This window comes from Vibrio injensis (assembly GCF_001895205.1).
Classification (GTDB): Bacteria; Pseudomonadota; Gammaproteobacteria; order Enterobacterales; family Vibrionaceae; genus Vibrio; species Vibrio injensis.
Window position 1 is genome coordinate 689,102 of record NZ_BDJF01000016.1, and the last position, 57,671, is coordinate 746,772.

Consider the following 57,671-nt stretch of genomic DNA (forward strand, 5'->3'; position numbering starts at 1 on the left):
ATACAGGATCGTTTATCGATCAAAACGGTTTACCTCGTAATAAAGTATCACAAAGCGATATCACCTTAACTGTCTCGCGCGTCTATGAGAAAAACGCCGAGTTAACCGTTGATCAGCCAGAACTAGCATCAAGCATTCAAATTGGTGATGTTATGCATAAACAAGTGTCATTTTTAGAATAGTCTCGTGACTAACTGGTTATTGAATCAGCAAATACCATCAAAAAAATGCACAATTTGGCGTATTGATGAGATACAATTAACACGCCAAATTAATCAAAGCTCCCGTAGCTCAGTAGGATAGAGCGGTCCCCTCCTAAGGGACAGGCCACTGGTTCGACTCCAGTCGGGAGCGCCATGATGATTAAGTCTCCCCCCTCCTTTTTCGCACAATGTTGACCTGACGTTGATGAAGCATTTTTTTATTCCTCTAGACTAAACTTACTATCTCCATTATTTTTGGCCTAATCTTGTTATTAACAAAAAACTCTATAGCGTGATCGGCATGATAAAAAGTAATCTACAAACGAATACTGGCCATCGTTTTATCTCAAAAGCGAAAACGGCTTATAAAGTTCACATTCATACCCCTGATGATACTGTACTGCATCGGTCAGTAGGCTATATCCGTTTAGGAGAAGAAAAAGGCTTAAAAAAAGCCATTAAACTACGTAATGAGCTAGGACGTGAAATGTGGGGCAAACACTGGCGACGAATTCTTAAAGATCCTTATCTCATGACTCGGTTGCCGCATAGTTTGGAACCGAAAATCATCTATAAGCCCAGACCAACTAAAGAGAACCCAGATTATCGTGATGCCTGCTATATCGCTGCTTGGCGTGATTACAATGAGCACGGTGAATGTACCTTTAGAAGTGTCGTTTGTTCAATCAGTAAGCATGGTAAATTGGCCGCTTATACAAAGACCAAAAAAGCCTTACTCGATGCTTATAAAGATTGTCTTGATATTCTCATCTTTATGGGCCGCTTAAATAGTATCGACTTAAAATAATAAAGCTCACCGAAGTGAGCTTTATTGCTGTATGAATCGATTAAACCACTATTGTTTAACTTGATAATCAAACTCTGGAATGGTGATATCAACTCGACGGTTAAGCTCACGTCCTTCCGCTGTACTATTAGAAGCGATAGGATTAGTCTCGCCCTCTCCTCGCCAAGTTATACGAGAGCGCTGGATTCCCTGCTCAACTAGTGCATCAGCAACGGCTTTTGCTCGTTTTTCTGACAACGTTTGGTTATAAGCCGCAGGACCAGTAGAATCCGTATGACCAGTAATCACGACTTTAGCTTGTGGATATTGATTTAAAAAACGAACCAGTTCAGTCAATTGCTGTTTACTTTCTTGATTTAAACTCGCGCTATTGAAAGCAAAACTACTGCTATCAAGCCTCTGAAAATCATAGGTTTTATTAACAAAAACAGGGCGAGTATCTACCACCTCTTCAATAACAACCACCTCTTCAACTACTGTGACGGGACGACTTTCAACCACTTGAGCTGGTTGAGCTGAAGCGCCAAAGCGGTAACTTACGCCAAGTGATACCGTATTGGCTTCCGCTCTGGTTTGATCATTATTAATATCCGTGAGAACTTGATACTCTGTACGCAAAGACACATTTGGACTAACGTTAAATTCTAGACCTGCAGCGGCAAGAAATGAGTAGTCGCTTTCATCACCATAATCGACATAAGCGCCACCGAACTTACCGTAAGCACCCACACTGGGTGATAAGGCAAGAGTGAATTTAGGCGCCAAAGTAATCGCCTTCACTCTATCATCGGTTAATCCGATGCCAGTAAACTTACCGAGCATGTCATAACCTGCTTCCACAGCTAGCCATTCATTTATGTTATAACCAAGAAAGGCTCCCATACTGGTATCTCTATCTTCACAAAGTTCACCAGCTCGACAGGAATCATTCAGCCAGGTTTGCCCTAATTTGCCGCCTAAATACACATCTGCCATTGCAGAAGAAGAAGCCGCCATTAAAGACATTGATATCATCGCCACTAACTTTTTCATTATCATTTCCCTTTTGACTCGTTGTTATCATTAGTAGACCCAACCGGATTGCATAAAAACGATAAGGCCTCCGTTACCAAACGGACCACTACTGTATGATTTATCTAAAGATGCTATGGAGCATCCAAGAGTTTAATGTCTATCAACCTAGATCAATCTAGGCTATTTATCAACCACCCGACTTATATTATCTAAAGAATGTTAAACCAATGTCATGAGAGTTAAAAATAAGTAATGGCTTACATAAAAAAGAGTGATTGACCACATCAAATACAACGTAGCCTGATTAGTTCGTTCTTAATTAACTAGCAAAAAAAACCGCAGCCTTAATTAGCTACGGTTTTATCAATAAGATTAGTTTTTAATTAATCATTCATTTAAATAAATAGTACTATGCGTTTGCTTCACGCTCAGTAATAAAATCTAATGCCATTTGAATACGCTGCACAACTCGATCTTTACCAATCAAATACATGACCGCATCAACTGAAGGCGATTGACCACCACCGGTAACCGCAACTCGTAATGGCATGCCAATTTTACCCATACCAATCGCTAGTTCTTCACACACTTGAGCAATCACTTGATGCAATGCATCAACACTCCATTCTGATAATGCATTAATCTTGGTTAATGCTAATGCCAGTGGATCTTTGGCAACGCCTCGTAAATGTTTTTTCGCTGCATCGGCATCAAACTCAGTAAAATCTTGGTAGAAATAGCGCGATTGTTCTGCTAGCTCAACCAAGGTATGGCAGCGCTCTCCAACTAATTTAACTACTTCAGATAGTGCGGGACCTTGCTGCTTATCAATACCTTGCTGAGTAAAATGCCACTCTAAATGTTTAGCGACGTACTCAGGATCTGACGTTTTGATATAGTGGTTGTTCAGCCATAATAATTTGTCGGTATTAAAAGCTGAAGCCGATTTAGAAATAGCATTAAGACTAAACAAATCGATCATTTCTTGACGAGAAAAAATCTCTTGATCGCCATGTCCCCATCCTAAACGCACTAAGTAGTTGATTAGTGCTTCTGGCAAATAACCTTCATCACGATATTGCATCACCGACACCGCACCGTGGCGTTTGGATAATTTGGCACCATCATCGCCCAAAATCATCGCACAATGAGCAAATGTTGGAATTGTCGCTCCCATCGCCTGATAAATATTAATCTGACGAGGCGTATTATTGATGTGGTCTTCACCACGAATTACATGGGTAATCCCCATATCGACATCATCAACCACGACACAGAAATTATACGTCGGCGAACCATCGGTACGACGAATAATTAAATCGTCCAATTGATCATTACGAATTTCAATTCGACCACGGATTTTATCATCAAAAATTACGCTGCCTTCTTTTGGGTTGCGAAAACGAATCACGCAAGGATCACCCTCTTTTGCCGCATCATTCACCGCTTTGATTTTAGGATGATTGGCATCATAGCGAGGCATCTCTTTATTGGCTTCTTGCTCGGCGCGAATTTCATCAAGCAACTCTTTAGAGGCATAACACTTATAAGCTTTATTCTCAGCCAATAGCTGTTCAACCACTTGGTTGTAACGGTCAAAACGCTTCGTTTGATAGTAAGGGCCCTCATCCCATTCGAGGCCTAACCATGTCATCCCCTCGAGAATAGCATCGACTGCCGCTTGAGTAGAACGCTCTAAATCGGTATCTTCAATACGTAGAACAAATTCACCACCTTGGCTCTTCGCATATAGCCAAGAATACAGAGCGGTACGAGCGCCCCCGACATGTAGATAGCCTGTTGGGCTTGGAGCAAAACGAGTTTTAACCGTCATTATTGATTACCTTTTTCATAAACTTCAGCCAAAGCTTGGCATGAGCGAAATTTTGCGCGCCATTCTATCACTCCCACCGCACAGACCCAAGAAACTTCAAAAAGTCATGATCATTCGCTTGACCTTGCCTTAAGGTCAAGGTTTATCCTACTTCTAATCAGTTAGGAGAGATAACCATGAATCATTACGCTTTATCTTTATCAGGCTTAAATTGTATGGGCTGTGCGCGCAAACTAGAGCGCCAATTAAACAGTGAATTTACCCTGCACATCCATTCGTTGTCACCCACGTTTATTGAACTCGATGTGGAAACCTCGCTTGATAATGTATTGCGTTGTATTGAGTCTTTAGGCTATCAAGCGACATTAAGTCAACCTCGCTCTCAAGAGGAAACGCTCGTCCCGACGCCAACAGCCATTGATGAAACCATAAAAGAGCAGATAACCGTCAAACCAGCGACAGTTAGCACACATCTATTGATTGAAGGGATGACTTGTGCCAGTTGCGTAGCCTCGGTAGAAAAGGCTCTCGCGGCTCTTCCCGGAGTGAATAAAGTACAAGTCAATTTAGCCGAGCAAAGTGCATTAGTGCTCAGTCAACAATCAATCACTGAGCAGCTATTAAGCGCGGTAAGGCAAGCGGGTTATCAAGCCCAACCTGTCGATGATCCCCTTGAACAGCAAGCTAAACAGCAACAACACTTGGCAAAAACGCAGCGATTACATCGACACAATGCGCTGATTGGCCTTGTACTTGGTGGTCCGATGATGCTGTGGGGAATGGCTGGCGGCAGCATGATGATCGATAATCGCTATGATCAAATTGGTTGGGGGTTGATTGGCATAGCATGCTTAGCAATGCTCTCAACTGCTGGGTATCATTTTTTTGTCAACGCTTGGCAAGCACTGCTTCATCGCCGCGCCACCATGGATAGTCTAGTCGCTTTAGGAACAGGAGCCGCTTGGTTTTACTCTATGTTGGTGGTTATTTTTCCTGAATGGTTTCCCACAGCAGCGCGACATGTCTATTTTGAAGCTTCAGCGATGATCATTGGCCTCATCTCTTTAGGTCATTATATTGAGACAAAAGCCAAATCAACAACCACACAATCACTGCAAGCTCTAATCAATCTTCAGCCACAACAAGCCATCCTAGTTACCGAACAGGGTGAGCAAGTCATTACTCTTGCTCATATACAACAAGGTATGATATTGCGCATTAAACCTGGAGCAAAAATCCCAGTCGATGGTGTCGTCATTGAAGGCGATTCCTATGTTGATGAAGCGATGCTGACTGGTGAGCCGATTCCCGCCCATAAAATGCAGGGCAATACCGTTGCCGCAGGCACCCTCAATCAAGATGGCAGTTTATTAATTGAAGCCACAGGGATCGGTTCACAAACTATGTTGGCTCGTATTATTCAAATGGTACGTCAAGCACAAAGCAGCAAACCTGCCATTGCCAAATTAGCCGACCGAATCTCGGCTGTATTTGTCCCTATCGTGGTGCTGATAGCTTGTATTGCAGCGGCAATCTGGTTCTGGTTCGGCCCTGATCCTAAAGCCAGTTATATGCTCGTAGTCGCGACCACCGTGTTGATCATCGCTTGCCCATGCGCTCTCGGTTTGGCAACACCACTTTCCGTTACGGTTGGTATCGGTAAGGCGGCAGAAATGGGCATACTGATTCGTGACGCCAACGTTTTACAGTTAGCCAGTAAAATCGATACTGTGGTTTTTGACAAAACGGGGACCTTAACGCAAGGAAAACCAAGCGTTCAACACGTCGTGAGCTTTCAAAATGATGAATCGGCATTACTCAGTTTAGCTTTTGGATTAGAACAGCATTCTGAACACCCCTTAGCGAAAGCCATTTGTGAATACGCGCAGCAGCACAATCGAGCAGCGGTAAGTATTGAACGCTTTGAGAATCAGCGTGGTAAAGGAGTTCAAGCTTCTTATCAAGGTGATACGGTACATTTAGGCTCATTAAGCTACATGCAAGAGCTCGCTATCGACACTAGAGAGGCACAAAGTACCATTCAATATTTTGCAGATCAGGCATGGACTCCAGTCGCTATCGCTCGACAACAGCAGTTGATTGGGATGATAGCCATCGCTGATCCCATCAAAGCTAGCGCAACCAAAGCCGTTCAAGCACTACAACAAATGGGGATTCATACAGTAATGCTGACTGGCGATCAGTCTAGCGTCGCTGATTCAATCGCTAAGCAGTTAGGTATTGATCAAGTTATTGCGCAGGTGCTACCAGAACAAAAAGCGCAACATATTGAACAATTGCAGCAACAAGGCCGGCACGTAGCGATGGTTGGAGATGGCATCAATGATGCGCCTGCTCTGGCACAGGCAAATATTGGTATCGCAATGGGTAGCGGCAGTGATGTTGCAATAGAAAGTGCACAAATGACGCTGCTGAACTCTTCACCTTTAGCCGTCGTCAATGCTATCGACCTGTCTAAAGCGACCTTAAGAAATATGCAGCAAAATCTATTTGGTGCTTTCATTTATAATACGCTCGGTATCCCAATTGCTGCTGGTGTGCTCTATCCTGCATTTGGCTTTTTGCTCAGCCCTGTGGTGGCTGGCGCGGCAATGGCTTTATCGTCAATTACTGTCGTAACCAATGCTAACCGCCTTCGTTTTAGCAAAGTACGCTACCATGATTGATGGCTAAACACTCAGAAGATAAAAAAGCCTCTCGATAGAGAGGCTTGAGTGTATATCATTCGTTTATAACAGTAACCCGACTGAATCGTATTCCGCTTGCCGACGTCGAACGAAGCGCGACTTCGCCACTGACTTGAGGAGGATTACTGGCATCAAAATCCAGCCACTGTTGTCCATCCAATGAATATTGCAGGCTCACACCTGGAAATTGAACATTCATCGCTAAATAGCCATTATCGATACGCGCTCCTGGGACTGGTAGACGATAATCGATGCCCGCTTTTTCAAGCTTCGCCAATTCACGCTGACCCAGCACATTGGCAAAGCGGTTGTAATCTTGGTTAAGCGCAGATTGGTTGACCAGTTGGCTGCCTTGCGAATACTCAACACCTACTTTGTAGTTATTTTCCCACTCAGCTCGGTGCCACGCACGTTCAGCCGCAGCTAATACGCGAGGAAATACCATGTATTCATATTGCTCATCATTGCGCACCGTCTCAGACCAAAGCTGTGCCGATAGACCATAGAAGGGTTTGCCTTGCACTTCACCTTTGCCCGTAAAACCATTCCCGTCGCGATCGAGTGACGTTTCTGCGTTTTGTGGCATGTTCTCAGGTGCAAAACTGAACATCTTACGCGTATCGGTAGCACGTGTTGCCCAATAGTAGCCGCGCTCTTTTGGATCGGCTTCGTACGGCATATCCATATAAACGTAATCTGGGTTAGAAACAATCACGTCATAGCCTTGCTGAGCCCAATCATAAACCGATGCGCTTCCTCCCCAATACAACGGATCCCAGAAATTAACGCGTTTATTTGTGGTGGCGAAAGCTTCTGGACCTTCACTGTACTTGAGGCCATCTTGCCACGCTTGAAAATTTGGGATTCCTTTATCAGCGACAATCTTAGAGACTTGTTCTGCAAAAAAACTCGGCAGGTGACCGAAGTCACTCACGGTACCGTCAGCAATCAACGTCTGACATTGTGGCGACTGTGCAAATGGCTTATCTTGTTTAGAGAGATCTATCGTGCCTTTCCAGTCAACTTTATCCTGAGCTTTTACGTCTTGAAAGCCTGCGCCAAGCTTGATGTTTTTCGCTTCATCACCGCCAAAATGCCATGTGGTTAACGGTGCACCAGCTTCGATATGCATGGCCGCCACTTCGGAAATCACTTTGTCGACAAAGCGCCTTGAGGATTCCATACAAGGGTTAATGAAGCTTTGTTTATCGTAGAACTGAACCGTGGTCACATTTGAAGTATCTTGCGGATCCATCAAACGGTATTCATTCGCTTGTATTGGCTTACCTTGTGCCATTAGTCGATCGTAACGAGCTTCCATTGACACTACCGCTGCACGAGCGTGCGCAGGCATATCTATTTCAGGAATAACTTCGATATGGCGCGCTTTGGCGTGCTTTACAATATCGATATAATCGGCTTTGCTAAAATACCCCGAACCAAAGTTATCCGATGTCGGACCGGAGCCAAGCTGAGGCAACAAACAGCGTTTCTCTTCCAAGTCAAAACAACGCTTAGCCCCTATTTCAGTCAATTCTGGCAAGCCGGGGATTTCTAGCCGCCATCCTTCGTCATCGGTTAAATGAAGATGAAGTTTATTCATTTTGTACGCAGCCATTTGGTCTAGCGTAGCTAAAATGGCTTGTTTAGAATGAAAATTACGTGCGACATCAACCATTACGCCGCGATATTCAAAGCGAGGGGCATCTTGGATAATCAATCGTGGCAAAGAGTCTATCTGTTGGCTGTCGATAAGGCCAAAGATAGATTGGACAGCATAAAACACACCCGCTTGGTCAAACGCTTTGATCGTAATACCATCGTTTTCAATGCTTAACTGATAGGCTCCTGATGTAGCCAGTTCTTCTCTAAAATCAGCAGGTTGAACTAAAATCATCACTGGAAGATCACCAGCAACATCCACACCAATCACGGCGGCACGGTCTCGAATTGCACTGTATTGAGCGCTATCGAATGCTTCTTTAGGCAATGCGATACCTGCTGTAATATCGACCGTACCTTGACCAGCTTCAACGTGCATTGGCGTTGGGATCAAGGTTGTGGAAACCTCTTGTTTTGCTAAATCAGCATTCTGCTCAAAACGTGATATCGCGTTAGCAAAAACGTTGTTGTCAGCAGGAGTCCGTTTGAGGTTATCGCCCTCAATACCTGTAACAAACGAAGCAATATCTTCAGTATTCAATGATGCAATAAGTCTCGGCTCTGCATTAGGAGCGACCACAAATGCGCCAGGCATAAAATCGGTATCAAATAACGTCCAGTATTCACCGATAAGTGGTAAAACAACTTCTTCACCCGCCGCAAAACCGGCAAATTTCTCTGTTGGTTCTAGTTTATGTAAATCGCCAGTGACACGAGAAATTTTAAACTGGTCATTCTCTACATCCAAAATCAAGCGAATACTGTGAAAGTAGATAGCCCAGTCTTTCGATTTTATCGCCTCACCTTGATTAAAAAGCGTCATGTTCACTTTATTACATGACGCCCATTCTGCACCGAGAGCTTCACAAGCCAAGCCGTGATTAGCGCCGTGGTTTGTGACGACGTGATATTGAATACCCAAATTGCCCGCCAATGAATTGACCAGCGCTTGATTAGACGTGCCCATCATTGAACATCCCGCTAATACTGCGGTGACTGAAATGGCGATTACACTCTTGTTCAACATAGAATTACCTTCTTTCGGTTGGAAATACAGGAAGGAGTAAACTCTTTTTCCTCCCTTAATGACGGCATTATCCGATGATTGCCATGATTCATCTTCCAACCATAACGCGAGTTATTTTGCAGAGTAAAATTAATCATACTAAGCAGTGATCACGTTCAAATTTTAGGTTTTCTAAAAATAAAAAATAATTATTTATCAATGAGTTAAATTTAACGTCAAAATCGACACTTCTATTTTGACGAGATTACTGCGATCTCAATCACGTCAATATCATAATCCCATCTATTTATTGAGATAATGATCACTTTTCGTAAGAGCAATCACTGATCATCAGCTGCAAAATAAAAGTAAATTTGTGATTAAGATCTTAAGTTTATAGTCATTCTGATTATGTTATTTACGCTAAAGTATTTCTTTAACTCAAGTTTAAGGTGAACGCTATTTTGTTGAATTCTCGATTGCTCTCTTATTTGGCCATTTTTTTCGCCCTAGGCCTTCATGCAGAGCCACTCCACTGGCAAGCAACAAAAGGAAATTTGTCTTTTGATATTGTTGGGTCTATCCATGTGGGTAAATCATCCATGTACCCTTTATCAAGTACTCTTTATGAACGTCTCGTAACCAGTAACGGCTTAATTATTGAAGTCGATCTGAGCAACTCGCAAGCAGTCACCTATCCACCGCCTTCGGTAACCAGTCAACAAGTACTGACCACACAACAATATCGTCAACTGGTCAACGCAGCGCAATTACTCAAACAAGACATCAATCGATTGGCCAAGCTTCCGCCATGGAGTACCGCTCTACAACTGCAGTTTTTACATCTCCAGCAGTTGGGTTATTCTGCAGAACAAGGGGTTGACCTACATTTTATTCGCCAAGCCGAGCAAATCGGTATCGCGCTGCTTCCTTTAGAAACCGTACAATATCAAATCGATGTGTTAACGAATTTACCTAATGACGGACAAGAGCTATTGATAGCGCTACTCGATGAATGGGAAAACCAACACGGCATAACTGAATGTCTGATCGAAAGCTGGCAAAGAGGCGATAGCGTAAAGCTAGAACAGCTTTTAAAACAGACGGAGATGTCAGCTGAGATGGAAGATTCATTGATTACCAAGCGCAATCATCAATGGGTAGATAAGTTAATTTCGCCAGACTTTCTGCCTTCATCATCAGGCCACTATCTCGTTGTTGTGGGGACACTTCATTTGGTAGGGAAAGATAGTGTGTTAACGTTATTACAAGACCAAGGTTTTGATGTCATTCAACGTAATCAAAGCCAACAAGCAACTTGTTTTCCAGCTAAGCAATAACGAAAAAGCCCCAGCACAATTGCTGAGGCCTTAAATATGGTCGGTGAAGAGGGATTCGAACCCCCGACCCTCTGGTCCCAAACCAGATGCGCTACCAAGCTGCGCTATTCACCGAATTGATTTTTTACTTTAGATTAGCGAAAAAAGAAACTTCTCTGGTCCGCTATTCCTAAACTCAGAGATGCACTACAAAGCTGTGCTAATCACTGAATTGATTTTTTACTTTGGATTAGCGAAAAAAGAAACTTTTCTGGTCCGCTATTCCTAAACTTAGAGATGCACTACAAAGCTGCGCTATTCACCGTTCTATGGCGAGTATGTTACCGATTCTTTTTTGTGAAGCAAGTCCTTTTCGACGCTTTTCAATTTTCCAGATGACGTTCGAACAAAACTTAAACAAAGCGAACAAAACGTGACTCAATGCACGCAAGCTTAAGCATAAATGCAACTAATTAACTACATTTGATCCAGATCAGCGTCAAAACTTGGGGAGGGTTTTAAGGTGTCAGGGTCTTTAAACACTTTGTGAGAAACAGAGACGTCAGACCTAAGTAACGACTGGGTAATGCTATCCGCTTAATCTACAGACGGTCAGCCTCAGGCTACTTTTAGCCAGTTTAGTGGTTTACAAAGTGATCAAGGACAAATCTCCTCACTAGATCGCTTAGCTTCGATTGTTAAATAGTCTCACGCTATGCACCGAAGTAGATAATTTGTCTACTTCGGTTTTTTTAATAACAAACTGATCAACGCTTTCTCTTCATCGGTATAATCAACTTACAAAGCCAATTGCGAATTTAAGGTGCGATGATGCCTAACGATGATTTAGAACTATTTCAGCAAATGATGGATGATGTGAAACCACTGGCTCACGATGTCGCACAACTTAACAAACCGCATACTATCACCGAAGCACAACTCGCCAAACGCCAAGCAGCCATCACGTTATCGACGCAAGAACCGGATTATCTTTCCATCGATTGCGCCCCCATGCTCAAACCTGATGACATCATTGAATATAAAAAAGCAGGCATTCAGGATGGGGTGTATAAGAAACTCCGCTTAGGCAAATACCCCTTACAAGCACGACTGGACTTGCATCGCAAGACCCTAAAACAAGCTCGCGACGAAGTGATTCACTTTATCGCTCAATGCATAAAAATGGACTTGCGAACCGTGCTTATCGTCCATGGTCGAGGGGAGCGATCTACGCCACAAGCTTTAATGAAAAGCTTTGTCGCTAGCTGGTTAACTCAAATTGATGAAGTACAATGCGCGCATAGTGCACAACGCTTTCACGGTGGAAGTGGTGCGGTTTATCTGCTGTTAAAGAAAAGTAAAAATCAGAAAAGTGAGAATCGAGAACGCCATCAAAAACGGCTTGGTTAAAGTGCAATAACTGGTAAAATGCTCCGTTCATCTACTTCATTTCATTTTTTCACCATTCCGTTGAGAAACGTCAGGAGTTTTCATGTCATCGTTAATCGAAAAACGCTTAAATAAATACATTAGTGAAACGGGCTTTTGTTCGCGCCGTGAGGCCGACAAACTGATTGAGCAAGGTCGTGTAACCATTAATGGGCAACTGCCACCAATGGGCAGCAAAGTCACTGAACACGACCAAGTATGTATTGATGGCAAACCGGTCGGCTATAAAGAAAAACCCATTTATATTGCGTTAAATAAACCTACTGGCATCACCTGTACCACCGAACGAGATGTCCCTGGTAATATTGTCGATTTTATTGGACACAGTAAACGTATATTCCCCATCGGTCGCCTCGATAAACCCTCTGATGGGTTGATTTTTTTGACTAATGACGGCGATATCGTTAATAAAATTTTACGTGCCGGTAATAACCACGAAAAGGAATACGTGGTACGGGTCAATAAACCGATTAATGCAGAATTTATTCGTCAAATGTCTGCAGGGGTAAACATTCTTGATACCGTTACCCTACCATGTAAAGTGGTTCAAGAAACTCAGTACTCGTTTAGAATTATCCTTACTCAAGGATTAAATCGACAAATTCGTCGCATGTGTGAAGCACTGGGTTATGAAGTGTTTAAACTACGTCGTGTACGTATTATGAATATCACACTAGATGGCATACCGAATGGTCAATGGCGTTATTTAACCGATGTGGAAGTCAATGAGATCCTCGCGATGTGCGAAGGCTCAGTCAGTACCGAAGAAGCCTCAAAAACCGATAGTTCAGGTCAACAGATCCGCAAAGCCACCGATGCAAAATTGTTTGATAGTCGACAGGCGCAATCCAAAACCACCTCCGAAGCTCCCCATAAAACTTATCAGGGTCGTCAAGCCAATGAGTTTCGTCATGCGCCAAACTCAAAGAAGGGCCGAGAACAGCGTAAGCAACACGGTAACGAGAAACGAAACAATAATACCGATCGCGCTGCACGCCGTAATCCAACCCGAAAAGCCGGCACGCTGAGCTTGAAAAAATAGCAGACCTTGAAACACGATGAGGAGCCAAGGCTCCTCATCGTGTTTGTATCATTTAGCGAATTAAAAAAACGCCGTTATTTAGTACCAAAAATCTTATCGCCAGCATCGCCTAAACCAGGCACGATGTAGCCTTTGTCATTGAGTTTCTCATCAATGGCGGCGGTGTACAGTTCAACATCTGGATGAACTTTTTGTAACGCTTCAATGCCTTCTGGCGCAGCGACCAAAACGAGCACTTTTATTTGATTACATCCTTTCTCTTTTAGAAGATCAATCGTAGCAATCATCGAGCCACCAGTAGCTAACATGGGATCAACCACCAGCGCAATACGCTCTTCAATATTCGATGCCAGTTTATTAAAGTAAGGCACTGGTTCAAGAGTTTCTTCATCACGGTAAATACCGACAACGCTAATTCTTGCACTAGGAATATGTTCTAATACTCCATCCATCATACCAAGACCCGCGCGTAGAATAGGCACCACGGTGACTTTCTTACCTTTAATTTGATCAACAGCAACAGGACCATCCCAACCTTCAATGATCACTTTTTCTGTTTCAAAATCTGAGGTCGCTTCATAAGTTAATAAACTGGCAACCTCAGTCGCTAGCTCACGAAAACGTTTAGTGCTGATTTCACCTTCTCGCATTAGACCCAATTTATGTTTGACTAGAGGGTGTTTCACTTCAACAACTTTCATTTTCATCTCCGGCATAATTTAAATAAACTTTTCGATTATACACGCATTTCCACCTATTTTAAGCGTTTAAAGCTGGATAAAAAAACTGACGCAAACGTTTTCCTTTTTGATTTAAGCCCTGTAGAATAGCGGCGTTTTCATATCCAATTAGATCGAGGACTTCCCCCGTGAGCGGTAACAACACTTCTCTTAGCTACAAAGATGCTGGCGTAGATATTGATGCAGGCAACGCGCTGGTTGAACGAATTAAAGGCGCAGTAAAGCGTACTCGTCGTCCTGAAGTTATGGGTGGCCTTGGTGGCTTTGGTGCCCTATGCGAACTTCCAAGCAAATACAAGCATCCCGTTTTGGTTTCCGGCACTGACGGCGTAGGCACTAAACTGCGCTTAGCTTTGGATATGAAAAAACATGACACCATCGGTATCGATTTAGTGGCGATGTGCGTCAATGATTTGATTGTACAAGGTGCAGAACCCCTGTTCTTTCTTGATTACTATGCGACCGGAAAACTGGACGTCGATACAGCAGCGGATGTCGTCTCTGGGATTGCCGATGGCTGTGTCCAAGCAGGATGCGCGTTAATCGGCGGAGAAACAGCAGAAATGCCCGGCATGTACGAAGGTGAAGACTATGATGTAGCCGGATTCTGTGTTGGTGTGGTTGAAAAAGAAGCGATTATCGATGGTTCAAAAGTGGCTGTGGGTGATGCACTTATCGCTGTCGGTTCGAGCGGTCCTCATTCTAATGGCTATTCACTGGTCCGTAAAATCCTTGAAGTCTCTGGGGCTGATAAGAATGAACTCTTAGCGGGTAAAACCATTGGCGAACATCTACTAGAGCCAACTCGGATTTATATTAAATCAGGCTTAAAGTTGATTGCAGAGCATGATATTCACGCCATTTCTCATATTACTGGTGGCGGTTTCTGGGAGAATATCCCTCGTGTATTACCACAAGGTACTAAAGCGATTATTGATGGTAGTAGTTGGCAATGGCCAGCGATTTTCACTTGGCTACAAGAGAAAGGTAATGTGGCAACGCGTGAAATGTATCGTACGTTTAACTGTGGTGTCGGCTTAGTGATTGCTCTGCCTCAAGACCAAGCACAAGCAGCGGTTCAACTGCTACAGCAAGAAGGTGAAACGGCATGGGTTATCGGTGAGATAGCTCAAGCACAAACCAATGAAGAGCAAGTAGAGATCAAATAATTCATGAAAAGTATTGTTGTTTTAGTTTCAGGAAATGGTTCCAATTTACAAGCGATCATCGATGCTTGTGAGACAAGTATCCATAATGGCAAAGTAACGGCTGTTTTTTCAAACAAAGCAACAGCATACGCTTTAGAGCGAGCGAAAAAAGCGGGAGCCGCAGCGCACTTTATCGATCCTAAAGCCTATGATACTCGTGATGCATTTGACGCTGATTTAATGAAATGGATGGATGAATATTCGCCAGATTTGGTCGTACTCGCTGGCTATATGCGTATCTTAAGTAGTGATTTTGTTCGTCATTACTTGGGGCGGATGATCAACATTCATCCCTCATTACTGCCTAAGTATCCGGGATTAAATACTTACCAAAGAGCGATTCATGCTGGTGATGAAGAACACGGCACTAGCGTCCACTTTGTTACCGAGCAATTGGATGGCGGCCCGGTGATTTTACAAGCCAAAGTGCCTATTTTTGATAACGATACGGTAGAAAGCCTGACTGCTCGAGTACAATCTCAGGAATATCGGATCTATCCCTTAGTCGTACAGTGGTTTGTCGAAGGACGCTTAGCCATGACAAACGGCAAAGCCCTTTTGGATGGCCATATTTTAGGAATTCATGGCTACGCGGATCAGTAGCTCACGCCACGAAATAGTAAGGGGAGTATCGACTCCCCTTTGTTTTGATGAAACTCTTAGCCTAACGGCTCACTAGGGGCCTGGTTACCCGGCTTGGCTTGGGCAAAGGCGACCGCAGTCAATTGATCAACGTTCGTCGCCACTCGCTCACCTAAATGGAACAAATTAAATTCGCCTGGTTTCATACGTTGCCATATTTCATTGCCCGTCAAAGGTTGAGTAGCAATCACCGAGACCACATCATTAGGCGTCGTCTCTTCTTGAAAGTTCACTTCAACATCTTCATCAATCAATGCTGCATGACCAAATGGTGCACGACGAGTGATCCAGTACAGATGGTTAGTACAATAACTCATCAGATAATCGCCATCAGACAAAAGCATATTAAATACACCTTTATCACGCAGTTGATCGCATAATTGACTAACATACTGGAATACCGACAGCATATTGTCAGGGATCTGCGGGTAACGCTGTTCTAACTTATCCAGTAACCAACAGAATGCCGCTTCACTATCGGTTTGACCAACTGGACGATGACGCCCTTGCGCCAAACTCTGGTAATCAACCAGTTGACCATTATGCGCAAAAGTCCAATAGCGTCCCCATAATTCACGCGTGAATGGGTGAGTATTTTCTAAATTAACCGCCCCGCGATTGGCTTGGCGAATATGACTAATCACTGCACAGCTTTTTATCGGATAATTTTGTACCAATTGAGCGATTTGTGACTGACAACTTGGTGCTGGGTCTTTAAACGTCCGAAAACCACGACCTTCATAAAAGGTAATGCCCCACCCATCACGATGTGGACCCGTTTTACCGCCGCGTTGCATCAAGCCTGTAAAACTAAAACAGATATCGGTCGGAACATTGGCACTCATACCAAGTAATTCACACATGGTTTATATCACTCCTAATAAACCATCGGCGATAAGATTGACATACCGTCAATCCATCACTCGATTTATGCCATCTCTTTTTCAATCAATTGGATAACAATGTGAATAATTTTTATGTGCACTTCTTGAATACGATCAGCATAACCAAAATGTGGCACACGAATTTCCACATCAGCAAGACCTGCCATTTTTCCGCCATCTTTTCCAGTAAGAGCAACCGTCTTCATCCCTTTCGCTTTCGCCGCTTCAATCGCTTTTAAAATGTTGCCTGAATTACCCGAAGTGGAAAGACCAAAAAGCACATCGCCTTTACTTCCTACCGCTTCTACATAACGTGAAAAGACATAATCGTAACCAAAATCATTACTTACACAAGAAAGATGACTGGGATCTGAAATCGCAATTCCAGGATAGCCCGGACGATTGTCACGATAGCGCCCTGTTAACTCTTCAGCAAAATGCATCGCATCACAATGTGAACCGCCATTTCCGCAAGACAGTACTTTCCCGCCTTGCTTGAAAGAATCGGCAATCATTTTGGCGGCAGCTTCGATTTGCGCGATATTGTTTTCATCGCTTAAAAAGGCATTCAATACTTCGGCAGCTTCGTTAAGTTCACGGCGAATTAAATCATGATACATAATCTGGTCTCTTGGTTATTCTGCTGACAGGTAAGCTTCAACTAAGGAAACTTAGGTATGCCGTTGAGTTTACCCAAACGAGGCTATCTGTCGAGAGTCAGCACTCAACAAATTGACCTAATCTGATGTTATTTCCACTCCAAAATTGACGCTTGACGCACAATTTACAGTTTTCTTTTCACTGAGATCACTTTTTGACCGATTTGACGTTTTACATTTCATTAATATATTGATTACAATCCAACTGGTTAGACCACCCAACCAATCAGGTCTCATTGAGTCTGTAAAAGGAAATAATTATGGATATCTTGCTCTCTATACTTGGAGTCTTGTTGGTCTTAAGCGCTTGCTTATACCATCGCACTTCACTCTTTACTGGATTAGTCGCTTTAACCTTAACCATGTTTGGCTTAACTTTGTTTGGTCCAATAGGCTTCTTTGGCTGGGTTATCTATTTAGCAGCAATCGCTATTTTTGCGGTACCATCCGTTCGCCAAAGTTTAATCAGTGGTAAAGCTCTACGTGTCTTTAAAAAAGTTTTACCTGCTATGTCACAAACAGAGAAAGAGGCCCTCGAAGCGGGAACTGTATGGTGGGAAGCCGAACTATTTAAAGGTAAACCAGACTGGCAACAACTGAAAAATATCAAAGCTCCAACACTGAGTGCGGAAGAACAGGCTTTCTTAGATGGCCCGGTTAACGAAGTCTGCGCAATGGTTAATGACTATCAAGTCACTCATGAACTGGCCGATCTTCCCCCTGAAGTCTGGCAATATCTTAAAGATCATAAATTTTTCGCGATGATCATTAAGAAAAAGTACGGCGGTTTAGAATTTTCAGCTTATGCGCAATCTCTGGTACTGCAAAAATTAACTGGTGTATCGGGAGTACTTTCCTCCACCGTTGGTGTTCCAAACTCTTTAGGCCCAGGTGAGCTGTTGCAACATTATGGTACCCAAGAGCAGAAAGACTACTATTTACCTCGCCTCGCGGAAGGTAAAGAGATCCCCTGCTTTGCACTTACCAGCCCAGAAGCAGGCTCAGATGCTGGCTCTATTCCAGATTTTGGCGTGGTCTGCAAAGGCGAATGGGAAGGAAAAGAAGTACTTGGTATGCGTCTCACCTGGAACAAGCGTTATATCACTTTAGCGCCCGTCGCTACGGTACTTGGCTTAGCTTTTAAACTACGAGATCCTGATGGCTTATTAGGTGATACACCTGAGCTAGGTATTACCTGTGCTTTGATCCCAACTCACTTAAAAGGTGTTGAGATTGGTAATCGTCATTTCCCGCTCAATGTCCCTTTCCAAAATGGTCCGACCCGAGCGACCGATCTCTTTGTGCCCCTTGATTTCATCATTGGTGGGCCAAAAATGGCGGGGCAAGGCTGGCGTATGTTGGTGGAGTGTCTATCGGTTGGTCGTGGTATCACTCTTCCCTCAAACTCAACGGGGGGCCTAAAAACTGCGGCGTTAGCAACCGGAGCTTATGCACGTATACGTCGCCAGTTTAAACAGCCTATCGGCCAGATGGAAGGCATTGAAGAACCACTCGCTCGCTTAGGCGGTAACGCTTATGTGATGGATGCAGCGAGTAATTTAACCGTGGCAGGCATCGATTTAGGCGAAAAACCGTCGGTTATTTCAGCGATTGTTAAATATCACTGTACTCATCGTGGTCAACGCTCAATTATCGATGCGATGGATATTGTCGGCGGTAAAGGGATCTGCTTAGGCCCAGCCAACTTTTTGGCACGCGGTTACCAAGGTTCACCGATTGCCATTACCGTTGAGGGCGCGAATATTTTAACCCGCTCCATGATCATCTTTGGTCAGGGCGCAATCCGCTGCCATCCTTATGTGCTAAAAGAGATGGAAGCCGCATACTCAGACCGTTCAGATGCCGTTGAGCAGTTTGACCAAGCTCTTGCTGGCCATGTTTCCTTCACGTTAAGTAACTTGGTGCGCAGTATTTGGTTTGGGATTACCGATGGCTATGGCTCGGCAGCGCCAAACAAAGGCCCCACCAAGCGTTATTACCAAAAACTTAATCGTTACAGTGCCAACTTAGCACTACTGGCCGACATTTCGATGGCGGTATTGGGTGGTTCACTCAAACGTAGAGAGCGCTTATCCGCCCGTCTTGGAGACATATTAAGTCAATTATACTTAAGCTCTGCGACTCTAAAACGCTTTGAAAATGATGGGCGACCAAGTGAAGATTTACCATTCGTTCATTGGGGGCTGCAAGATAGCTTGAAGCAAACTGAACTAGCGATTGATGAGTTCTTAGCTAACTTCCCTAATCCTATTATTGGTAAGTTGCTTCGCGTTCTAATTATGCCTATTGGACGGGTTCGTAAAGCGCCCAATGACCATTTGGATAGTCAGGTTGCTCAGATCTTGCAAACCCCTAGTGCTGCACGTTCACGCTTAGGACGTAATCAATATTTATTGCCAACCGAACACAACCCAGCAGGTAAGATAGAACAAGCGTTGAGTATTATTCTCCAAGCTGAGCCAATCTTTACTAAGATGTGTGACGCGCTCAATCAGCGTCGCCCTTTTACTCAGTTGGATCAGCTAGCGAAAATCGGATTAGAGAAGCAGTTGCTTACTCAGTGGGAAGCGGATCTATTGATTGAAGCTGAGGCCCATCGTCTATACACGATTAACGTTGATGATTTTGACCCGCAGGAACTTGCAGCAAAAAAGTCTCACCCCAAACTCGAAGAAGTCGCGTAACTTCAAACGAGAAAAAGGGGACCACTCAATCAGAAAAAACAAGCGTTTAATACTTATCCGATAAACAAAAAGGAGGCTCGCCTCCTTTTTTGTTGCGGTTATTTTCTCTTCTTAGCAGTTGTAGTTTACGGTTTTTTCGGAATATTTAGATTCATTTCTTGCGTAGCAACCGCTTTCGCTTTCAGCTTACGACGAATAAACCATCCAGCAAGTGCAACAACAATAACAAAAAGATTACCAAAAATAATGTACATCATCGTACGCCGACGCGCTTGCTCTCGCATGTGTTGAATGAGCTTTTCTTGCTCTAAACGACGAAGATTTTCTAACTCAGCTTCTTGCATACGCCGAGTCGTCGCTAAATCAATTTCACTGACCACACCATAAGTTTGTTCTCGAATGGGAAAGATGAGCGGCCTTTGCGTGGATAAATCCGTTGCATAGACTTGCCCATTCCATGCAAAATTACCAAATTGCTTCTCATTAGGGACCGTTAGAACAACACCTAAAGCAGAAGGATCGGCTTGTCCTTGGGCAAGGAATGGTGGCTGCCCTAACTCTCGATGCTCGATATGAGCGACCATGGAGCCAGGCTCTATCATCCCTCGCTCACCATTAAAACTGATTTGGTGGGCGACACCTTGGGTACGAGATTGAATAAAGGTGGCCACGACAGGAGTGGGATAAACCAAAATCACCTGCTCTTGAGCGCGTAAAAAGACGCCATTGCCTGATGTAATACGCACACGATACTTACCCGGTTCAGGAGTTATCGGTAAAGCAACGGTAAAAACACCATCACCCGGCTTTTCATCTAATCCTCGACCATCATCGGTAAATTGACCAATGACTTCCGGAATTGGTCGCATTTCTTGAGGTAACTGTTGTTCATCGTCGACATAACGAGTAAAGGTCACGGTAAGCTTAACCCGATCAAGGAAATCTCTTAATAACAACGGCTCACCGTCCGAGGTTAAACGCGCGGTAAATTTAATTGTTTCATCTTGATATAAGCGATGTGGTAATTGATCAGTTTCCAATTGCAAATGCGAAATCAAACGCACGTGGTTATTGGGCGAAATCTGTCCGATAGCTTGCCATGGTCCCGGCATCGGTTTATCAATCGAAACAATGTCCATTGATGACTCTTGATACCATCGAACGTAATCAGGGTGACGAGAAGCATAATACTTAAAACCATCCGGGCGAACTAATACCACAGGACGGGAGTTTTGCTCTCGATAAATGACAAAGGTAATTTGTGAAATCGTAGGATCCACCCGAAAACGGTTATCAAGCAAGGTAAGCGATGATTCATTGCTGGCAAAACTTCCTATACTGCATAACAAACTCAGTATCACTATTCCTAGCCGTAACATACTCTCTCCTACTGACGCCAGAGGCAAATTCCACTTTTTTCAACCACATCCAAACGTTGTTGGTGAGCTTCTATTTCATCGGCTGATGCACGCAAAACCTTAAGGTTTTTCCTCTCACCTTGTACGCGCTGTACAAAACTACCAGCCGGCTCGCCACTTTGTGAACTGGCAGAAAACTGTAATGATGTCTGCCCCCCGGTCATTAATAAATAAACATCCGCGAGGATTTCCGCATCAAGCAAAGCGCCGTGCAAGGTTCGATGCGAATTATCTATCCCGTAACGATCACAAAGAATATCGAGGTTATTGCGCTTACCGGGGAAGATTTTCTTCGCCATCGCCAAGGTATCGGTAATTTTGCAATACTGCTCAGTTTTGCCGATCGCAGGGTTTACTTTGGCAAACTCATAATCCATAAAGCCGACGTCAAATGACGCGTTATGAGCCACTAACTCAGCCCCTTTGATAAAATCCAAAAACTCCTGATGGACTTCTTTATATTGTGGCTTATCGACTAAGAAGGCATCGGTAATACCATGAACTTCAATTGCTTGAGGTTGAATCTCACGATCCGGTTTTAAATAAACATGGAAATGCCGTCCAGTTAACTTGCGATTGATAATTTCAACCGCGCCGATCTCAATAATTCGGTGCCCTTCATAATGAGGTCCACCTTCAAAGTTCATACCCGTCGTTTCGGTATCAAGCACCACAATACGATTGTGTTGCGAATTGCTGCTAGTATTCATAAGGATATCTATGTCAGACTATGCCAATTGTGTGAATAATCCAATAGTATCAAATCATGAACAAACAAGTGGAAATTTTCACTGATGGGTCGTGCTTAGGTAATCCAGGCCCCGGTGGTTATGGCGTAGTGCTACGCTATAAACAAACCGAAAAAACCTTATCAAAAGGCTATCGTCTCACCACGAATAACCGAATGGAAATGCTCGCAGCAGTCATCGCACTGCAAAGCTTAAAAGAACCTTGCAATGTGATCCTAACCACCGACAGCCAATATGTTCGTCAAGGCATCACTCAATGGATTCATAACTGGAAGCAACGAGGCTGGAAAACGGCAGATAAAAAACCCGTGAAAAATGCCGATTTATGGCAAGCCTTAGAAAAAGAAACCGCAAGACATAAAGTAGACTGGCGCTGGGTAAAAGGCCACGCCGGTCACCGTGAAAATGAAATGTGTGATCAATTGGCACGTAGCGCGGCGGAAAACCCAACGGAAGACGATGTCGGTTATCAACCCTAAATTCATGACTACCAAGTCAACTTAGAATGGCACATAGGCTCGCTATCGTCTGGATCAACAAGCGCTTGGAAATAACATCAACTATTGATCTTCTGACTTGACCCGATAGTTAAAACCGACTGGCGAGAAACGCCGCTTCAAACGCCAGTGCGGTTTGATCGGTTTAAGTGGATAGGTTCGTTTACGAGCAACAATGAAATATAAGCTTCCTAACGGACTCGCCCAGCCACCCATGGCATTTTCTAACCAAGCCCACAGCGGACGATATTTTTGCATCGGAAAAAGCGCGTATTGATCACATTCTAACACTTGATAGTTCAGCACACTGAGCCAATCTTTAATGCGGCTCGAGGTAAACATTCGTCCACTCCAAGGAAGATTATGTTTGCGCCAAGGCATCATACTAGCAAGACCAGTTAAACTGATCGGATTAAAACCCGTAATAATCACATAGCCATCATCAATTAAAACTCGGTCTACTTCGCGCAATATTCGGTGTGGATCGTTACAGTAATCTAATTGATGAGCAATAATCGCGACATCAATACTCTTTTCCAAAAAGGGTAAATCATAAGCATCGGCGATAACCGTATGACGTGGATTATGGATATCCAGATGAACTTGATGTTGAATAGTACAATTACCACTGGACAGCTCACAGCTCAAACCACCCAATTTTAGCATGTGATAACCGAAAAGCTTAGGACACCACTCGTCAAGCCGGGTTTGAATAGATTCGCACACCCACTGGCCATTTTTGAGTTGGGACCAAGAATGCGGACTCTCAATTTTTTTTTGACTGCGTGCTGGTTTCATTGCTAAATCGCTTTACCACGTGACTGGAGATAACTCATGTTACACATCAAAAGCATACCTGCATTTAATGACAATTACATCTGGCTGATTGAAAATAGCGATCGCCGTTGTGCCGTCGTTGATCCTGGAGATGCTCAACCTGTTTTAGCTTACTTACAACAACAAAAATTAACCTTAGAAGCCATTCTGATCACTCATCACCATCACGATCATATCGGTGGTGTCTCCGAATTAGTCCGCCAATATCCTCATGTAGACGTTGTTGGGCCCGCTCAAGAACCGATCCCCACTCTCACTCATCCTGTTGAAGATGGTGACCAAATTGAGTTGTTCAATGAACGTTTTATGATCTTAGGCCTCCCCGGGCACACATTAGGTCATATCGGATACGTAGGCGACAGCAAGCTTTTTTGTGGCGATGTTCTGTTTTCTGCAGGCTGTGGTCGCGTATTTGAGGGCACAATGGAGCAAATGTTTTCCTCACTCAATAAATTACTGAGTCTACCGGAAGAAACCGAAATCTATTGTGCTCATGAATACACAGCCAGTAATGTCGCTTTTGCGATGGCAGTGGAGCCCGATAACGAACAGTTACAAATTTATCGAGATACGGTTATTCGTATGCGCGCACAAGGCCAACCTACACTCCCTACTACCTTACAACGTGAAAAATGGGTCAATCCTTTCTTACGTACCGAGGTTCCGAGCGTGATTAAGTCCGTCGCTAATCGAACGACGCAGCATGATCCACTCGCTATTTTTAGCGCCTTGCGTGAGTGGAAGAATGAATTTTAACGATTTGCTACTTGTCATCCGCTCAATACGACAAGTATTATCAGCAGCCAATTTATGACAAGGCTGTGTGATATGCGAGTACAATTCAGCTGGGTAATTGCACTGCTATTGGCAGGTTGCCAGCTTACCCAGCCAGAGATAGAGACCAGTTCAGAAACCAATGAAGGGAAGGTAAAAACCAACCATCAGCAGGTTCAAGTGCAAAAAGCACCGAAGAAAGCCGTTAAACCTCACGTGACGACGCCTAAAATTCAAGTTCGCTCACCGCAAGAACAAGATGATGTATGGCAACGTATTGCCATGCAACTAAGCTTACCAATCGCTGACGACCCCACGGTCGATTATTATCGTAATTGGTATCTTAATCATCCCAATCATCTCGTCACCGTTGCCAAACGTGCCGAACCATTTTTGTACTTAATCACTGAAAAGATTGAACAACGAGAGCTGCCGTTAGAGCTGGCTTTACTGCCGATCGTAGAAAGCTCATTCGATGCCTTTGCCTACTCTCATGGTCGAGCCGCCGGATTATGGCAATTTGTGCCCGCCACAGGCAATATGTTTGGTTTGGAGCAAAATTTTTGGTATGACGGACGTCGAGATGTGGTTGCCGCGACCGATGCCGCCCTCGAATACTTAGCTCGTTTGAATCGGCGTTTTGATGGTGATTGGTATTTAGCCATTGCAGCCTATAATAGCGGTGGTGGCCGAGTCTCAAGTGCAATAAGAAAAAATACTCGACTCGGTAAAGATACCGACTTTTTCTCTTTAGATTTGCCAAAAGAAACCAGTAGTTATGTGCCTAGACTACTCGCCCTGGCAGATATTGTTGCTAATCAAGAGCAATATGGGATCAGCATTCCTAGTATTCGTAATCAACCAGTATTAGCCTTGGTTGACCCTCAAGAGCAGTTAGATTTAGCCATTGCGGCCAATTATGCAGGGATCAGCGTTAAAGAATTACAAAGCTATAACCCCGCCTATAATCAGTGGGCGACTGCGCCAGAAGGTCCGCATCAACTATTAATACCCATCGATAAAGTGGATGAGTTTAGTGAGCAAGTCGAATCCAACCGTGGTAAAGGGATGAAGTTGGTTCGCTATCAAGTACAAGCCGGTGATAGCCTAAGTGTGATAGCTCAGCGGCACAACACCACCACACAAATTATTCAAACCGCTAACAATCTCACCAGTCATACGATTCGTGTCGGGCAACATTTAATGATCCCAACCTCAGTCACGGATGAAGAAGCTTACGCATTAAGCGCTAATAACCGCCTAGCAAGAACACAATCTTTAGCGCGAGGTCAATACAAACTGAATCACACCGTACGCAGTGGTGAAAGCCTATGGACAATCGCTCGCGCGCATAATGTTTCTTATCAAGCCCTAGCGCGTTGGAATGCGATGAGCCCACAAGATACTCTACGAGTGGGTCAACAATTGGTCATTTGGAAACAAAGCAGTGAAGGGGCGATCATCCGCACTGTATTTTATCAAGTGCGTAGTGGCGATACCTTAAGCGATATTGCTTCGCGCTTTAAGGTCAATACCCAAGATATCATCAAATGGAATGAGCTTGCCAATCAACGATACTTACAACCGGGGCAACGCTTAAAACTGTACGTGGATGTAACGCAAGTGAGCGTGTGAATCGGGTCAAAGAGTGATACGCAACGTATCACTCTTTTTTCGTGTATTAAAAAGACAAACACTTACCTTGTGATGATTGACCCTAAAGTGGCAACCTTGGTGTCAATCAGCCCACTTTGAGTATCAATAACGTTCTCATCAGCTTTGCTAAATTAACTATTCGTCTTTATCTTGAGTATGTCTATCGATGTACGGCCAATAGTGATGTCCAGCACGAATGAGCAGTGTTGCCGCTGCTAAAATAAACGCCGCAAAAGAGAGCCAAACAACAGGGATTGCATCCAAATCTTTCATACCTAAGGTAATATAACGGGCAATAGCCATTATCGCGATGTAGATAGGATAACGGACAGGAATTTTGCCATTAACGACAAATTGCTGCACCATCGCCAACACCTCGAGATAAATGAACATCAACAGGATATCCGTCAGTAATACTTGTTTTTCAACAAAAATATGTATGAACTCGTGTCCAATGGCATATACCGTTGCCAAAGTGATGGCAATAAGTAGTACCGCTTCCAATAGGTGAAACATTTTTAAAAATGGACGGCTAAACGATTTAGGTAAATTTGACGGCATAATGGTTTATCCCAATAAATCTAAATAGATAGACATTGAGTTTATCATGCTTACGCTCAGATTGATTAAGGGATTCAATACCTACTTAAACAAGGTTTATCGCTCAATCATCAGCCTCAGTCATTCTTCAATACTCTCATTTAACCACGTCACATTTTTTGAGCTATCCAAAACTAAGTTGTGAACGAACAACGCAAGTAGTAGACTTGCCATCGGATATGCTACTAGTTTTCAATATGTTATCGTTAATTAACTGAATATTACTAATGCTTTCCTCAATAAAAATAATTAAATAAACCTAGGCTAGGTTCACTCGATGCAATTAATATTATCTTTACGTTCACTGTTGACGGGCGATATGCCTGTTGACCAAAAACAACAAATGCTCATCGCGTTGGTAATCAACACCTATCCATCGCAACAGCGTTCCGAGCTATTCCTCTCGGTGACAGAGCATCGTAAACAGCAATTAGTCACTCTTTTTCCTGAGCATCGTAATAAAAGTTTCTCTGTATTATTTGAGCAGATCGACTATCGCGAACTCATTCAGAATTATCCAAGCACCTTATCTGAAGAGATAGCACTACTTGAGCAAGTAGTGAGCGAGTGTTACCGACATTGGCTGGACTTTTGGTGTGAATGTGAGATAGCAGCCATCAAAGCGAACTCCGTCATTGATACTGCCGCTAGTGATGATGGTGATGGTGATATTGAGCTGCCACTGGAAGATCAGGCTTACTATGGCTTATTGCTTGATAACATAGAAAATTCCGATCTTCTCGTCACGACGCCAAGTCATCCGCAAAAAATGCTCATCAAAGAGGCCATCACCTTAAGCAATCTTGAGCTGTTTATCAAAGGTGAAAAGTGGTACGAGATGTTGCCTCTATTGTCATTATCACAAGCGGGCAAACACTTCGTGTTGCTCAAACACCCTAATGACGGGCAGCTACCTATTTTAGTCGCTTCAATGTTAGTACAAGATTGGTCATCGCGTCAGACGTGGCTCAGTTATGCGCCGCAATTTAGCAATAAACAGTGGCAATTTTGTTTACCCGCTCAAGGGTATGATGCTTTTGCTGCCTTGCCTATTTTCCAGCCAGCATTGTCAAAATGCGACTCTCTACCAGAATTCGATCGGCAATTTCAATTACGATTGTCCGTCAAAAGCGCCGTCTGCGAAATACTGCGTTTTACCGTCAGTGGTAATACTCAACAAAAACTCTATTTTCTCTATCTTGCGCAAAAAGAACTGATGCGAGTAATGCATCAGTTCGGATACAAAATTGGTTTTACTATTATCGAACAACCTTTCATGCTTAAATTTTATCAAGTAATTGATCCAAAAGCATATTTTCACTCAGGATATTGTGATTTAAATAATAACGGTAAAAAAACTTACCGTGGATTTTGGAACTTCGAATCAATCAACAAAGTATTCAGCGATACCAATTATCGCACCTATAAACAAGCGGTTCGTCAAACCAGACAACACGCTGTACTAAAAAAGGAAGAGTATGCTTGATATCAATTTAGGGGCGATTCTCTATGCTAAAGCAATCACTCTTCTTACCACTGTCGCCCTGGTCTTGGCTTGGCTCACCTACTATTGCTATCGTCTCAAACAAAAAAATGAGGCCATTTGGGGGACATATCATGTCCCCTACATCGCGTATTCAATATGTATTATTGCATGGATCGGTAGCAACGCTTATTTCCATACCGATTTATTACCTGAGCTAGGGGCTTCTGTTGCGGTATTAGTCGCTAAATTAGCTAATCTTGCTTCGCTCTTTGCCTTCGCCTTTGCTTATTACTTCTCTTGTCAACTCGCCGCCGAGCAGCGCAATGGAAAAATCCACTTATGGCAACAAGCAATTTTTGTCATATTGACGGTCTATTCTCTGTTCATCAATCTAAGACCAGATCTGACCGTTGAACACGTCGAAATTTTAGCCCCTAGTCACTTCAGTATCGAATTTGGCTCACATACTTCCCATTTCTTTATTGGACTGGTGATGTTTGTTGTACTGACTCTGACCAACCTAATCACAATGCGAGCCAATAGCAGTAGAGTCACATTAGCCAGAACTAACTATATGATTGCCGGTATTTTGGTCTTCATGATATCTACAGCAACCATTCACCTTGGTATCACTTACTTCATGGGTGATTTTTCATTAACCTGGCTACCGCCAGCGCTCTCGATCAGTGAAATGTTATTTGTAGGCTATGCCCTATTAACATCACGCTTCTACAGTGTCGAATACCTTACTTACCTAGGCCTTAATACTCTGTTGGTGTGTGGTGTTTTGACTATCCCTTTAGGTGCCATTTTTATTCCTATCACAGATAGTCATCAGTGGCTGTTTGTCATTCCATTTTGCGCGCTGATCGGTATTACTTGGCAGCCACTTTATAAAAAAGTAAGTCGTTATGCCTCATTACTGATTTATGGCAATCGACAGACACCCGTTGAGCAAATTCTCGCTTTAGAAGAAGATTTTAAACTGTCCATCGATGATGCAATGCGCCGTTTGGGAGAATTATTACAAATACCAAGTGATAAGCTGCGTCTGGTTAGCAGTAACCACAGTGAGTCTGTTTACGCATGTTACCTTTCCTCTAAACAAACGGCCCTAGTCTTTGATGAACTGTTTGAAAAACTGAATGATAGAAACGCCGAAAAAAGTCCAGTCAAAGCGCTCTATGATAAAATGATCGCCAACAATACCGCATTAGTGATGCCACTATTCGGTCATGGTAAATCAGTGACACATTTATTAATATCGCCGCATAAGATCAATAATCAGATGTTTTCTCACGAAGAAATCTCTGCTCTTCAAACCTTATTAACCCGAATACAAAGTATTATTGAAGCCGATCGTCGCATTCATCAAAGCCGTGCACTGGCCAATTCGATCGCTCATGAAATGCGCAATCCACTGTCTCAAGTTCAATTGTGTTTTGAGATTTTAAAGAAGCATGTTGAACGTCAATCTTCTGCTCAACAGATAAAATTAGAGATAGAGAATGGCCAAGCTGCCATTCAACGTGGACGCCAACTCATAGATATCATCTTACGTGAAGTGAGCGATACTTCGCCAGAACACGAACCGGTGACAATGACTTCTATTCACAAAGCGGTCGATCAAGCAGTCAGCCAGTACGGTTTTGAGAATGAGAAAGTGATTGAGCGAATTCACTTACCACAACAAGACGACTTTGTCGTAAAACTCAATGAAACCTTATTCAACTTTGTTATTTTCAACCTGATTCGTAATGCCATCTATTATTTTGACTCCTATCCTAATAGTCAAATTGAAATAACAACCCAAATAGGCAGTTATGAACACGTATTAATATTTAAAGACACAGGGCCAGGTATTGATGAGGTTATTGCTGATAAGATTTTCGAGGACTTTTTCTCTTACCAAAAAAGTGGCGGGAGTGGTTTAGGGCTCGGCTATTGCCAACGCGTCATGCGTTCATTTGGTGGTCGGATTGAATGTAAATCTAAATTGGGGGAGTTTACAGAATTTCATTTGTACTTTCCGATTGTGCCCAATGCACCACGAGCAGATTCGCTGCGAACCCCTTATTTCAACGATTGGCACTCGAATCAAACAGTTAAGGAAGATAGCGTCCCCAATCCACAGCCGTTATCCAACCCTAATCCAACCCCGACCATACTGATTGTCGATGATAAAGAGATACAGCGTACATTGGTTAAACTGTATTTAGATCAACTTGGGATTGATAGCGTGCAAGCCAACAACGGTGAAAGTGCGGTAAATATCGTTAAAACACAGCCTATTGATTTGATTTTAATGGATATTCAAATGCCGGTCATGAATGGTTTTGAGGCTAGTCAAATCATCAAAGCGCATACGCCTAACACTCCAATCATCGCACTATCCGGAGAATCAGGTAACCATGAGCTAAAGATGATCAGCCTATTGATGGATGGCCGCCTAGAAAAACCGACCTCCTTATCGGCATTACAAGATCTGATTCGATATTGGTTTGGTAAAAATGTGCTATCGAATACTGAATATCAATAAGCCAACATAGCCAAGCTACCATCTGACACTGCGAGGTACAAACAAGCTGTATTGCGGCTTAAAATGCCTATTTATCAAGGCCTATAAACGAAAAGACACCAACATTGGATTATGATCAGAGGCATCAGATTCTGGCGCTTGAGCTTGTTCTAAGGTTAATCCTTTATAAAAGACGTGATCCAAAGGTAATCCCTTCATAAACCTTAGCCGCTGATCAGGGGAAAATTCGACTTCCTTCATGTGCAGTGATAACAATGCCGACTTTAAAAATCGTGCTCGCTGTTGATTCCAGCTATTAAAATCACCAGCAACAATCATCGGCCCATTATGTTTTCTTAACGCACTAAGCAGAGATTCAAGTTGCTCACGATAGGCTTTTTGCCCATAGGTAAAGTTAACCGCATGCAAATTAACCACGGCCAAGGTTTGACCATCACTCAGCGCATAATGAGCAAAAATACCCGATTTAGGTAGGCGCAACCAAGGTTCTAGTTGAGTATAGGCACAAGCTAAGCGTGGCATATGATAGCTAAGATTGAGTACCCCAGAAGAGGCACCAAAGACACGAAACGCATCAACATAAGCACCGTCCCAAGCTTGTTGACTGATCCACTGACGTAGCTCAGCAGTCATATTCGCTTCTTGCAGCAAAAGTAATTGAGCATGTTCACTGTATCGGGTCAGTTCACTCGACCAGTTTTCACGATTTTGTTTGTAGATATTCCACACCAATACCGTTAACTGACCATCATGATCAATCGGTTCAGCGTGAGGGTTTTGATAACAAACTAAATCTCTCCCCAGCGTATCTTGACCTAAGGTGAGCAGTTGTGGCTGTTTAGAAATAGAGAATATAAGATGAAAAATAATCGTGACCGTCAGTGTTATCATTACTGGTAAAAGTAAAAGATAGCGTTTTTTCATTAGACTCACCAGAATAGAAAACAAACGGTTTCACTTCTTATCACTTAACGTCTAAGAAGCGAAACAACTTTTAATCTCTTAAGTGGTAATGATTAAATCGCATCTTCATCTTCTTCACCAGTACGAATACGTACCACTCGCTGAATATCACTGACGAAGATTTTTCCATCACCAATTTTTCCCGTTTGCGCCGTTTCAATGATGGTATCCACACACTGATCGGCCATCTCTTCACTGACGACAATTTCTAATTTTACTTTAGGTAAAAAATCCACCATGTACTCGGCACCACGATAGAGTTCAGTATGCCCTTTTTGGCGACCAAACCCCTTCACTTCAGAGACCGTCATCCCCGTGATCCCGACTTCCGCCAACGCTTCACGGACATCATCCAGTTTAAATGGTTTGATAATCGCTTCGATCTTTTTCATGTTCATCCCTTACACGGTTTCGTTATCAGAGTATTGTTGAGCCAATCCAAACATCACCTTGAATTCACCTAACTTATGCTGCGTATTATCGGTTAGCGATAGGTAACAATCAATACAAAGCCTAAGCATTACTCTGCTTAGGCTCATTTCTGTGCAAAGAAATCATCGGCGACTTATCCCAGATCAGTTGGCACTCTTGCCCAACAAAATCACGATCGACAAATAAATCTGCGATAGCGACGACCCTATTGTGCTCGAGTAAAATCGGCATACGACGTCGTTGCCAGCTGGGTATGGCGTATTCTTGGAATAGCTTCTTCAATTTACGAGATCCAGCTCGACCCACTGGACAGGCACTTAGCCCTGTCGGATCAAAGACCACTTGCAAAGCCTCAGGCTCATCCGGTAAACGGATATTGCCTTGTCGATTTAACGATAAAGTTAACTCGCCAAGTCGATCGGGAAGTATAAGGGGGGTATCTAAGCGGATCTTTTGCTGCCACTCACTGATATCGGCGACGGAATTAACACAAAAAAGAAGATCATTAAAACGACGAATATCATACGCTTTGAGATGTAAAATCGGGTTAGCGCCCGCCTCTGCCAGTGCCACTTGACTCCAGATCATCTCGGTATGCTGGCGACTGGGTAGCGCACGCTGCTGCTGGGTTAACCATGCGCGGATCAATTGTCGCCGCATGGCATCGCTACACTCTTTTAACCCTTGAATTGATAAGGCACCATCAGAGTTAATCATCTTCGCCAGTTTTTCCGCCAACAACTCTTCAATTAACGTTTCTTGTTCTGCACATAATTCGGCACTGCGTTGTACGGCTTGACGAAAAGAGGACCAACGCTGAGTAAGAATTGGCGCAACTTGGTGTCGTAAAAAGTTACGGTCATAGCGCAGATCAGCATTGCTTTCATCACTTATTGATAATAATTGATGACATTCAGCAAACTGCTCAATCTGTTGCCGAGTGACGGTTAACAGTGGTCGCAGTAATTGACCTTGACTAAAGGAAGCACAGGCGGCCATAGCAGATAATCCCTTGGGACCACTTCCTCGCTTCAAAGCCAACAGAAAAGTCTCTAGTTGGTCATCGGCATGATGGCCCAATAATAAGGTATCTTGCTGATTGACGTATTGCGCTAATACCCGATAGCGCTCATCGCGTGCTAATTTTTCAAGACTCTCACCGCTATTGCGATCGAGTGTGACATATTCAACATCAAAGAGGATATGGTTTTGATGACACCAAGTTCGGCATTGCTCAACCCAATGATCGGCATTACGACTCAATCCATGATGGACATGCACCGCACGCACATTAACCGCATACTGATCTCGATATTGAGCCAGTAAATGCAACAGCACTCGTGAGTCGACACCACCACTAAACGCCAAAACCAAATCTTTCGTATCATGGGCTTGCAGTTGATGAGAAAAATGCTGGTACAAATCCATACTGATCTTCTTAGGTCGAGATAAATAATGCTCAGTGTATCGCTGGAGACAGAAAAGCAAAAGGGCTGGATTCTCTCCAGCCCTTTTAATCAGATTCAGTGAATCATCATCAAACGATTAATGACTATTCAGCAGTAACCATAGCTCATTAAACGTTGGTAACGACGAGCCAACAACGCATCATGCTGCAAACCTTGTAGATCGGCGAGCTGGCGCAGCAAAGTGGCCTTCAGATTATTAGCCATTTGTAGAGGATTACGATGTGCACCACCAAGAGGCTCTTCAACCACTTCGTCAATCAAGGCTAACTCTTTTAAACGAGGCGCAGTGAGTCCCATCGCATCGGCCGCTTGCGGCGCTTTGTCAGAATCACGCCATAAAATTGAAGCACAGCCTTCCGGAGAAATAACCGAATAGGTTGAATACTGTAACATATTGACGTAATCACCGACGCCAATCGCTAACGCACCACCAGAGCCGCCTTCACCAACAACGTTACAAATAATCGGCACTTTTAAACCGGACATCACTTTCAAGTTCGTGGCAATCGCTTCTGACTGGCCACGCTCTTCAGCTCCAACACCTGGATAAGCACCCGCCGTATCAATAAAGGTAATGATAGGCATATTGAAACGCTCAGCCATTTCCATTAAACGCAGCGCTTTACGATAACCTTCTGGTTTTGGCATACCAAAGTTACGTCTGACTTTTTCGCGTGTTTCACGACCTTTTTGATGGCCAATGATCATCACAGGTTGATCATCTAAACGGGCAATGCCACCGACAATGGCTTTATCATCGGCATACGCTCGATCACCGGCCAATTCATCGAATTCAGTAAAGATATGATTGATATAATCAAGAGTGTAAGGGCGCTGAGGATGGCGTGCCAATTGAGCGACCTGCCATGCACCTAAATCACCAAAAATTTTCTTTTTTAGCTCTAAACTTTTCTTCTCTAATTGTTCGATCTCTTTTTCAAGATCAACCGAAGAACTTGCACCATGACGAGAGACATCGCGTAGCGCCTGAATTTTCGCTTCAAGCTCGACAATAGGTTTTTCAAAATCTAAAAAATTTAGGCTCATCTACCGATCCTTTTTTACTCAGCTCGTCAATTGCGCAGCTGAATTTAGTTAAATTCGAGTTCTACTTGGTCTTTACCAAGTAACTGTTGTAATTCATCTAGCAATGTATCACTCGGCGTAACCCGCCACTCCGTACCCAACGTCAAACGCGCCCTCGCATCTGAGCGTTGATAGTATACATTGACAGGAACAGTCCCTGCTCGGTGAGGCTCTAAGATTTGACTAAAGCGCTCAAAAAATTGCTCATCGATTTGCGATTGTGCAATCGACACCGATAAACCACGGGCATATTTTTCACGCGCGCTACCCAAGTCCATGACTTCGCGCGCAGACATTTTAAGGCCACCATTGAAGTCATCAAAGCTGACCTGTCCGGAAACAACCAGAATTTTATCTTTTTCTAACAATTCTGCATACCTATCTAAGGCATCAGAATAAAGCATGACCTCAATACGTCCAGAGCGATCATCCAAAGTCATTAAGCCAATTCGACTACCACGTTTGGTGGTCATGACTCGAGCAGCAATCACCAAACCGGCTAATGTTAATGATTGATCTCGTCGTGTCGGCGTCGCTTCATTTAAGCGACAACTGGTATATTTAGGTAATTCTTTTAAATACTGATTAATCGGGTGACCCGTTAAGTACAACCCTAACGTTTCTCTCTCCCCTTCTAACCAAACTTTTTCCGGCCAAGGAGGAACTTGAGTATACTTTTGTTCCACCTCTTCAGGAGCATCGGTCAGAACACCAAACATATCAGCCTGGCCAAAGGCCTCTGCTTGATGATGTTGGCTGGCGGCTTTTACCGCATCATCCAACGAGGCCATCATTGCCGCCCGATGGGGACCTAACCTATCCAATGCTCCGGCAAGGATTAATTTCTCAATCACCCGTTTATTAACTTTTTTAAGGTCGATTCGAGCACAAAAATCAAACAAGTCTTTAAAATAGCCGTTTTTACTGCGCGAGTCTAAAATTGCTTCGATTGGCCCTTCACCAACACCTTTGATCGCTCCAATACCGTACACAATCGCCCCGTTCTCATCAACATTAAAACGGTATAAACCAGAGTTAATGTCAGGCGGTAACACGGTCAATCCCATACGTTGGCACTCATCAACCAAACCAACCACTTTCTCGGTATTATCCATATCCGCGGTCATTACCGCCGCCATAAATTCAGCAGGATAATGGGTTTTTAACCATAACGTTTGATAAGACACCAAAGCATAGGCCGCAGAGTGAGATTTATTAAATCCATAACCGGCAAATTTCTCTACCAAGTCAAAGATTTTCATCGCCAACTCGCCATCAATACCGTTGTTCTCAGCACCCTCTTTAAATACAGCGCGCTGCTTAGCCATCTCTTCTGGTTTTTTCTTACCCATCGCACGGCGTAGCATATCCGCACCGCCTAAGGTATAACCAGCTAGCACCTGAGCAATCTGCATGACTTGCTCTTGATAGAGGATGATGCCGTAAGTCGGTTCTAGAATTTCTTTTAATGACTCATGTTGCCATTTTTCATCTGGGTAAGAGATCACTTCACGACCATGTTTACGGTCAATAAAGTTATCTACCATGCCGGACTGCAAAGGCCCAGGACGAAACAGCGCCACCAAAGCGATAATATCTTCAAAACAGTCCGGTTTTAGACGTTTGATAAGCTCTTTCATTCCGCGCGATTCCAACTGGAATACGGCGGTCGTTTCAGATTTTTGTAGCAATCGGAATGAAGCTTCATCTTGCAGCGGAATCGCTTCAATTCGTAGTGGCGCTTCCCCCAGAGCCGCACGACGTGGATTAATTAACCCCAATGCCCAGTCAATGATGGTTAACGTACGCAGACCTAAGAAATCGAATTTTACTAATCCGGCGTATTCAACATCGTTTTTATCAAATTGAGTAACAGGATGATGACCTTCAGCATCACAATACAGCGGCGCAAAATCGGTGATCGTGGTCGGCGAAATCACTACGCCTCCGGCGTGTTTACCGGCATTTCGAGTACACCCTTCGAGGATCCGACACTTATCGATCAGCTCTCTGACTTCTTCATCAGCGTCATACAACTCTTGCAGTGCAGGCTCAGCTTTGAACGCTTTTTCAAGCGTCATGCCGGGATCGGGGGGGATCAACTTAGAGATACGGTCAACAAATCCAAAAGGATGTCCTAATACCCGTCCCACATCACGGATCACCGCTTTCGCCGCCATGGTGCCGAAGGTAATGATCTGGGATACAGCATCACGACCGTATAATTCAGCCACGTGATCAATCACCTGATCTCGCTTGTCCATACAAAAATCGACATCAAAGTCAGGCATCGAGACCCGCTCAGGGTTAAGAAAGCGCTCAAATAGTAGGTCATATTCAAGGGGATCAAGATCGGTGATTTTCAGCGCATAAGCGACTAAAGAACCAGCACCTGAACCACGACCGGGGCCAACCGGAATATCATTATCTTTTGACCATTGGATAAACTCCATAACGATCAAGAAGTAACCCGGAAATCCCATTTGGTTAATCACTTGCAGCTCAATATCCAAACGCTCATCGTATTCAGGGCGACGCTCGGCACGAACTTGTGGATCGGGAAACAAAAACTCTAGGCGCTCTTCTAATCCTTGTTTGGATTTCACGACCAAAAATTCTTCAATCGCTAATCCGCCCGTCGGAAAGTTAGGTAGGAAATACTCACCTAAGCGAACGGTCACATTACAGCGTTTGGCAATTTCAACACTATTCTCGAGCGCTTGTGGAATATCGGCAAACAACTCGCACATCTCTTGCTCGGTGCGTAAATACTGCTGAGGGCTGTAATTTTTAGGCCGTCTTGGGTCTTCTAAGGTATAACCGTCATGAATGGCAACGCGAATTTCATGGGCATCAAATTGCTCCGCGTTTAAAAAAACCACTTCATTGGTCGCCACAACCGGTAATTGCGTTTGCTCTGCTAAGTCGAGAGCAAAATGTAAGTAGCTCTCTTCATCCGCTCGCCCTGTGCGCACTAGCTCTAAATAGAAATGATCGGCGAAATAGGTTTGATAAAACTCTACGCACTTTTCCGCTAACGCTTGATTGCCTTTTAATAACGCTCGGCCGATTTCACCATTTTTACCACCAGAAAGAATAATCAAACCTTCGGCATGCTTGACCAACCATTGTTTATCAATCACTGGTTGATGTTGGATATGACCACGCAAATACGCTTCTGAAATCAATAAGGTAAGATTTTTATAACCAAGATTATTTTTGGCTAAAATAGTGATTTTGGTCAGTTCATCAGCAAACTCATCGGAACGCAGCGTAAAATCAGCACCAATAATCGGTTTGATGCCACAATTATGCGCAGTACCATAAAATTTCACTAATCCGCATAAGTTAGTAAAATCGGTCAGGGCCATGGCTGGCATCCCCATCGCCGCCACTTGCTTAACCAGAGGGGGGACTTTGGACAAACCATCCACCATGGAAAAATCACTGTGAACACGTAAGTGGATAAACTTTGGGTCTGACATTCAATTGAATCCTAGAGGCTTCGAAGGCTAGATCGGGTAATCGTACTATTCTACGTTAATCCGTAGACGCGTAAAACCATCAGGGGAAATCTGAGGCTATAAACCTAATGCGCGCTTGACGGGAGCAAAACTACGTCGATGTTGATCAATTACTCCATGTTGTTCGATAGCAGCAAAATGCGCTTTGGTCGGATAACCTTTATGCTGCGCAAAACCAAACTGCGGGTAAAGCAGATCGAGCTCAGCCATTTCTTGATCGCGTACCACCTTCGCAATGATCGATGCCGCACTGATCTGCGCGACTCGTAAATCGCCCTTCACTACGGCTTCAGCAGCCATCGGTAAGTTAGGCACTTTATTACCATCAACTAAAACGAAATCAGGTTGAATCGCTAAACCCGCTACCGCACGCTGCATAGCCAGCATTGTTGCTTGGAAAATATTCAATTGATCAATTTCCCTTGGTGAACAACGCCCTATCGACCATGCTAACGCTTTCGCTTGAATTTCTGGTAGTAACGCGAGGCGCTTTTTTTCTGACAGTTTTTTAGAGTCATTCAGACCATTAATCGGTTGCGTTGGGTCTAGAATGACCGCAGCCGTGACCACATCCCCAACCAGTGGCCCGCGTCCGACTTCATCAACACCGGCAATACAGTGATAGCCAGCCGGAAGAATAAAAGGGGGCAGATCGTTATTGGCTTTTATGGTCACGCGGTTATTTTCCTATTAATGTCAGTACCGCTTGCGCGGCTTGTTGATCCGCATCTTTGCGGATCCAATGATGCATCTCTGTGAATTTATCTACTAATGCTTGGTTATCATTTTGCAACAACCGAGTTAACTCGTGATACAGGTTATCAACGTTGCACTCTTGTTGTAAAAACTCTTTCACCAGTTCTTGCCCAGCGAGAATATTCGGCAGTGAAACATAAGGGGTTTTGAGTAAGCGTCTTGCTAAAAAAGCGGTAATGGCATTGACTTTATAACCGACCACCATCGGCCGTTTGAGTAACATGCACTCTAATGCGACTGTACCGGACGCCAGCATCACCACATCCGATGCCGTAATCACATGACGAGCGGTATCATCAACTAAGGTAAAATCCAGCTCAGGAGCCACTTGTTGCCAAATCGTTTCAAACTGCTCGCGCCGCTGTGCGTTGACCAGCGCAACAACAAACCCTAATTCTGGATGAGTTTGATGCAGTCGTTGACACGTTTCAATAAACGGCTTAGCTAGCAGCTTCATTTCTCCGCTACGACTGCCTGGCAACACAGCAAGCCAGCGCTTCTGTTCATCTAACCCTAATAAACGCTGAGCCGCTTGCTTATCAGGCTGAAGTGGTAAAGCATCAGCTAAAGTATGGCCAATAAACTCACACGGAACATTAAACCGATCATAAAACGCTTTTTCAAAAGGTAAAAAGGCGAGCACCAGATCCGTGGCTGCAGCAATTTTAAAAATTCGCTTCTGACGCCAAGCCCATACAGAAGGGCTGACATAATGCACCGTTTTAATGCCCGCTTGCTTTAAATCTCGCTCCAAGCGTAAATTAAAATCTGGCGCATCAATCCCAATAAAGACATCCGGTGGATTTTGCGTAAAATACTGGACCAACTCGGCTTTCACTTTGAGCAAACGAGGCAAGCGTCCGAGCACTTCCACCAAGCCCATGACGGCTAACTCTTCCATATCAAACAGAGAATGGCAGCCTTGAGCCATCATTTTCGGGCCGCCAATCCCGACAAACTCAGCATTAGGATAACGGGTTTTGATCGCTTTAATAAAGCCTTCACCGAGGGTATCCCCCGACAATTCCCCCGCAACAATACCAATACGTAAAGGTTGTTGTTCCATTCCTCAATACCTCTGATAGGTAATCGCATAAAATGCAAAAGATCGCCGATAAATGGCGATCTTTTGTCTAACGCCAAGTCTAAAACTAACGGATGATACCGCGAGCTGAGTCAGCTAAGAAATCTAGGAAACGCTGAACCGCAGGGAAATTTGCCGCTTCTTTAGCAATTTCCACTTTGGCTTCTTCCAAAGTGAGTCCATTACGATACAACGCCTTATAAGCACGGCGAATCGCATGTATTTCCGCTTTTTCAAAACCACGACGCTTTAAACCTTCGACGTTAATGCCAAAAGGGGCACAGTGGTTACCTTGCGCCATCACAAAAGGCGGCACATCTTGTACAACGATCGATCCACCGCCTAGCATACAATGATCGCCAATGTGGCAGAATTGATGAATTGCTGACATGCCACCAATGATGGCTTGATTACCGACTTTGACATGTCCAGCTAAGGTTGCATTATTGGCAAAAATACAGCGATCACCAATCACACAATCATGGGCTACGTGTGCATTAATCATAAACAAGTTATCACTGCCTACAACGGTGATACCTTTATCTTGCACGGTACCACGATGCATAGTGACGCTTTCACGAATCGTATTGCGATCTCCAACAATCAGTTGAGTATCTTCACCCGCATATTTGAGATCCTGACAAGCTTCACCAATTGAGGCGAATTGAAAAATGCGATTGTCTTTACCAAGCTTAGTCGGCCCTTTGACAACAACGTGTGATAACAGCTCAGTACCTTCACTAATCTCCACTTTGCCATCGACATAACAAAATGGACCAATTCTGACATTAGCGCCAATCACTGCGCCATCTTCGACCACCGCGGTTGGGTGGATTTGTGCCGTTGGATGAATCATCTTAAAACTCTCTGCGTGCACATTTAAGTTCGGCGGAACAAACCACGTCGCCATCGACTTTGGCTACTCCGTTAAAAAGAGCAATACCTCGGCGCTCTTTGATAAATTCCACTTCAATCATTAATTGATCGCCAGGGCCAACTGGTTTACGAAACTTTGCATTATCAATGCTTGCAAAATAGTACAGCTCGTTTTCTTTTGGTGCACCAAAGGTTTTAAATGCCAACAACCCAGTCGCTTGAGCCATGGCTTCTAAAATTAGCACGCCTGGGAAAACTGGCAACTGAGGGAAATGACCAGTAAACTGAGGTTCATTCACTGAAACATTCTTTAGCCCAACAAGGTATTTACCTTCTTCATAATCGGTCACTCGATCGATCAACAAAAAAGGGTACCGGTGTGGAAGCAGGCTCTGAATTTCAGTGATATTCATCATTTTCTTTTCAGTAGTCAAAGTCATATTCCTATCAATAAATAGATTAAATGCTGCGCCCTACTCTTTAAGATAGGAAAACTGTTCCGCTTAAATCATCACGAAAACAGGCCCAAAGCAGAGCAAATAAGTTGGCTTGTATTATATACTCAAACCGCTGAGAGTGGCAGGCAACGGGGCAATCAATCTGACTAAAGCTTAGATCCTAAACAGCAGACCATAGCAGCCGATATACCAACCATGATTAAACCAGAGCATAGAGATAAAAAAGACTCGCGTACGGCGAGCCTTTTTAGCAAATCAAGCCATTATGAGTGACTGATTTGCTCAAATTGCTTTTCTAAGGCTTTTAATCGCTTATTCATCTCTTCAATTCGATGCACGCGTGCGGCGGTTTTACGCCACTCTTTATTCGGCTGCAGCGGAATGCCGGATGAATACATACCTTTCTCTTCAATACTACGCATCACCATCCCCATACCGGTAATCGTGACTCCATCGGCAATGGTAATGTGACCATTAATGACCGTCGCCCCGCCAATAATGCAGTATTTACCAATATGAGTACTGCCAGCAATCACTGTACCACCAGCAAGAGCACTGCCATATCCGATGTGTACGTTATGAGCAATTTGTAGCTGATTATCAATAATCACATTATCTTCAATCACAGTGTCATCCAGTGCACCACGATCAATGGTTGTCGAGGCACCAATTTCAACGCGATTACCAATCCGTACTGTGCCCATTTGTGGAATTTTTACCCATTCGCCACGTTCATTAGCATAGCCAAAACCGTCAGAGCCAATCACGGTACCAGATTGAATTAAGCAGTCATCACCGATTTGTACACTGTGATAGACCGTAACATTAGCCCACAGCTTAGTGTTATGGCCTAATCGTGCGTTATGACCAATAAAGCATCCTGCACCAACCACTACGTTATCACCGAGAACCACTCCCGACTCAATCACCGCGTTGGCGCCAATCGCTACATTCTGACCGAGTTGGACATCTGTCGCGACAACCGCACTCGGTGCTATGCCGACCAACGCTGGTTTAGGTGTTTTATCTAATGCCTGAGCTACCTTAGCAAAGGCAATATAAGGGTCAGCGACCACTAATACGTTCGATGGACACAACTCTCGTTCCGACTCTTTCACCATCACTACTGACGCTTGGCACAACTTAAGGTGTTTAGCGTATTTAGTATTAGAAAGAAAGGTGACATCCCCTTCCTTGGCCCTATCCATTGGCGCGACCGCGCTTACTTTCACGTTAGCATCACCGTATAGGGTGCCGCCGGTTATGGTTGCCAAATCGGCTAAAGTTAGTGTCATCATAGTCATCGAATATTATTTAATTGCTTTAATTACTTGCTCAGAAATATTGTACTGTGGTTTACCGTATTGCATAGCACTAACATCAACAATCAGGTCATAACCTTCTTTTTCCGCGACTTTTTGCACAGCGTCTTGGATAATTTTAAACAGTTTTTGTTTTTCTTCTGCTTCGCGACGTGCAGAAGCTCGCTCTAACGCTTGCGCTTTCATTTGGTACATATTATCCAATTGTCCAATTTCCATACGCAATTTTTCAACGTCATCTTGGCTCATCAGCTCAGCATCACGTCTTAATTTTTCAATTTTCGTTTTGGCTTGAGCTTGAAGACTTTGTAGCTCTGCAGCTTTATCTTTAAACTCATCCTGCATTTTCTGCAAAACCACTTCACGTTGTGGCAATGCTTGAAATACTTGGGCTGTGTTGATGAAACCTACTTTTTGCGCGGCCTCAGCAGCGTTGGCAAAAAAAGCAGAACTAAGAATAATCAGGCTAACACTGGCCGCTTTAACGGTATTTTTTAACATACTTTCCTCTATTTAGAAGGTTCGTCCGATAGTAAAAGTGAAGAACTCTTCATTATCACCATCGTATTTTTTAATAGGTTTCGCCAACGAGAAGACTAATGGCCCCATCGGTGACATCCATTGCAGTGCAACACCATAAGATGCGCGATATTTGCTTGGGTCGGAGTAATCATAGTAATACTGATTACCAAACGAGGCATTGGAGCGATAATCGAACTCTGTATCCCATACACTAGCGACATCAACAAAGACACTGGTGCGGACTTGACTGCGTGCTTCATCAGATGCAAAAGGCGTCGGCACAATTAATTCTAAACTGGCAAGGGCAATTGCGTTACCACCGACTGAATCTTTGGTCGCCGTATCTTGACCATTACCTGAACTGGAATAGTCACGATATACCGCTTTAGGGCCCGCCGAGTTAGAGCCAAATCCACGTAGGGTGGTAAAACCACCGGCATAAAAGTTTTCATAAAACGGATAAAGATTATCTTTACCGTCCGTTTGACCATAACCGTTACCATAACCTAAACGACCACGCAGTAGCAGGGTAAATTCATGTTTTCTGGTTAATGGGAAATATTGACGCACATCGTATTGCAACTTGAAAAACTGCGCATCGGAACCCGGAGTGGTCATTTTAGCAAACGCACGTTGATGGTTACCGGCGGTTGGGAAAAAACCTCGGTTAAGGTTATTTCGAGTCCAAGCAACGTTGACATCAAAATCATCGGTGATCAACTCTTTCGGATCACAATCACCTAAGTTGCACAGGAACTGCTCAACTTGTAAATAAGGCGATAAATTACCAATTTTGTTATGGGTATAACCAACACCAAACTCAAAACGATTGAGTTCATCAAACGGGAATCCCCAAGTCAAACTGGTACCATAACTTTGGTTGGTATAATCGACAATCCCGGCTTCTGAGGCTTCAAACTTGTTGTAGAAGACGCGGCCGCCAAGGCTGACGCCATCAATATTCCAATAAGGATCACGGTATTCCAGCGTAATATTTTGTTGATAGTCGTTAGTGGTTGCAGTGACACCGACACGGTTACCGGTTCCTAAGAAGTTATCTTGGGTTAATCCGACGGTAAAACTCACCCCCGATTCGGTACCATAACCAACACCAAAGTTAATACTTCCCGAGTTAGCCTCTTTGACGGTATAGACCAAATCAACTTGATCGTCTGAACCAGGAACACGAACCGTTTGTACATCAACCGTTTCAAAAAAGCCCAAGCGGTTTAAACGCGTTTTTCCAGTATCAATCGCACGCGAATTCAACCAACTGCCTTCCATTTGACGCATTTCTCGGCGTAAAACTTCATCACGAGTGGCATTGTTACCGATAAAACGAATGTCACGAACATAAATACGCTTACCAGCTTCAACATGCACGATGAGAGAAACCTGTTGTGTTTCATCATCAAATTCAGGGATCGTACGCACTTGAGGATAAGCATAACCGGCTTCACCAAGAACACGTTTAACACTTTCTTCCAACTGTGTGACTGCCGAGCCCTGATAAGTCTCACCTAACTCAAAGGGAACCTGAGCCTTAAACTCGTCTTCTTTACCAATTAACTCACCGCGAAATTGGACATCTTTTACCGTGTACGGTAAACCTTCATTCAGATTCAAGGTGATGTAGACACTTTTTTTATCTGGAGAGATAGAAACGTGGGTCGATTCAACTTGGAACTTCAAATAACCACGGTCCAAGTAAAAAGTGCGTAGTGCTTCAATATCCGCTGCTAGAACCTGTTTTTGATACTTATCATCAGAGAGGAAGTTCCACCATGACAAATCGACGTTCAGATTGAAGCGAGATAAAAGATCTTCATTACTGAACACTTCATTACCGATAAAGTTAATTTGCTGAATTTTTGCCGAGACACCTTCAGTAAAAATAAACTTCAAATCAGCTCGATTGCGCGGTAAAGGCGTCACCACTGCTTTTACGCTGGCGTTATACTTACCGACACTGTAATAAAAATCTTCTAAACCTTTTTCGATATTGCTCAGCTTGGTGCGATCCAAAGCCTCACCGACTCGAATACCCGAAGCTTCAAGGTTTTGTTGTAGTTGCTCTTGTTTAATCGCTTTGTTGCCAGAGAAAGAGACACTGGCAATGGTTGGACGCTCTTGAACTTGTACGATCAACGAGGAACCATCGCGCAGAACTTTCACGTTTTCAAAGTTACCCGAGGCATACAACGCTTGGATAATTTGTGCAACATCTTGAGAATCAACGGTATCGCCAATTCGCACAGGCATTCTCAATAACGCAGCACCGAGAGCCACTCGCTGCAGTCCTTGAATCTGAATGTCCTGTACTACAAAATTTTCGGCACCACTAACGGATACACTTGTTGCGAGCAGTGTCGCGAACAGGATTTTTTTCATCGCCATATTTGTTTTAGTTAGTCCTTACTACAACCATTGCCTAATGCGAATCAATCACAGGCGAGTAAAATCATTAAATATTGCTACCGCCATTAAGGAGAAAATGATCACGCCTCCGAGTCGATAGCCAATTTCTTGTATTTTTTCCGGAACAGGGCGTCGAATCACTGCCTCAATCGCGAAGAACAGTAAGTGCCCGCCATCAAGCATTGGCAGCGGAACTAAATTAATAATCCCCAAGTTTATACTGATCAAGGCTAAGAAACCGAGAAAATAAACCAAGCCATAATCAGCCGTGGTCCCAGCCCCTTTAGCAATGGAGATCGGCCCACTAAGATTATTCAGCCCCACATCACCGACAATCAGCTTTTTCAGCATACTGATGGTTAAGTCGATCACTTGTCCCGTTTTTTCAAACGCTTTACCGATTGAGTCGATCACACCAAACTGTAAGTCAAAGCGGTATCCCGGAGGCCATTCAGCCACTTGTGGCGAAATACCAGCAAAACCTATCATCTGTCCCGATACACTTCGAGCCTCTGGAACCAAAGTGAGCGTTAATCGTTGCTGTGCACGCTCTATACCAATGTCTAACGCTTGATTTGGATTGGCCTGAATCTCAGTAACCGCCTGTTGCCAAGATGAAATCACTTGACCATTAATATGAGTCAAACGGTCTCCCACTTGCAGTCCAGCTTTAGCACCAGCGCCACCAGTAGAAATTGTCGCGAGTACCGTAGAGACTTCAGGGACAAAAGGTTTAAATCCTAGCGCTCCCATAGCAGACTCTGTTTCTGGGTTAAAGTTCCATGACGCCAAGTTAAAAGTCTTGATTTGCTCAATGCCAATCTCATCTGGAGAAGAGACCGTCAATGTGAGGCTTTGGTTACCAATATGGCGAATTAATCCCATATTCACCGACTCCCAATCAAGAGTCTTAACACCTGAAACGGCCTTAATTTCCATACCAGGTTTTACCCCTGCATCGGCAGCAATCGAGTATGGTGCAACTTCACCAATCACCGGTTTGACCGCCGGTACACCGATAATAAAGACCAACCAATAAGCGAAGAGAGCAAACAAAAAGTTAAAAGCTGGCCCTGCGGCAACGATGGCCGTACGTTGCCACAATGATTTTTTATCAAAAGCGAATGGGTACTGCTCGCGAGGAATATCATCTACTCGACTGTCGAGCATTTTGACGTATCCGCCAAGTGGAATAACAGAAATGCTGTACTCAGTTCCGTCCTTGCCTAGGCGTTTCCAAATCGCTCGTCCAAAGCCAATCGAAAACTTTTCTACTTTAACGCCACACTTTCTTGCCACCCAAAAATGCCCGTACTCATGTACCGCGACTAAAATGCCTAAGGCGATAATAAAGGCAACAAAGTTCCATAAAACGCCACTCATAACATACGCTCTTTCAAGTGTTGATTAGCCAGACTGCGCGCCATTGTATCCAGCTCGAGTAGGCTTTCCAAGTGATAGGAATGTAACGGACTGTTTGTCCCACATACGCTCGACAATACCTTTTCATTAATCACGGCAATGTCAGTAAAGCGAATCTGTCCTCGTAAAAATGCCTCAACGGCCACTTCATTGGCAGCATTGAGTGAAGTTGTTGCATGCTGACCGATATAACACGCATCTATCGCCAATTGCAAACAAGGGTAGCGCTGATAATCTACTGCCATAAAGGTCAACTCGCTCATATGGGTAAAATCTAGCGACTTAACACCGGCACTTATCCGTCTTGGATAAGCCAGCGCTTGTGCAATCGGCGTCGCCATATCTGGTTCGCCGAGCTGTGCGATCACCGAACCATCCCGATATTGAACCATTGAGTGGATGACTGATTGCGGGTGGATCAAAACCTTAAGCTGTTCACGAGACGCGTTAAATAGCCACTTAGCCTCAATATACTCAAGCCCTTTATTCATCATGGTCGCAGAATCAACCGATATTTTGGGTCCCATCGACCAATTAGGATGCGCAATCGCTTGTTCTGGAGTAACTTGAGCTAAGGTCTCGATATCGGCATAACGAAATGGCCCGCCTGAGCCAGTCAACAGAATATGAGACACTCCTTGCTCTTGTAAATGGCAGCGCCCGAGCTGAGTTTGAATATCAACAGGTAAACATTGAAAAATCGCATTATGTTCACTGTCAACAGGCAATAATTCCGCGCCATATTGCTCAACAGCGTCAATAAAGAGCTGCCCAGACATGACCAAAGCTTCTTTATTCGCCAATAAGACGCGCTTACCAGCCTTAACCGCAGCCATCGTTGGTAACAAACCAGCGGCGCCGACAATCGCCGCCATCACAGTGTCAACCTCATCGCTAGAAGCAACATGGCACATTGCCTCTTCGCCATACAACACTTCAGTTGCCAGTGAAAGTCCAGCCAATTGAGAGGATAATAACTGCGCCGCTTGTGGCGTAGCCATCACCGCATATTTCGGACGCCATGTTTGGCAAAGCTCGCGCATTTTGCTGACATTGCTGCCCGCCACCAAAGCCACCACACTGAAGTGCTCAGGATTCTCGGCCACCACTTTAAGAGTGCTCGCGCCAATAGAGCCAGTAGCTCCGAGAATGGTTAATTTACGCATTACAAAAACCGTCATGGTTTATGCCGATAAAAGCTTGTTTCACCAGCATTAAAATAAGAAATAACATAAAGCAAATACCGGGAAAGCGGCCGTAAGGCTATCCACTCGGTCCAAAATACCACCGTGGCCAGGAATGATCTTACTGCTGTCTTTAATGCCAGACACCCGCTTAAACATACTTTCTACCAGATCGCCCAACACAGAAATCACGACGGTGACTAAAATGGTCAACAACATAATAACGGTGGAAGCAAATTGAATATTAAACCAACTGGCGCATAACCAACCCACCAACATGGCAGCGATTACGCCACCAATTAATCCTTCAATGGTTTTATTTGGACTGACAGCCGGAGCCATTTTTCGCTTACCAAAACTCTTGCCAGAAAAGTAAGCACCACTATCTGCGGCCCAGACAATCAAACAGACATACAGTACCAATTTTGCACCGTGATAACTGTCAGCGGTAATGTATTCCGAGCGTAAAAAAATCACACTCCAAAAAAAAGGCAATAATGTCAGCACTCCGAATAAATGGCGTACTGAGTTGGAGTTTTCCCAGCAAGATCGTGATTTGGGATAAGTAATAGCGAGACCGCTAGCGATAATCCACCACAGTGAACCGATCACTAAGATGCCGTAATGCATTGGTTGCAAAGCACTTAATACAGAAAGCTGAGGAACAAGCAACCAATAGCTTAGCGCTCCGACCACAATACCGGGCAATAAAGCAAGATAACGAGAGGAAGAAGAAACAAATTGTGTCCACTCCCATAGCCCCAATAACGTGACGACCGCCAACGCTAAAATAAAGCCAGATTGCGGGAGCCAAAAAATGCCAGCAATCACTAAAGGGGCAAGTAAAAGCGCAGTAATAATTCTTTGCTTCAAACTGAGAAGTCCTATTTTATGGTGTCATTAACGCTTTGACTTGCTCACCGGTACAACCAAATCGGCGCTCACGATTAACAAACCAAGTCACAGCTTCAATTAAACTGTCTTCACCAAACTCAGGCCAATAGACCGGAGTAAAATACATTTCTGCATAAGCCAACTGCCAAAGAAGAAAGTTACTGATTCGGCATTCACCACTGGTACGAATCAATAAATCGACTTCTGGAAGATCAGCCATCGTTAAATGCTCAGCGATCAAGGCTTCATTTATATCCGTCACATTGATCTCATTACGACTGATTTTAAGAGCAATATGGCGCATCGCCTGAGTGATGTCCCATTTTCCACCGTAGTTCGCCGCGATATTAATCACCATACCGGTATTATGCTGAGTCAACGCCTCAGCTTGGGCGATTTTACTCTGTAATCGCTCACTGAACCGACTGGTATCGCCAATAACACGTAAACGCAGATTATTTTTGTGCAGTTTTTTGACCTCGGTCGATAAGACACGAAGAAATAACTCCATCAATACGCCGACCTCTTCCTCTGGGCGTCGCCAATTTTCACTGCTAAAAGCAAATAAAGTCACGGCTCGAATCCCCAGTTTTGCTGCGGTAGAAACCGTTTTACGCACCGCAGCAACCCCATTTTTATGACCAAAGATCCGAGGTTTACCTTGTGCTTTTGCCCAACGACCATTGCCATCCATAATGATGGCGATATGTTGAGGGAGAACATCTAACGAGAGCTGCGAATTTTGCATAGAAACGTAATAAAGAAAAAAGATGGTGAAGAGTAGCATAAAAAAACGCTGTGCTGTGAGCACAGCGTTTTTCTGTTAGGGTTTTGTAGAAATTAAACTTCCATAAGTTCTTTTTCTTTTACCGCTAAGACGTCATCGATTTTCTTGACGGCTCTATCGGTCAATTTTTGAATTTCATCTTGAGCCTTACGCTCTTCATCTTCTGAAATTTCTTTGTCTTTCAATAACGCTTTTAGATCGTTGTTAGCATCACGACGAATATTACGCACGGCTACTCGACCACCTTCCGCTTCACCACGGACGATTTTAACGAGATCACGACGACGCTCTTCCGTTAATGGTGGTAGTGGAACACGAATAACCGTACCCGCTGACATTGGGTTTAACCCCAAATCAGACATTAGGATCGCTTTTTCAACTTTTGGCGTAAGTTCTTTATCAAATACCGTAATCGCTAATGTACGTGCATCTTCAGCAACTACGTTGGCAATTTGGCTTAGAGGCGTTGATGCACCGTAGTACTCAACAGAGAGGCCAGATAGTAGGCTTGGGTGAGCGCGGCCAGTGCGAATCTTTGATAGATTGTTCTTTAGCGCTTCTACACTTTTATCCATACGCTCTTGAGCGTCTTTTTTGATCTCATTAATCACAATATCACCTTAATTCTTATTTCATTTCGAGAGTGATTATACAGCGGAGCTGATCAGCGTCCCTTCCGCTTCACCCATAACCACACGGCGTAGCGCGCCTGGCTTATTCATATTAAAGACACGGATTGGCATGTTATGATCACGAGCCAGAGTAAAGGCTGCCAAATCCATCACTTTAAGTTCTTTTTCCAGCACATCGTTGTAAACCAGCTTATCATACAGTTGCGCATCCGGATTGGCTACAGGGTCAGCACTGTAGACGCCGTCTACTTTTGTCGCTTTGAGAACCACGTCAGCTTCAATTTCGATACCACGTAAACAAGCAGCAGAATCGGTTGTGAAGAATGGGTTGCCAGTACCAGCAGAAAAAATCACTACACGACCTTGGCGCAATTGACTGATAGCGTCAGCCCAGTTGTAGTCATCACACACCCCTTTAAGTGGAATGGCCGACATAACACGTGCGTTCACGTAAGCTCGATGTAGGGCATCACGCATCGCAAGGCCATTCATCACTGTTGCCAACATGCCCATATGGTCACCGACAACACGGTTCATTCCCGCAGCCGCTAAACCTGCACCACGGAACAAGTTGCCACCACCAATGACGACACCAACTTGAACACCCAACTCAACGAGTTCTTTCACTTCTTGTGCCATACGATCAAGCACCGTTGGATCGATACCAAAACCTTCTTCACCTTGAAGCGCTTCACCGCTCAATTTTAATAAAATACGTTGATATGCGGGTTTAGGGTTTGTTGTCATGGACTTTACCTTTCAAAAAGTATCGTTAGTTAACAGTCATAAATAAACTTACTGCGTAAATGTATTGATGATCATTACCATCGTGAGTTCGAAAACCGCTCTCTTTAACCGTCAAGGGAGTGATATTCGTAAAAAGACCGCAGCCATGGCCACGGTCTTTATCTTGGTCATCAAAAAGGTAATTAACCTTTCTGAGCCATAGCCACTTCTTCAGCGAAGCTCAGGCCTTCTTGTTTTTCGATACCTTCACCTACTTCTAGGCGAACGAAAGTCGATACTGAAGCACCTTTTTCTTTCAAAATTTCACCAACAGTTTTCTTTGGCTCCATAACGAAAGGTTGACCAGTTAGAGAAACTTCACCGGTGAATTTCTTCATACGGCCTTCAACCATTTTCTCTGCGATCTCTTTTGGCTTACCTTCGTTCATTGCGATTTCAACTTGAACTTCACGCTCTTTCGCAACAACATCAGCCGGTACATCTTCAGGATTTACGTATTCAGGGCGAGAAGCCGCTACGTGCATCGCGATGTGTTTTAGAGTTTCAGCATCGGCATCACCAGCAACCACAACACCAATACGAGAACCATGGCTGTATGCAGCCAAAGCTTTGCCTTCAGCGTATTGAACGCGACGGATGTTGATGTTTTCGCCGATTTTAGCAATAAGAGTCACACGAGCATCTTCAAACTGTGCTTGTAGATCTTCTAGGCTTGGTTTTGATGCTAACGCCGCTTCAGCGACTTCGTTAGCGAATGCTAGGAAGTTACCATCTTTAGCAACGAAATCGGTTTGACAGTTGATTTCAACCAAAGCGGCAGAACCTTCTGCTTCTTTGATGATGATCGCGCCTTCAGCAGCGATATTACCTGCTTTTTTAGCCGCTTTTGCAGCACCGCTTTTACGCATATTTTCGATGGCAAGTTCGATGTCACCGTTGGTTTCAACGAGTGCTTTCTTACATTCCATCATACCTGCGCCAGTACGTTCACGCAGTTCTTTTACTAGAGCAGCAGTAACAGCCATTCTCTATTCCTCAGTTGATTCAGGATTAAAAATTGGGGGCCTAATGATTTGGCCCCCAATACTAACTATGACTTAGCCTCGTGGTATTCCACAAAAGGCTAAGTATGACTAAGAGCCGCTCTTATTCCGCTTCTACAAAGCCGTCTTTTTCAGCAACTGCCGCTACGTCTTTGTTACGACCTTCGTTTACTGATTCAGCTGCAGCATTCAGGTATAGTTGAACGGCACGGATCGCATCGTCGTTACCAGGGATGATGTAATCAATACCATCTGGGTTAGAGTTAGTATCAACAACAGCAAACACTGGAATGCCTAGGTTGTTTGCTTCTTTAACTGCAATGTGCTCGTGATCAGCGTCGATAACGAATAGAGCGTCAGGTAGACCGCCCATGTCTTTGATACCACCAAGAGATTTCTCAAGCTTGTCCATTTCACGAGTACGCATTAGCGCTTCTTTCTTGGTTAGCTTGTCGAAGGTGCCATCAGTCGCTTGAACTTCAAGTTCTTTTAGACGCTTGATTGATTGACGAACGGTTTTCCAGTTAGTTAGCATACCACCTAACCAACGGTTGTTTACGTAGTATTGATTGCTTGCAATCGCTGCTTCTTTTACTGCTTCAGAGGCTGCGCGCTTAGTACCTACGAAAAGTACCTTACCTTTTTTGTCACCGATTTTCACAAGCTCAGCCAGTGCTTCGTTGAACATTGGTACTGTTTTTTCTAGGTTGATGATATGAACTTTGTTACGAGCACCAAAAATGAATGGTTTCATTTTTGGGTTCCAGTAACGAGTCTGGTGACCGAAGTGAACACCAGCTTTCAGCATATCGCGCATTGATACAGTTGCCATTAAATAATCCTCTATGGGGTTAGGCCTCCACATCCCCCATGTCGCCGACCTCTCAACGCTACAACGCTGGAAGCACCCCGGAACATGTGTCGGAATGTGTGTGATTTAAAGATAAATGTGTGTGGATTCTGCCTGCTTCGCCTTAACAGAAGAAATCAGGCCGATGTTCCGGCGCGTTTTATACCATATTTAGCACTAATCTGACTAGCAAAAATTGCGGCACCGCCTCTGCTCCTGCTTTATCGACAGACATACTAAGTGAGAAGATCTCGCTACCGTTTCTATTCTTTCTATATCCAAACAACTGAGGGTTGCCGGCAGGCGGGAAATGAATGACCAACTTGAACAGCCGTAGGCTAGCCTTTGGTGAGATCCAGAGATGGTCCTCATCATCTCCATAATCATAGACAGACCATGTGACTGGGCTGAATAAATTTAGCCATCACTACTGTAGCTTCAAGTGTGAAGAATATCCCCATTTATGAGGTTGGTAACATAACCGCCATCGCCACAGCTTAACCATTCTTATTTACACCACTTCTTGCGCTTCCTTCTCTCACTGTTACAATATTGCGATTAGCACCCAGTGCCTAAAATTTGAATAGAGAAAGCCGATGTCTGTAAAAATTAAAAATGCTCAAGAAATAGAAAAAATGCGTGTAGCGGGGCGATTGGCTGCGCAAGTTTTAGAAATGATTGAACCTCACGTCAAAGCTGGCGTGACCACTGAACATCTTAACCAACTTTGCCACGATTATATTACCGAAGTTCAAGGCGCTATTCCTGCCCCTCTTAACTATCATGGCTTCCCCAAATCCATTTGCACATCGATTAACCATATCGTTTGTCATGGCATTCCAGCTGAACAAGACTCGCAATTTGGTCAACTACTTCGCCCTGCCGTCTTAAAAGATGGTGATATTATGAACATCGATATTACTGTCATTAAAGATGGTTATCACGGTGATACCTCAAAGATGTTCTTAATTGGCGATGTGCAACCAGCCGACAAACGTTTATGTCTGGTGGCTCAAGAGTGTCTCTATTTAGCCTTAAAAAAAGTGAAACCAGGCGTACAACTCGGCGAAATTGGTACTGCGATAGAGAAGTACATCAAAACCAATAATAAAAATAACCCGCGATCAAAATTCTCGATTGTTCGTGACTACTGCGGTCATGGTATCGGCGCAGAGTTTCATGAAGAACCTCAGGTGGTGCACTACAAAAATAGTGACCGCACACTGCTTCGTGAAGGGATGATTTTTACCATTGAGCCAATGATCAATGCGGGTAAATTTGGTTGCCGTCTGGATGATGAAGATAACTGGACCGTCTATACCGCCGATAGTAAAAACTCGGCTCAATGGGAACACACCATTTTGGTTACCGCGGATGGCTGTGAAATTCTCACGCTACGCGAAGAAGAGACTATCCCTCGTATTTTTCACAATGCCTAATCCGGCCCTATAGTCGGTAAAGGGAGCTTGAGCTCAGCGCTTGATTTCTGTTAGATTGAGCGTTCATATTGAGTTCACTCCCTTGCATGGACCGCACTGTTATGGCTTATTTATCCCCACTAAATTACACCGACCAACAGCTCACGGTTGAGCAATTAAAACAGCAACTCGATCTTTTCTCCGCTTATCAACGTCAAGCGTTTCTCTCTCGCCATCCGGTCAGTGATCTCGTGGTTGGTCGTGCCGATTATATGGATATGCTCCTTAATCGTCTTTGGCAATATTTTGGTTTTGACAAACTCAATGACCTCTGTCTGGCCGCTGTTGGCGGATATGGAAGAGCTGAATTACACCCTTTATCTGACATTGATATTTTAGTCGTTTCCACAACACGATTAGCCGAAGATATTGGCAGTAAAGTCAGCCAATTCATTACCTTATTATGGGACTTACGCCTAGAAGTAGGCCATGCTGTGCGTACCGTAGAAGAGTGTATTGAGATTGGCAAAGCAGATTTAACCGTTGCAACTAATTTGCAAGAAGCACGTTTACTGTGCGGTAGTGACCGTATTTTCCAGCGTTTACAATCAGCCATTCATAGTGAATCTTTTTGGCCAAGTGAATGTTTCTACCAAGCTAAAATTCAAGAACAGCGTGAGCGTCATGCCCGTTATCACGATACGGCCTATAATCTTGAGCCAGATATTAAATCTACCCCTGGCGGGCTTAGAGATATTCACACCTTGAGCTGGGTTGCTCGTCGCCATTTTGGAGCAACATCACTGTATGAAATGAGCCGCTTCGGCTTTCTTACTGACGCTGAATTTCGCGAATTGGCCGAGTGCCAAGATTTTTTGTGGCGAGTTCGCTTCGCTCTGCATCTTGAACTGAAACGTTATGACAATCGACTCGGTTTTGCTCATCAAGCTCAAGTCGCCGAACATCTTGGATTTACTGGCGAAGGTAACCGAGCGGTTGAAAAAATGATGAAGGAGTTCTATCGCACCTTACGCCGCGTATCCGAACTCAATAAAATGCTCTTGAAGTTGTTTGATCAAGCGATCTTAAACCGTGGTGAAGAAATCAAAGCAGAGATCATTAACCACGACTTTCAGCGCCGTGGTTCATTAATTGAAGCTCGAAAACCCGCTCTTTTTCAAGCTCGACCTGAAACCATTCTCGACATGTTTTTGCTCATGGCCAATGACTCGAGTATTGATGGGGTTGCCCCTTCTACGATGCGTCAATTAAGAACCGCGCGGCGACGATTGAATAAATTTTTGCATACAATTCCTGCTGCGCGCGAAAAGTTTCTCGCGCTGACCCGTCACCCCAATGCACTTCACAAAGCGTTTGGACAAATGCATAAATTGGGCGTGTTGGCCGCCTATTTGCCGCAATGGAGTCAGATAGTTGGGCAGATGCAATTTGACTTGTTTCATGTCTATACCGTTGATGAGCACAGCATCCGTCTACTCAAACATATTCATCTATTCAATGACCCTAAAAATCATCAACGTCATCCTATCTGCTGTGAGATTTTCCCGAAAATACAAAAAAAAGAGCTGCTGATCCTTGCAGCTATTTTTCATGATATTGCCAAAGGCCGCGGCGGCGATCATTCAGAAATAGGTGCGACCGAAGCTTACGATTTTTGTATCGAACATGGTCTTTCTAAGCCAGAAGCTAAATTAGTCGCTTGGTTGGTTCAAAATCACTTATTAATGTCCGTCACAGCTCAACGGCGCGATATTTATGATCCAGACGTGATCATCGAATTTGCTAAAAAAGTTCGCGATGAAGAGTATCTGGAATACTTAGTCTGTTTAACGGTAGCTGATATTTGCGCCACTAATCCCGACCTATGGAACAGTTGGAAGCGAACCTTACTGGCTGAACTCTTTTATTCAACACAAAGAGCCTTAAGACGCGGACTTGAACATCCAGTTGATGTCAGGGAGCGAATTCGCCATAACCAACAAATGGCGTCTGCACAGCTACGTAAAGAAGGCTTCCATAGCCGTGAAATAGAGCAATTATGGCAACGCTTTAAAGCCGATTACTTTTTACGCCATACTCACAAACAAATAGCATGGCATGGTATGCACATTTTAACGCACTCATCGCCTACTGAGCCTTTAGTCTTGATCAGTAAAAAAGCCACGCGCGGTGGTACCGAAGTGTTTGTGTATACCAAAGATCAGCCCGCATTGTTTGCAACGGTGGTCGCCGAATTAGACCGTCGAAATCTTAACGTTCATGACGCGCAAATCATGACCAGTAAAGACGGCTATGTTTTGGATACCTTTATGGTTTTGGATCATAACGGCCAAGCGATTGAAGAAAACCGTCATCATGCGTTAATTAAGCATTTAACCCATGTATTGAGCGATGGCCGCCCAACAAGACTTAAAACGCGTCGTATTCCACGTAATCTGCAACATTTCACGGTTCGAACTCAGGTCGATTTCTTACCAACAAAAAGCAAAAAACGCACCTTAATGGAACTGGTTGCTCTCGATACGCCGGGATTACTGGCCACCATAGGAGCGACGTTTGCTGAATTAAACTTAGATTTACATGGAGCAAAAATCACCACGTTAGGGGAGCGTGCGGAGGACTTATTTATTTTAACCAATCAACAAGGGGCTAAACTCACAGACCAAGAGCAAAGTGTCCTACGTGAACGATTAATTGAGACTATTGCTCAGCTCTCTTCTTCGCACCAAGAAGCTTGATAGCCCTATCAACTAAAACTATGCAGAGGATGCTTATGTTTCCACAACTCACCAGCTTGGGAATCGATCAACCCCATACGATTGAACGTTACTCATTGCGCCAAGAAGCGCAAAAAGATGTACTAAAAATCTATTTCAAGAAACAGAAAGGTGAGTTTTTTGCTAAAAGTGTCAAATTTAAATACCCAAGACAGATCAAAACGGTTTTGGTCGATGGGGGGACGCATCAATACCGAGAAATCAGCGAAATCAATCGTACTCTTACCTTAGTCATTGATGAGTTGAATCAACTCACGCGTAATGAGAATACTGGAGAAAACGTCACTGAGATAGATATCAAACAAAAAATCTTGAGTGATTTAAGACACTTAGAAAAAGTAGTCGCCAGTAAAATAGCTGAAATTGAAGCCGATCTGAACAAACTTTAATTTAGCTAGCCCAATAAGGGAGGCTCTGACTCCCTTATTGATGAGTGTTCAGCACAACCTAACTATGCTTAGTTTAGTTTAGCCATCCCGCCCACTGCCCAACAAAAAACAGCATAATAGCCGCCATGATGCCAGCAACGATATCATCGAGCATAATC

48 protein-coding genes and 2 tRNA genes (2 of these 50 running past the window's edge) are annotated in these 57,671 nt (G+C 43.9%); 18 read left to right on the plus strand and 32 right to left on the minus strand.

What is annotated here, in order from left to right:
* From BSR11_RS08515 to BSR11_RS08525, 3 genes are all read left to right on the plus strand, one after another.
* A protein-coding gene (locus tag BSR11_RS08515) for a flagellar assembly protein FlgT (RefSeq protein WP_072669967.1) crosses the window boundary here: on the plus strand, positions 1-182 show its end. Its footprint begins 964 nt before the window's first position; only the last 182 of its 1,146 coding nucleotides appear in the window; the start codon falls outside the window, past its left edge; its stop codon occupies positions 180-182.
* A gap of 98 nt (positions 183-280) precedes the next feature.
* Positions 281-357, plus strand: a tRNA-Arg gene (locus BSR11_RS08520).
* A gap of 147 nt (positions 358-504) precedes the next feature.
* Positions 505-1,011, plus strand: coding sequence for a Fe3+-citrate ABC transporter substrate-binding protein (locus BSR11_RS08525; protein WP_072669968.1), 507 nt, complete (start codon positions 505-507; stop codon positions 1,009-1,011).
* Between the two features lie 48 nt (positions 1,012-1,059).
* Here BSR11_RS08525 and BSR11_RS08530 read toward each other — a convergent pair whose 3' ends face one another.
* Complete coding sequence (locus BSR11_RS08530; protein WP_072669969.1) at positions 1,060-2,043, minus strand: OmpA family protein; 984 nt, start codon at positions 2,041-2,043, stop codon at positions 1,060-1,062.
* A 391-nt stretch (positions 2,044-2,434) separates the two neighbouring features.
* On the minus strand, positions 2,435-3,859 hold the full coding sequence (gene gltX, locus BSR11_RS08535) for a glutamate--tRNA ligase (RefSeq protein ID WP_072669970.1): 1,425 nt from the start codon (positions 3,857-3,859) through the stop codon (positions 2,435-2,437).
* A 176-nt stretch (positions 3,860-4,035) separates the two neighbouring features.
* Between gltX and BSR11_RS08540 the strand changes: the two genes are divergently transcribed.
* Positions 4,036-6,546 (plus strand): heavy metal translocating P-type ATPase, encoded by a 2,511-nt coding sequence (locus tag BSR11_RS08540; protein ID WP_072669971.1) that lies wholly within the window; start codon positions 4,036-4,038, stop codon positions 6,544-6,546.
* 55 nt (positions 6,547-6,601) lie between these two features.
* Here the strand turns inward: BSR11_RS08540 and BSR11_RS08545 are convergent, their stop codons facing one another.
* On the minus strand, positions 6,602-9,256 hold the full coding sequence (locus BSR11_RS08545; protein ID WP_072669972.1) for a beta-N-acetylhexosaminidase: 2,655 nt from the start codon (positions 9,254-9,256) through the stop codon (positions 6,602-6,604).
* 431 nt (positions 9,257-9,687) lie between these two features.
* On the opposite strand from BSR11_RS08545, the gene BSR11_RS08550 reads away from it, so the two are divergent.
* A complete protein-coding gene (locus tag BSR11_RS08550; protein WP_240004055.1) occupies positions 9,688-10,575 on the plus strand; it encodes a TraB/GumN family protein in 888 nt (295 codons plus the stop codon).
* A gap of 37 nt (positions 10,576-10,612) precedes the next feature.
* Here BSR11_RS08550 and BSR11_RS08555 read toward each other — a convergent pair.
* Positions 10,613-10,689: transfer RNA gene (locus BSR11_RS08555), tRNA-Pro, on the minus strand.
* 696 nt (positions 10,690-11,385) lie between these two features.
* Here BSR11_RS08555 and smrA point away from each other — a divergent pair.
* Positions 11,386-11,964: a DNA endonuclease SmrA gene (smrA, locus tag BSR11_RS08560; RefSeq protein WP_083544909.1), complete on the plus strand. Its 579-nt coding sequence runs from the start codon at positions 11,386-11,388 to the stop codon at positions 11,962-11,964.
* Between the two features lie 82 nt (positions 11,965-12,046).
* The gene (gene rluF, locus BSR11_RS08565) at positions 12,047-13,045 is read left to right on the plus strand and encodes a 23S rRNA pseudouridine(2604) synthase RluF (protein ID WP_072669974.1); all 999 of its coding nucleotides are present in this window, start codon (positions 12,047-12,049) and stop codon (positions 13,043-13,045) included.
* 74 nt (positions 13,046-13,119) lie between these two features.
* On the opposite strand, the gene upp is transcribed toward rluF, so the two are convergent.
* On the minus strand, positions 13,120-13,746 hold the full coding sequence (gene upp, locus BSR11_RS08570) for a uracil phosphoribosyltransferase (protein ID WP_072669975.1): 627 nt from the start codon (positions 13,744-13,746) through the stop codon (positions 13,120-13,122).
* Between the two features lie 167 nt (positions 13,747-13,913).
* Here upp and purM point away from each other — a divergent pair, with 167 nt between their 5' ends.
* Both purM and purN read left to right on the plus strand, forming a co-directional pair.
* Positions 13,914-14,954, plus strand: coding sequence for a phosphoribosylformylglycinamidine cyclo-ligase (purM, locus tag BSR11_RS08575; RefSeq protein WP_072669976.1), 1,041 nt, complete (start codon positions 13,914-13,916; stop codon positions 14,952-14,954).
* Positions 14,955-14,957: 3 nt separating this feature from the next.
* Positions 14,958-15,596 (plus strand): phosphoribosylglycinamide formyltransferase, encoded by a 639-nt coding sequence (gene purN / locus BSR11_RS08580; RefSeq protein WP_072669977.1) that lies wholly within the window; start codon positions 14,958-14,960, stop codon positions 15,594-15,596.
* Positions 15,597-15,652: 56 nt separating this feature from the next.
* Here the strand turns inward: purN and BSR11_RS08585 are convergent, their stop codons facing one another.
* Together BSR11_RS08585 and lpcA are read right to left on the minus strand one after the other, a co-directional pair.
* A complete protein-coding gene (locus BSR11_RS08585) occupies positions 15,653-16,498 on the minus strand; it encodes a class II glutamine amidotransferase (RefSeq protein WP_072669978.1) in 846 nt (281 codons plus the stop codon).
* A 65-nt stretch (positions 16,499-16,563) separates the two neighbouring features.
* Positions 16,564-17,139: a D-sedoheptulose 7-phosphate isomerase gene (gene lpcA, locus BSR11_RS08590; RefSeq protein WP_072669979.1), complete on the minus strand. Its 576-nt coding sequence runs from the start codon at positions 17,137-17,139 to the stop codon at positions 16,564-16,566.
* 299 nt (positions 17,140-17,438) lie between these two features.
* On the opposite strand from lpcA, the gene fadE reads away from it, so the two are divergent.
* A complete protein-coding gene (fadE, locus tag BSR11_RS08595) occupies positions 17,439-19,883 on the plus strand; it encodes an acyl-CoA dehydrogenase FadE (RefSeq protein WP_072669980.1) in 2,445 nt (814 codons plus the stop codon).
* Positions 19,884-20,008: 125 nt separating this feature from the next.
* Here the strand turns inward: fadE and BSR11_RS08600 are convergent, their stop codons facing one another.
* Both BSR11_RS08600 and dnaQ read right to left on the minus strand, forming a co-directional pair.
* Entirely contained in the window at positions 20,009-21,262 is a 1,254-nt protein-coding gene (locus BSR11_RS08600; protein WP_072669981.1) for a TIGR03503 family protein, read from the minus strand.
* 8 nt (positions 21,263-21,270) lie between these two features.
* The gene (gene dnaQ / locus BSR11_RS08605) at positions 21,271-22,011 is read right to left on the minus strand and encodes a DNA polymerase III subunit epsilon (RefSeq protein ID WP_072669982.1); all 741 of its coding nucleotides are present in this window, start codon (positions 22,009-22,011) and stop codon (positions 21,271-21,273) included.
* Positions 22,012-22,067: 56 nt separating this feature from the next.
* Between dnaQ and rnhA the strand changes: the two genes are divergently transcribed.
* Entirely contained in the window at positions 22,068-22,529 is a 462-nt protein-coding gene (gene rnhA, locus BSR11_RS08610; protein ID WP_072669983.1) for a ribonuclease HI, read from the plus strand.
* Positions 22,530-22,610: 81 nt separating this feature from the next.
* Here rnhA and BSR11_RS08615 read toward each other — a convergent pair whose 3' ends face one another.
* Positions 22,611-23,345, minus strand: a complete 735-nt coding sequence (locus BSR11_RS08615; RefSeq protein WP_072669984.1) for a class I SAM-dependent methyltransferase — start codon at positions 23,343-23,345, stop codon at positions 22,611-22,613.
* Between the two features lie 36 nt (positions 23,346-23,381).
* Here BSR11_RS08615 and gloB point away from each other — a divergent pair, with 36 nt between their 5' ends.
* Positions 23,382-24,140: a hydroxyacylglutathione hydrolase gene (gene gloB / locus BSR11_RS08620; RefSeq protein ID WP_072669985.1), complete on the plus strand. Its 759-nt coding sequence runs from the start codon at positions 23,382-23,384 to the stop codon at positions 24,138-24,140.
* Between the two features lie 72 nt (positions 24,141-24,212).
* On the plus strand, positions 24,213-25,793 hold the full coding sequence (locus BSR11_RS08625) for a LysM peptidoglycan-binding domain-containing protein (RefSeq protein ID WP_072669986.1): 1,581 nt from the start codon (positions 24,213-24,215) through the stop codon (positions 25,791-25,793).
* A gap of 156 nt (positions 25,794-25,949) precedes the next feature.
* Here the strand turns inward: BSR11_RS08625 and BSR11_RS08630 are convergent, their stop codons facing one another.
* Entirely contained in the window at positions 25,950-26,375 is a 426-nt protein-coding gene (locus BSR11_RS08630; RefSeq protein ID WP_072669987.1) for a phosphate-starvation-inducible protein PsiE, read from the minus strand.
* A gap of 316 nt (positions 26,376-26,691) precedes the next feature.
* Between BSR11_RS08630 and BSR11_RS08635 the strand changes: the two genes are divergently transcribed.
* The gene (locus BSR11_RS08635) at positions 26,692-27,900 is read left to right on the plus strand and encodes an acyl-homoserine-lactone synthase (RefSeq protein WP_072669988.1); all 1,209 of its coding nucleotides are present in this window, start codon (positions 26,692-26,694) and stop codon (positions 27,898-27,900) included.
* A complete protein-coding gene (luxN, locus tag BSR11_RS08640) occupies positions 27,893-30,439 on the plus strand; it encodes a quorum-sensing autoinducer 1 sensor kinase/phosphatase LuxN (protein ID WP_072669989.1) in 2,547 nt (848 codons plus the stop codon). Before BSR11_RS08635 ends, luxN begins: the two co-directional genes overlap by 8 nt.
* Before the next feature lie 81 nt (positions 30,440-30,520).
* Here luxN and BSR11_RS08645 read toward each other — a convergent pair whose 3' ends face one another.
* From BSR11_RS08645 to rpsB, 20 genes are all read right to left on the minus strand, one after another.
* The gene (locus tag BSR11_RS08645; protein WP_072669990.1) at positions 30,521-31,363 is read right to left on the minus strand and encodes an endonuclease/exonuclease/phosphatase family protein; all 843 of its coding nucleotides are present in this window, start codon (positions 31,361-31,363) and stop codon (positions 30,521-30,523) included.
* A gap of 92 nt (positions 31,364-31,455) precedes the next feature.
* Positions 31,456-31,794 (minus strand): nitrogen regulatory protein P-II, encoded by a 339-nt coding sequence (gene glnB, locus BSR11_RS08650; protein ID WP_004394677.1) that lies wholly within the window; start codon positions 31,792-31,794, stop codon positions 31,456-31,458.
* A 121-nt stretch (positions 31,795-31,915) separates the two neighbouring features.
* On the minus strand, positions 31,916-33,262 hold the full coding sequence (gene tilS / locus BSR11_RS08655) for a tRNA lysidine(34) synthetase TilS (RefSeq protein ID WP_072669991.1): 1,347 nt from the start codon (positions 33,260-33,262) through the stop codon (positions 31,916-31,918).
* A gap of 128 nt (positions 33,263-33,390) precedes the next feature.
* On the minus strand, positions 33,391-34,350 hold the full coding sequence (gene accA, locus BSR11_RS08660) for an acetyl-CoA carboxylase carboxyl transferase subunit alpha (protein WP_072669992.1): 960 nt from the start codon (positions 34,348-34,350) through the stop codon (positions 33,391-33,393).
* A 44-nt stretch (positions 34,351-34,394) separates the two neighbouring features.
* A complete protein-coding gene (gene dnaE, locus BSR11_RS08665) occupies positions 34,395-37,874 on the minus strand; it encodes a DNA polymerase III subunit alpha (protein ID WP_072669993.1) in 3,480 nt (1,159 codons plus the stop codon).
* A 96-nt stretch (positions 37,875-37,970) separates the two neighbouring features.
* Positions 37,971-38,588 (minus strand): ribonuclease HII, encoded by a 618-nt coding sequence (gene rnhB, locus BSR11_RS08670; RefSeq protein ID WP_083544911.1) that lies wholly within the window; start codon positions 38,586-38,588, stop codon positions 37,971-37,973.
* Between the two features lie 4 nt (positions 38,589-38,592).
* Complete coding sequence (lpxB, locus tag BSR11_RS08675) at positions 38,593-39,735, minus strand: lipid-A-disaccharide synthase (protein ID WP_072669994.1); 1,143 nt, start codon at positions 39,733-39,735, stop codon at positions 38,593-38,595.
* 85 nt (positions 39,736-39,820) lie between these two features.
* Complete coding sequence (gene lpxA, locus BSR11_RS08680) at positions 39,821-40,609, minus strand: acyl-ACP--UDP-N-acetylglucosamine O-acyltransferase (protein WP_072669995.1); 789 nt, start codon at positions 40,607-40,609, stop codon at positions 39,821-39,823.
* Position 40,610: 1 nt separating this feature from the next.
* Complete coding sequence (gene fabZ, locus BSR11_RS08685; RefSeq protein WP_181397476.1) at positions 40,611-41,042, minus strand: 3-hydroxyacyl-ACP dehydratase FabZ; 432 nt, start codon at positions 41,040-41,042, stop codon at positions 40,611-40,613.
* Between the two features lie 308 nt (positions 41,043-41,350).
* On the minus strand, positions 41,351-42,385 hold the full coding sequence (gene lpxD, locus BSR11_RS08690) for a UDP-3-O-(3-hydroxymyristoyl)glucosamine N-acyltransferase (RefSeq protein WP_072670069.1): 1,035 nt from the start codon (positions 42,383-42,385) through the stop codon (positions 41,351-41,353).
* 12 nt (positions 42,386-42,397) lie between these two features.
* Positions 42,398-42,910 carry an OmpH family outer membrane protein gene (locus tag BSR11_RS08695; RefSeq protein WP_004394665.1) on the minus strand — a complete coding sequence of 171 codons (513 nt, stop codon included), beginning with the start codon at positions 42,908-42,910 and terminating at the stop codon, positions 42,398-42,400.
* A 12-nt stretch (positions 42,911-42,922) separates the two neighbouring features.
* A complete protein-coding gene (gene bamA / locus BSR11_RS08700; RefSeq protein WP_072669997.1) occupies positions 42,923-45,328 on the minus strand; it encodes an outer membrane protein assembly factor BamA in 2,406 nt (801 codons plus the stop codon).
* A 48-nt stretch (positions 45,329-45,376) separates the two neighbouring features.
* Positions 45,377-46,732: a sigma E protease regulator RseP gene (gene rseP / locus BSR11_RS08705; protein WP_072669998.1), complete on the minus strand. Its 1,356-nt coding sequence runs from the start codon at positions 46,730-46,732 to the stop codon at positions 45,377-45,379.
* Positions 46,729-47,937, minus strand: coding sequence for a 1-deoxy-D-xylulose-5-phosphate reductoisomerase (gene ispC, locus BSR11_RS08710; protein WP_072669999.1), 1,209 nt, complete (start codon positions 47,935-47,937; stop codon positions 46,729-46,731). The genes rseP and ispC overlap by 4 nt, the downstream gene beginning before the upstream one ends.
* A 48-nt stretch (positions 47,938-47,985) precedes the next feature.
* A complete protein-coding gene (locus tag BSR11_RS08715; RefSeq protein ID WP_072670000.1) occupies positions 47,986-48,828 on the minus strand; it encodes a phosphatidate cytidylyltransferase in 843 nt (280 codons plus the stop codon).
* A 16-nt stretch (positions 48,829-48,844) separates the two neighbouring features.
* Positions 48,845-49,597: a polyprenyl diphosphate synthase gene (uppS, locus tag BSR11_RS08720; RefSeq protein WP_072670070.1), complete on the minus strand. Its 753-nt coding sequence runs from the start codon at positions 49,595-49,597 to the stop codon at positions 48,845-48,847.
* Positions 49,598-49,689: 92 nt separating this feature from the next.
* Entirely contained in the window at positions 49,690-50,247 is a 558-nt protein-coding gene (gene frr / locus BSR11_RS08725) for a ribosome recycling factor (protein ID WP_072670001.1), read from the minus strand.
* Positions 50,248-50,283: 36 nt separating this feature from the next.
* Positions 50,284-51,015 carry a UMP kinase gene (gene pyrH / locus BSR11_RS08730; protein WP_072670002.1) on the minus strand — a complete coding sequence of 244 codons (732 nt, stop codon included), beginning with the start codon at positions 51,013-51,015 and terminating at the stop codon, positions 50,284-50,286.
* Between the two features lie 182 nt (positions 51,016-51,197).
* Complete coding sequence (tsf, locus tag BSR11_RS08735) at positions 51,198-52,040, minus strand: translation elongation factor Ts (protein ID WP_072670003.1); 843 nt, start codon at positions 52,038-52,040, stop codon at positions 51,198-51,200.
* A gap of 121 nt (positions 52,041-52,161) precedes the next feature.
* Positions 52,162-52,890 (minus strand): 30S ribosomal protein S2, encoded by a 729-nt coding sequence (gene rpsB / locus BSR11_RS08740; protein WP_004394656.1) that lies wholly within the window; start codon positions 52,888-52,890, stop codon positions 52,162-52,164.
* Between the two features lie 614 nt (positions 52,891-53,504).
* Between rpsB and map the strand changes: the two genes are divergently transcribed.
* The 3 genes from map to BSR11_RS08755 all read left to right on the plus strand — a co-directional run bounded on the left by map (position 53,505) and on the right by BSR11_RS08755 (position 57,513).
* Complete coding sequence (gene map / locus BSR11_RS08745; RefSeq protein ID WP_072670005.1) at positions 53,505-54,347, plus strand: type I methionyl aminopeptidase; 843 nt, start codon at positions 53,505-53,507, stop codon at positions 54,345-54,347.
* Positions 54,348-54,448: 101 nt separating this feature from the next.
* Positions 54,449-57,085 carry a bifunctional uridylyltransferase/uridylyl-removing protein GlnD gene (glnD, locus tag BSR11_RS08750; protein ID WP_072670006.1) on the plus strand — a complete coding sequence of 879 codons (2,637 nt, stop codon included), beginning with the start codon at positions 54,449-54,451 and terminating at the stop codon, positions 57,083-57,085.
* Positions 57,086-57,120: 35 nt separating this feature from the next.
* The gene (locus tag BSR11_RS08755; protein WP_072670007.1) at positions 57,121-57,513 is read left to right on the plus strand and encodes a DUF3461 family protein; all 393 of its coding nucleotides are present in this window, start codon (positions 57,121-57,123) and stop codon (positions 57,511-57,513) included.
* Between the two features lie 73 nt (positions 57,514-57,586).
* Here BSR11_RS08755 and pgpA read toward each other — a convergent pair whose 3' ends face one another.
* Positions 57,587-57,671, minus strand: the 3' portion of a protein-coding gene (pgpA, locus tag BSR11_RS08760) for a phosphatidylglycerophosphatase A (RefSeq protein ID WP_072670008.1). Its footprint extends 422 nt past the window's final position; the window shows 85 of its 507 coding nt (coding positions 423-507); its start codon lies off the right edge, out of view — the gene reads right to left on this strand; its stop codon occupies positions 57,587-57,589.

Excerpts from the sequence above, each read along its gene's own strand:
- glnB (WP_004394677.1), bottom strand. The coding sequence starts at position 31,794 with ATGAAAAAGATCGAAGCGATTATCAAACCATTTAAACTGGATGATGTC.
- BSR11_RS08545 (WP_072669972.1), bottom strand. The coding sequence starts at position 9,256 with ATGTTGAACAAGAGTGTAATCGCCATTTCAGTCACCGCAGTATTAGCG.
- bamA (WP_072669997.1), bottom strand. The coding sequence starts at position 45,328 with ATGGCGATGAAAAAAATCCTGTTCGCGACACTGCTCGCAACAAGTGTA.
- ispC (WP_072669999.1), bottom strand. The coding sequence starts at position 47,937 with ATGCGTAAATTAACCATTCTCGGAGCTACTGGCTCTATTGGCGCGAGC.
- luxN (WP_072669989.1), top strand. The coding sequence starts at position 27,893 with ATGCTTGATATCAATTTAGGGGCGATTCTCTATGCTAAAGCAATCACT.
- pyrH (WP_072670002.1), bottom strand. The coding sequence starts at position 51,015 with ATGACAACAAACCCTAAACCCGCATATCAACGTATTTTATTAAAATTG.
- dnaQ (WP_072669982.1), bottom strand. The coding sequence starts at position 22,011 with ATGAATACTAGCAGCAATTCGCAACACAATCGTATTGTGGTGCTTGAT.
- fadE (WP_072669980.1), top strand. The coding sequence starts at position 17,439 with ATGGATATCTTGCTCTCTATACTTGGAGTCTTGTTGGTCTTAAGCGCT.
- BSR11_RS08600 (WP_072669981.1), bottom strand. The coding sequence starts at position 21,262 with ATGTTACGGCTAGGAATAGTGATACTGAGTTTGTTATGCAGTATAGGA.
- BSR11_RS08625 (WP_072669986.1), top strand. The coding sequence starts at position 24,213 with ATGCGAGTACAATTCAGCTGGGTAATTGCACTGCTATTGGCAGGTTGC.
- accA (WP_072669992.1), bottom strand. The coding sequence starts at position 34,350 with ATGAGCCTAAATTTTTTAGATTTTGAAAAACCTATTGTCGAGCTTGAA.
- rpsB (WP_004394656.1), bottom strand. The coding sequence starts at position 52,890 with ATGGCAACTGTATCAATGCGCGATATGCTGAAAGCTGGTGTTCACTTC.
- lpxD (WP_072670069.1), bottom strand. The coding sequence starts at position 42,385 with ATGATGACACTAACTTTAGCCGATTTGGCAACCATAACCGGCGGCACC.
- tsf (WP_072670003.1), bottom strand. The coding sequence starts at position 52,040 with ATGGCTGTTACTGCTGCTCTAGTAAAAGAACTGCGTGAACGTACTGGC.
- map (WP_072670005.1), top strand. The coding sequence starts at position 53,505 with ATGTCTGTAAAAATTAAAAATGCTCAAGAAATAGAAAAAATGCGTGTA.
- BSR11_RS08615 (WP_072669984.1), bottom strand. The coding sequence starts at position 23,345 with ATGAAACCAGCACGCAGTCAAAAAAAAATTGAGAGTCCGCATTCTTGG.
- BSR11_RS08755 (WP_072670007.1), top strand. The coding sequence starts at position 57,121 with ATGTTTCCACAACTCACCAGCTTGGGAATCGATCAACCCCATACGATT.
- glnD (WP_072670006.1), top strand. The coding sequence starts at position 54,449 with ATGGCTTATTTATCCCCACTAAATTACACCGACCAACAGCTCACGGTT.
- uppS (WP_072670070.1), bottom strand. The coding sequence starts at position 49,597 with ATGCAAAATTCGCAGCTCTCGTTAGATGTTCTCCCTCAACATATCGCC.
- rnhA (WP_072669983.1), top strand. The coding sequence starts at position 22,068 with ATGAACAAACAAGTGGAAATTTTCACTGATGGGTCGTGCTTAGGTAAT.
- lpcA (WP_072669979.1), bottom strand. The coding sequence starts at position 17,139 with ATGTATCATGATTTAATTCGCCGTGAACTTAACGAAGCTGCCGAAGTA.
- BSR11_RS08695 (WP_004394665.1), bottom strand. The coding sequence starts at position 42,910 with ATGTTAAAAAATACCGTTAAAGCGGCCAGTGTTAGCCTGATTATTCTT.
- dnaE (WP_072669993.1), bottom strand. The coding sequence starts at position 37,874 with ATGTCAGACCCAAAGTTTATCCACTTACGTGTTCACAGTGATTTTTCC.
- purN (WP_072669977.1), top strand. The coding sequence starts at position 14,958 with ATGAAAAGTATTGTTGTTTTAGTTTCAGGAAATGGTTCCAATTTACAA.
- BSR11_RS08585 (WP_072669978.1), bottom strand. The coding sequence starts at position 16,498 with ATGTGTGAATTACTTGGTATGAGTGCCAATGTTCCGACCGATATCTGT.
- tilS (WP_072669991.1), bottom strand. The coding sequence starts at position 33,262 with ATGGATTTGTACCAGCATTTTTCTCATCAACTGCAAGCCCATGATACG.
- lpxA (WP_072669995.1), bottom strand. The coding sequence starts at position 40,609 with ATGATTCATCCAACGGCACAAATCCACCCAACCGCGGTGGTCGAAGAT.
- BSR11_RS08540 (WP_072669971.1), top strand. The coding sequence starts at position 4,036 with ATGAATCATTACGCTTTATCTTTATCAGGCTTAAATTGTATGGGCTGT.
- lpxB (WP_072669994.1), bottom strand. The coding sequence starts at position 39,735 with ATGGAACAACAACCTTTACGTATTGGTATTGTTGCGGGGGAATTGTCG.
- BSR11_RS08525 (WP_072669968.1), top strand. The coding sequence starts at position 505 with ATGATAAAAAGTAATCTACAAACGAATACTGGCCATCGTTTTATCTCA.
- rseP (WP_072669998.1), bottom strand. The coding sequence starts at position 46,732 with ATGAGTGGCGTTTTATGGAACTTTGTTGCCTTTATTATCGCCTTAGGC.
- gloB (WP_072669985.1), top strand. The coding sequence starts at position 23,382 with ATGTTACACATCAAAAGCATACCTGCATTTAATGACAATTACATCTGG.
- upp (WP_072669975.1), bottom strand. The coding sequence starts at position 13,746 with ATGAAAGTTGTTGAAGTGAAACACCCTCTAGTCAAACATAAATTGGGT.
- BSR11_RS08530 (WP_072669969.1), bottom strand. The coding sequence starts at position 2,043 with ATGAAAAAGTTAGTGGCGATGATATCAATGTCTTTAATGGCGGCTTCT.
- BSR11_RS08635 (WP_072669988.1), top strand. The coding sequence starts at position 26,692 with ATGCAATTAATATTATCTTTACGTTCACTGTTGACGGGCGATATGCCT.
- BSR11_RS08630 (WP_072669987.1), bottom strand. The coding sequence starts at position 26,375 with ATGCCGTCAAATTTACCTAAATCGTTTAGCCGTCCATTTTTAAAAATG.
- BSR11_RS08645 (WP_072669990.1), bottom strand. The coding sequence starts at position 31,363 with ATGAAAAAACGCTATCTTTTACTTTTACCAGTAATGATAACACTGACG.
- rluF (WP_072669974.1), top strand. The coding sequence starts at position 12,047 with ATGTCATCGTTAATCGAAAAACGCTTAAATAAATACATTAGTGAAACG.
- fabZ (WP_181397476.1), bottom strand. The coding sequence starts at position 41,042 with ATGAATATCACTGAAATTCAGAGCCTGCTTCCACACCGGTACCCTTTT.
- smrA (WP_083544909.1), top strand. The coding sequence starts at position 11,386 with ATGCCTAACGATGATTTAGAACTATTTCAGCAAATGATGGATGATGTG.
- gltX (WP_072669970.1), bottom strand. The coding sequence starts at position 3,859 with ATGACGGTTAAAACTCGTTTTGCTCCAAGCCCAACAGGCTATCTACAT.